We start from the raw sequence: 57,671 nt of genomic DNA, 5'->3' as shown, positions 1-57,671 counted from the left end.
TAACGTCCGTCGTGGAGAGGGAAACAACCCAGACCGCCAGCTAAGGTCCCAAAGTATAGCTAAGTGGGAAACGATGTGGGAAGGCTCAGACAGCCAGGATGTTGGCTTAGAAGCAGCCATCATTTAAAGAAAGCGTAATAGCTCACTGGTCGAGTCGGCCTGCGCGGAAGATGTAACGGGGCTAAGCTATACACCGAAGCTGCGGCTGCACACTTTAGTGTGCGGGGTAGGGGAGCGTTCTGTAAGCCGTTGAAGGTGGTCTGTAAGGGCTGCTGGAGGTATCAGAAGTGCGAATGCTGACATGAGTAACGATAAAGGGAGTGAAAAACTCCCTCGCCGGAAGACCAAGGGTTCCTGTCCAACGTTAATCGGGGCAGGGTAAGTCGACCCCTAAGGCGAGGCCGAAAGGCGTAGTCGATGGGAAACGGGTTAATATTCCCGTACTTCTTACAATTGCGATGGGGGGACGGAGAAGGCTAGGTGGGCCTGGCGACGGTTGTCCAGGTTCAAGTACGTAGGCGGAAAGTTTAGGTAAATCCGGACTTTCTTAACGCTGAGATACGATGTCGAGCCACTACGGTGGTGAAGTCATTGATGCCATGCTTCCAGGAAAAGCCTCTAAGCTTCAGATTGTAAGGAATCGTACCCCAAACCGACACAGGTGGTCGGGTAGAGAATACCAAGGCGCTTGAGAGAACTCGGGTGAAGGAACTAGGCAAAATGGTACCGTAACTTCGGGAGAAGGTACGCTCTTATCGGTGAAGTCCCTTGCGGATGGAGCTGACGAGAGTCGCAGATACCAGGTGGCTGCAACTGTTTATTAAAAACACAGCACTGTGCAAAATCGTAAGATGACGTATACGGTGTGACGCCTGCCCGGTGCCGGAAGGTTAATTGATGGGGTTAGACTTCGGTCGAAGCTCTTGATCGAAGCCCCGGTAAACGGCGGCCGTAACTATAACGGTCCTAAGGTAGCGAAATTCCTTGTCGGGTAAGTTCCGACCTGCACGAATGGCGTAATGATGGCCACGCTGTCTCCACCCGAGACTCAGTGAAATTGAAATCGCTGTGAAGATGCAGTGTACCCGCGGCTAGACGGAAAGACCCCGTGAACCTTTACTACAGCTTGGCACTGAACATTGACCCTACATGTGTAGGATAGGTGGGAGACTTTGAAACCGCGTCGCTAGATGTGGTGGAGTCGTCCTTGAAATACCACCCTTGTAGTGTTGATGTTCTAACGTTGGTCCCTGAATCGGGATTACGGACAGTGCCTGGTGGGTAGTTTGACTGGGGCGGTCTCCTCCCAAAGAGTAACGGAGGAGCACGAAGGTGGGCTAATCACGGTTGGACATCGTGAGGTTAGTGCAATGGCATAAGCCCGCTTGACTGCGAGAATGACAATTCGAGCAGGTGCGAAAGCAGGTCATAGTGATCCGGTGGTTCTGAATGGAAGGGCCATCGCTCAACGGATAAAAGGTACTCCGGGGATAACAGGCTGATACCGCCCAAGAGTTCATATCGACGGCGGTGTTTGGCACCTCGATGTCGGCTCATCACATCCTGGGGCTGAAGTCGGTCCCAAGGGTATGGCTGTTCGCCATTTAAAGTGGTACGCGAGCTGGGTTTAGAACGTCGTGAGACAGTTCGGTCCCTATCTGCCGTGGGCGTTGGAAGATTGAAGGGGGCTGCTCCTAGTACGAGAGGACCGGAGTGGACGAACCTCTGGTGTTCGGGTTGTCATGCCAATGGCATTGCCCGGTAGCTAAGTTCGGAATCGATAACCGCTGAAAGCATCTAAGCGGGAAGCGAGCCCTGAGATGAGTCTTCCCTGGCGCTTTAAGCGTCCTAAAGGGTTGTTCAAGACTAGAACGTTGATAGGCAGGGTGTGTAAGCGCTGTGAGGCGTTGAGCTAACCTGTACTAATTGCCCGTGAGGCTTAACCATACAACACCCAAGGGGTTTTGATGGACTCAAGACATACAAACGCTTGAATGAGTTTGAGAGAACAGAAACAGCTTTCCAGATTACTTTTCTGAAAGAAAATCAGAGAAGAAAGAATTTGCTTGGCGACCATAGCGTTGTGGACCCACCTGATTCCATGCCGAACTCAGAAGTGAAACGCAATAGCGCCGATGGTAGTGTGGGGCTTCCCCATGTGAGAGTAGGACATCGCCAGGCTTTAAATTATGAACGACTTGTCAACGACGACAAGTAGTCCACTGCGGAGTGGTAGTTCAGTTGGTTAGAATACCGGCCTGTCACGCCGGGGGTCGCGGGTTCGAGTCCCGTCCACTCCGCCACTTATCAGAAAGCCTAGTCTTACGACTAGGCTTTCGTCGTTTCTGGGGATGGGTATTTTGGTCTTCGACCAACGAGTCCCGGTCGCTTGCGACCCCAGCCTTCCGCCACTTATACTAAGCCCAAGCATAACTGCTTGGGCTTTTTTACGTTTGAATGATTGTATTCACCCTTCGGTCGAAAGAGTCCCGCAAAAGGTTTACCCGTTGTCCGCAACCAAGGCCACTCCATCATTTGTTAGAAAGCCTAGTCTTGCGACTAGGTTTTTGTCGTTTCTAGGGAGAGGTATTTGGGGATTCGACTAACAAATCCCAGTCACTTAAGAACCACATTATGTATTAAGGAGTATCTTTAGATTTAGATATAGCTGTGATTATTGGCGTCTATACAGTCTATACATATGGTAGCTCGCCATTTCTAAGTCACATGTTCCACCTAGCTCTCAGCTAGACTCTCTTTCTACTTAGCGCTTTAACTAATAGTAAAGCCTTCGTCATTCCCTAGACTGACGAAGGAAGGAGTAGGGAATCTAAACCCTGCAGGTATATAAAGTAAATTTCAAAGACAGATTAGTCGCGTAAGAAGTAAAACACCCAGCAATGGTTAGGTAGTACACCAAGGGTTACTTGCTATTTATCTTTTCGATATAGGCAAAGATATCTTTTACATCTTTCTCATTTAAGACGGAATTCCAAGCGGGCATACTTTCATTACCATTTAACACGGTGTCGATGAGTTCTGCTTCACTTTCAAACCAAGAGTTCAATCCATCATAAATGTTCGAGGGCTGCTCTGGGAGCGCTTTTCCCGAAATACCATCACCATGGCCAAGATCGCCATGGCAGGACACGCAGAGAGTCTTATAGGAGTTCTCACCAGCTTCTATATCTAAGTTAGCTGCGTATGTATTGAAGCCAATAAAGCTAGTAAGTAATAGGGTGGCGAACTTTGACATGATGACTCTCACTCATGGTGTAATTTGGGAATGAAGTAAGAGTACGATAGGTGGTATGAATATTATCTGAATGAAATGTACAAAAAAGCCGATGCATCTCTGCATCGGCTTTGTGGTGTTGTCATTACGTTTGTTATGCTGACTTCACTAAGCCCAAAGCCTTACGTGAAACCTCATGGGCAGCTTTGGTTAGGTTCTGTTTCTCAAGAGCATCAGACAGGTAACCATAATCTGAAACGTTAGAACGAAGCTCTAGCGCTTTTTCAAAGTGCGCTTGCGCTTCTGTCCACTTTTGCTCTCTTAGGTAGAACTGCGCCAGAGCACTGTGGGCTTCTGCGTTGCTATCATCTTTCTTCACTGCTTTTTCTAGCATAACAACCACTGGGTGGTGGTCGGCTAGGTTAAGTTCTGGAAGTAATGTGTACAGCTCGTTTGATTCGCTCTTAGCAATGTTCTCTTTGATGACGGTGAATGCTTCTGAGTCTGCCTTACGAGCAATTAACTGTTTAACAAAACAAGAGACAAGGTGTGTACTTTGTTTTTGCTTGCGAGATAGCTTATTCCAGTGACTGATAAGTCCCTCGCTGCCCTGTTGCTTAGCGACATCGTGCAGTAGACCACATTGTGCTTTTTGCTCTAACGCGACTTGTTCTTCAGCTGTGATTAGCTTGCTTTTAACCAATTTAGGCGTCAGTTCAATCAGAGGCTGCCATAACTTCAGCTCAACGTAAGTTGTCTTTAATAGACCAAGAACAGCAGTGTTGCTTGGGTAAGTGCCTTTTAGGGTCGACAGAGTATCAAACGCAGCTTCAAAGTTTCTCTCACTGATCTGCTGCTTAGCTTTAGTTAGTTCAACAGCAAGCTGAGAGTTCTCTTGTTGGCTAGCAAGTTCGATGTACTTATCACGCTCATCTTTATTGCCTTGCTCGTGTGCTGCTTGTGACGCCACTAGATAACAGAGTAGCGGCATGTCGTGGTGATTAGCCCAGCGCGTTACTTTTTTCTCTGCGCCTTTCCAATCACCTTCAAGCAGTTTAACGATACCTTCATTGGTGTAACGACGTGAACGTTTTTGCTTACGCACACTGAACCAGTTCCACGTAGTAGAACTTGCGTATACCACCTTCTTAAACAGGTACTCAAGGCCAAAGAGTGCGGCCAATAGCGCGATCACAAAGATAACCAAGGTAGTCACACTCATCTCAATTGTTTTATTGGCAATAGAGATCAGAACGTAGCCTTGTTGTCCCGAGAACTGTGTACCGACAAATAGACCGGCGCCAAGGACTAAGAAAAGAAAAATCCAACGAATCATTATTTCTCCTCCTTACTCGTCATTGTCGTAACTTCACGACGTAGACGGTCACGAATGACATCTGAAAGAGAGCTTTGAGACTCAAGCTTCACTGGGTATTTTACGGTGATGTTTTGTTCGCTCAGTTGCTTGATGGCTTTCTCAAACTCGATGACCGAGTTGTTGTCTTGGTTCAGGTATGCTGTTGACCACTCGTTTGCCGTTTCTAGTGCAGCGGTATAGATGTCACCTTGCTCTTTGTAAACCGCTCGGATTGCTGTCTCAAGTTTACCTTTGATGTTTTCTCTTAAGTAAAAGTGTTGCTCTGGAGAAAGTAGGGGTACTACATCACCATCACGGCTACGGAAAGTGATGAAGTTGCCTGAGAAATCTTTTAGTGAAGTCATCAGGTTGGTTTGCCAGTCGTTGATGTCACCAGAAACCACTTCTTTTGTCTGTTCTGGTGCTTCAGGCAAGATTGCATTTGCCAGCGGTAGAGTGTCGACTTGTTGTTGCAGGCTGGTTAGGCGTAGCACTAAGCCGTCACGATCGATCAGTGGGATAGTGCGAAGCTTAGTAATATCGTTCGCCATAGATTGGCGCAGTGACACTAGACTTGGATCGTTCAGTGCCGCAATGCGTTGGTCAGCACTTTCCATTAATTTAGTTGCACTGACAGCGTCGTGCTCTAAGAACAACTTGCGCCCTGCTAGTTTTACTAGGTAGTCTGCTTCTGCAAGTAACCAATCATTTGGTCTGCGACCTTTCACGTCAGCGACAGCAAGCTGCAGGCTTTGAATGCTTTGCTCTTGTTGAGCTTGTACAACCTGTGTTTTTTGCACAGCTTGAGACGCCTCTTGAATGGTCTCTTGCTTCACAGCTTGTAGGTCTTTGTTAACGGCCGATTGGGTATTTTCCAACTGAGATTGAAGGGATGCAATTTGCGCCGAGTATTCAGCATTTTTTTGCTGCATTTGGAAAGCGATACCGCCACTGAAGATAATCGAGATTGCGATGGCAATCGCACCAAACTTAACGCCGCGTTTACCTTGTTTTTCAGCTTTGGCGATTAGCTCATTTTCTTCCGATGTAACTTCAGACTTGGTTTGTGGCTCTTCTGGTTTTGGGGTCTCTGTTTTTGCCTCTTCTGAATTCTCAGAGACAACATCATCTTGAACTACTGGCTGAGTTTCTGGACTTTTTTCAGGTTCAATATGCTCATTATTTTTTTTGCTTGTCATGCTTATTTCCTGTTTCTAGCTAAGGCTGGAGAGCAGCCAGTAATATTGGGTTTGTCGCACTTGTCGTATTCGTAACTGTTGAATACCCAAGCTGTTGGGCTCGTTCTGTAATGCGTTGGCTTGGGACAAACAGATGTCTTGTGAAAAGCCAATTCGAATACTCATCAGGTGTATTGGCGGTAAGGTATTCCAATTGCTCCTGACTGGTGATGACAATTTTTGAAATCTTTTGTTCAACCCATAGAGGGTAAGTATTGTGGTGCTTTATCGGAATATATTCTCTACGGTAGGTCTCACAATAAGAGACTCGTGCTCCCTGATTGACTAGAGATTCGCGTATAAGCTCGCGACCACCGTTTCCACGCAGTATTAAGATCGCCTTTTTTTGCACGTTTCTCAGCTCTGGTAGCCTAAGAAGGTGCTCACTATCACTCACTTGTGGGTAGTTTACTTTTTGTTTACAAGCTTTGCTTAAAATGTGCGCGGTTTTTTGACCAACGCCAAGATATAGAGCGGAACTGGGCCAACTTTGGTTACTTTGTGCGAGAATTCGTTGAGCCGAGGTCACGGCGTGTTGACTGACAGCAATGATAATATCGCTGCTTTGTAACAGATCAGAAAGCGGTTCGGGGGGAGAGTTGTCAACGATGCGAATCAGTGGATGATGGATCGCAGTGATTCCATCATCCACTAGCTGTTGGCAAAGCGCTTGCCCTTCAAGACCAGGGCGAGTTACCAACACCGTCATGATTAGTCTTGGTCAGCGTAAAGCTTGGTTAGGATTTCACGGGCACCATCATCAAGAAGCTGATTGGCAAGCTTAACACCAAGTGCTTCTGCGTCTTTACGTGGGCCTTTGATTTCACCGCGTACCATTTTTGAACCGTCTGGTTCGCCAACAAGTGCACGTAACCAGATGTCATCACCGTCGAGTAGTGAGTAACTACCGATTGGCACCTGACAACCGCCTTCTAGGGTTAGGTTCATTGCGCGCTCGCATAGTACGCGATCAGCCGTATCTTGGTGGTTCAACGGCTCTAGCAGTTTGATAAGTCGCTCATCATCCAAACGACACTCAATGCCAACAGCGCCTTGACCAACAGCCGGAAGAGACTGCTCTGGTTCAATGAAGCTGCGGATACGCTCTTCTAGTTCTAGACGTTTTAGGCCAGCGGCTGCAAGGATGATAGCGTCGTATTGACCATCATCGAGTTTGCCTAAGCGCGTGCCAACGTTGCCGCGCAACTCTTTGATTACAAGATCTGGGCGAGACTCCATAAGTTGGCACTGACGGCGCAGACTACATGTACCAACAACAGCACCTTGAGGTAGCTCATCAATGTTGTTGTAGGTGTTAGATACGAAAGCGTCGCGTGGGTCTTCACGCTCACAGATCGTCACCAGACCCAAGCCTTCAGGGAAGTCGACCGGTACATCTTTCATTGAGTGAACCGCAAGGTCTGCACGGCCTTCTAGCATCGCGACTTCAAGCTCTTTTACGAACAGGCCTTTACCGCCAACTTTCGCCAACGGTGTATCGAGAATGATGTCGCCTTTAGTAACCATGGTCACTAACTCAACTTCTAAACCAGGGTGCGCAGCTTGAAGGGCATCCCTTACAAAGTAGGCTTGCCAAAGAGCAAGTGGGCTTTTTCGAGTGGCGATACGGATTGGAGTTGATTGTGTCATGGTGATTCCGATATGAGTCTGTAATAGACTAATCCTAACACTCTGTGATGAAAATTCTTACTGTTAGATCATTGCGAGCTTTGATAGATAAAGGAATTTCATTACTTCACCAAAATAGTGTGATTAGTATCTCATTTGAAACATGGGCTATTATTAGAAATAGTCAATAAAGAGGACACTACCATGCCGTGGATTTAGCGTTTTACCTAGATGAACAAAGGTGGCAGCATCGTCAGCTTTGCTTTACCATTAAAGGTAAAAGTGTTAAATTGATCACGTTTTGTTGTTACTTTCGTTCAGTAACTAAACAGAAGTGCATTTAATCTCAACCAAGGACTTACCTTGCAGGCATACACTCAGACTTTGATTCAGCGATTGGATAATCTAAATCAACAGCGCATTGATCGTGCGTTGGCGTTGATGGATTTGCAAAGTCAGCGCGTATTCCATCTTATCCCAGCACTGCTTCACTACAATCACCCAATGATGCCTGGTTTTTATGACCAACAAGTTCCTTTTGGAATTCGTAGCTTCACGCCTAATGAATTCCAAAAGCAATTTGTCGAAGATACTGAGCTGACGTTAGGCGGTAAGCTCACCGAAACGAATAACCCTGAGATCCTTGGTCTCTACACCATGGGTAGTACATCTTCTATTGGTCAAAGTACTTCGAGTGACCTTGATATCTGGGTGTGTGTATCACCGGATATGGATGGCGGTGCTCGCGATAGTTTGACCAATAAGTGTCTATTGATCACCGATTGGGCTCAGACGCTTGGCGTTGAAGCTAACTTCTTCCTAATGGACGAGCAGCGTTTTCGTTCGAACTATTCCGAAGAGATGACCGGTGATAACTGTGGCTCTTCTCAGCATCTACTGCTGCTGGATGAGTTCTACCGTTCTGCGGTGCGTCTGGCTGGCCAACGCCTACTTTGGCAGATCATCCCTCCAGAAATGGAAGAGTGTTACGACGAGTATGTGCATGACCTTTGTAACAAGGGTTACATTGATTGCTCTCAGTGGATTGATTTCGGCAAGCTGAACCGAATTCCAGCGGAAGAGTACTTCGGCTCTAACTTGTGGCAGCTGTATAAGAGTATCGACTCTCCGTACAAATCGGTGTTAAAAGCGATCCTGTTAGAGGCATACTCGTGGGAATACCCACACACACAACTTTTGAGTATCGATACTAAGCGTCGTTTCTTTGCTGATGAACCAGACCTATATGGGATGGACAGCTACTATCTGATGCTTGAGAAGGTCACTCGTTACCTTGAACGCATTAACGATGACACGCGTCTCGATCTTGTTCGCCGCTGTTTCTATCTCAAAACTCATGAGAAGTTGTCGCGTGAAGCGGGAGTCGGCTCGGTAGCTTGGCGTCGTGAAGCGTTAACTGAGATGACTCAAGCTTGGAATTGGGATCATGAGACCATCGTTGAGCTGGATAACCGTCGTAACTGGAAGGTTGAACAAGTTAAAGTTGTACACCACGCCCTGTTAGATGCGTTGATGCTTAGCTACCGTAATCTGATTCAGTTTGCGCGTCGTAACGACATCACTTCAGCAATCAGCCCTCAAGACATCAGTATTCTTGCTCGCAAGCTGTATGCGGCGTTTGAGGTACTGCCGGGTAAAGTCACACTTCTAAACCCTCAGATTTCTCCTGATCTACATGAGCCCGATCTGAGCTTTATTGAGGTAAGACAGGGCCAAACCAACAAAGCGGGTTGGTATCTGTATAAGCAGCCGCTGATTGCACATCGAATTCTTGGTCAACCATCGCTTGAGCACCATGAGTATTTGAGTAAGTTGGTTGCGTGGTCGTTCTTTAATGGATTGATCACCGAATCAACACGTCTGCATTCTGTGGTTCGTGATGCCCACATTGATATCGATAAGTTCTATCAGATGGTGAGCGACCTGCGTAATACCTTCTCACTGCGTAAGCGCCGTCCGAGTATGCAAGCACTGGCGAGCCCGTGTGAGATCAGCCAGTTGGCGATGTTCATTAACTTTGAGAACGACCCAACCTCAGAATTGAGTGCTCGCGCTTTAAAAGTTGATTTGAAGAGTGCAGATATCTTCAGTTTTGGTGAAGAAGGCCAGAGCCTAGTGGGTAGTGTCGATTTGGTTTACCGTAACTCCTGGCATGAAGTGAGAACGCTTCATTTCCAAGGTGAGACGGCAATGCTTGACGCACTAAAAACAGTATTGGGTAAGATGCACCAAGATGCGTTGCCACCAGAGTCGGTGGACGTGTTCTGTTACAGCAAAAACCTACGCGGTGTGATTCGTAATATGGTTTACCAACTGTTGGCAGAGTGTATTGACCTGCGCTTGAAACCGATAGAGCAAGAGAAGCGTCGTCGATTCAAAGCGATTCGTTTGGCGAACAAGATGTTTGGTCTGTTCTTCGAGCGTCGTGGCGTATCTGTGCAGATGTTAGAGAACTCGGTCGATTTCTATCGCAGTATTTCAACCAATAAGCTCAAAGGCTCGCCGTTGCTAATGCTGGATAAAGAGCAAGAGTACCAACTACCAGAAGTGGTGGATGGCTTTGCTAGTGAGGGTTTGATTCAGTTCTTCTTTGAAGATACCGATAAAGGCTTCAATATCTACGTGTTAGATGAGTCGAATCAGGTTGAGGTTTACCACCAATACAGTGGGCAGAAAGATGAGATGATTGCGAGTGTGAACTCTTTCTACACCTCTGTGAAAGATGACTCTAAGGTGGCGTCGAAGCTGATTAATTTTAATCTTCCTCAGTATTATCAGATTGTTCACCCCGATGATGGGCAGTCTTACGTGGTGCCTTATCGCAACGATGCCACGCTCTCTTCGCGTAATTCTAAGATCGCTAACGTTTAGCAACAAAAAAGGAGTGACTGAGTCGCTCCTTTTTACATTGGTCGCTTTGGGGTATCCATTGCTAGATTAAACCCAGTCGATCTCTTCACCAGCGTGCTTCTCACACTCAGTTTTCACCATTTCAAATAGCTCCATGCCTGTCTTTGAGCATGTCCATTTGTCTTCAATCAACTTGAAGTGAAAGCCACCTGACTTAGAAGCTAACCAGATCTCTTTCATTGGTTCTTGGCGGTTGATGATGATTTGGCTACGGTCCTCAAACTCTAGCGTCATCACGTTGCCAGTTACTTCATAATCGATGTCTGCCTCTGATTCATCGATCGCTTCTTCGATGTTTTGCATCTGTATATCGACTAGCTGATGAAATTCAGTATCGTTCATCCTTTCTATCCTATTGCTTTTCTTGAGTGTGGTGCGATTATAGGGGGCATTGAGTTAATAATCACGATATGCAAAATGAAAAAGTTAATTACCGCTCTGTTTATGTTGTCTGTTATGGGTCTTTCGGGCTGTGGTCAAACTGGTCCGCTCTACTTACCTGATGATGCGCAGCAAAATGAACAATCGCAATAAGTGAATCAACAATGTAGTAGCAATCGTAACGGATAAGGGATAAGAATTTTGGATTACTTCAACTATCAGGATGATGGCCAGCTTTGGGCTGAAAACGTCGCACTTTCACAACTGGCAGAGCAATACGGCACGCCACTGTACGTATACTCTCGCGCCACTCTAGAACGTCACTGGAATGCGTTCGACTCTTCTGTGGGTGAGCACCCTCACTTGGTTTGCTATGCCGTAAAAGCAAACTCTAACCTAGGTGTACTAAATACATTGGCAAGATTGGGCTCTGGCTTCGATATCGTATCTGGTGGTGAACTGGAACGTGTTATTGCAGCGGGTGGTGATCCAGCTAAGGTTGTGTTCTCGGGAGTGGGTAAAACAGCTGCAGAGATGAAGCGTGCGCTTGAGTTGAAGATTAAGTGTTTTAACGTTGAGTCAGAGCCTGAGCTAGAGCGCCTAAATAAAGTTGCTGGCGAGCTTGGTGTGAAGGCGCCTATTTCTCTGCGCATTAACCCAGATGTTGATGCAAATACTCACCCTTATATTTCGACTGGTCTACGTGACAACAAATTTGGTATCGCCTTTGATCGTGCGCCAGCCGTGTATGCGTTTGCTCAGCAGTTAGAGAACCTCGAGATTCACGGTATCGACTGTCATATCGGTTCACAGCTGACAGATATTGAACCTTTTATCGATGCGACGGACCGTTTGTTGGCTCTGATCGACCAACTGCGTGCTGATGGTATTAATATTAAGCATCTTGATGTTGGTGGTGGTCTAGGTGTTGTGTACCGTGACGAATTACCACCTCAACCATCAGATTATGCGAAGGCACTGCTGGCTCGACTGGATAATCATGCTGATCTAGAGCTGATTTTCGAACCTGGACGAGCGATTGCGGCTAACGCTGGTGTATTATTAACAAAAGTCGAATTCCTAAAACCGACTGAACATAAGAACTTTGCCATCATCGATGCTGCGATGAATGACTTGATGCGTCCTGCGCTATATCAAGCATGGCAAGACATTGTCCCTGTTGTTCCTCGAGAAGGTGAGGCAGTGACTTATGATTTAGTGGGCCCTATCTGTGAAACTGGTGATTTCCTAGGTAAAGATCGTGCGCTTGTTCTTGAAGAGGGCGATCTCCTAGCGGTGCGTTCTGCAGGTGCTTATGGCTTCGTGATGTCATCGAACTACAACACTCGCTCACGTGCAGCAGAAGTGATGGTTGATGGCGATAAAACTCACCTTGTTCGTCAGCGTGAAGAGCTAACGAGCTTGTGGGAACTTGAAAACATTCTTCCGGAGTAAGTTTAAGCGTTATGCACTTCCACTTTTCAAAAATGCATGGTTTGGGCAATGATTTCATGGTCGTGGACTGCATTACTCAAAACATCTTCTTCTCTCCAGACTTGATCCGCCGTTTGGCGGATCGTCATACCGGTGTTGGCTTCGACCAACTGCTGGTGGTTGAGGCTCCGTACGACCCAGAGACGGACTTCCACTATCGTATTTTTAATGCCGATGGCAGTGAAGTCGAACAGTGTGGTAACGGTGCTCGTTGTTTTGCTCGCTTCGTGCGAATGAAAGGGCTGACCAACAAGTACAGCATTAACGTGAGTACCAAGAAAGGTAAGATGGTTCTCAAGATTGAAGAGAACGATCAGATCACGGTTAACATGGGCGTGCCTGAGTTCGAACCAAGTAAGATCCCTTTCAAAGCCAAACAGCCAGAGAAAACCTACATCCTGCGTACCGACGAACACACACTATTCTGTGGTGCAGTTAGCATGGGCAACCCACATGTGGTCACAGTCGTCGATGACGTAGATACCGCGGATGTCGATACTCTTGGACCACTGCTGGAGTCTCATGAGCGTTTCCCTGAACGTGTCAATGCAGGCTTTATGCAGGTAGTAACACGTGACGAAGTTCGCTTACGTGTTTACGAGCGTGGTGCGGGTGAAACCCAAGCGTGCGGTAGCGGTGCATGTGGTGCGGTCGCTGTCGGTATCACTCAGGGCTTGCTGTCTAGCAACGTTAAAGTGCGTCTGCCAGGTGGCGATCTTCAGATCAGTTGGCAAGGGCCAGGTAAACCACTGTTTATGACTGGGCCTGCAACACACGTCTTTGATGGTCAGCTCTCTTGCTGATCACCATGAATAATAAATAAGGATAGGTTTTGTCTTACGTAGAAGCCGATGCGCTAACGGCAGAAGTGGTTGCTGAATATTTGCGTGATAACCCAGATTTCTTCCAAGATAGGAAAGAGCTGGTGGATCGCTTGGCGATTAACAATGTAGAGCAGGGTGCTGTCTCTTTGGTCGAAGTGCAGTTGAAGCGTCAGCGACAGCGCATTGAAGAGCTTGAAGAAGAGATCACCAGTTTAATGTCACTGGCAGCCAATAACGATAAAACCTTTTATGAGTTTATGGCACTGCAAGATCAAGTACTGAAGTGTCGTGACTTCATGCAGGTGATCAAAGCGGTAGAGCAGAAGGCGACTGAACTTGGCTTGAAAGCGTATGTGCGTATTCTTTCTCAGAGCGGTTTCTATCAGCTTAGTGATGAGGGTCACGCGAAATTCTCGTTGAACCACCTTAATGGGAAAGATGCGTATCTTGGGCGTTTGAGAAAGACCGATCGCCAAGACCTATTTGGCGAACAACCGGCTCCTGAGCTAGGATCGTATGTAGTGCTACCATTGGCAAAACAGTCTCCGATTGGGTTGCTGGCCTTCTCTAGTGAAGATGGTGGTCACTTTCAGCCCTACATGGACACCCTTTTCTTGCGTCATTTAGCACTCGTTGTTGCTCATATGGCAGAGACCTTACCTTGGCAGATTGATAATGAGCCTAGAGCCCAACACACCTCTTCCCAATAGTCTTCAAAAACCACTTTCTCGCTTCTATGAATACCTAAGAAGCGAGAAAGGTCTGAGCCTGCACACGCAACGCAATTATAAACAGCAGCTAGAAACCATGGCAGCCCAATTAGTGACTCTAGGTCTTAAAGACTGGCAGCAAGTTGACGCTGCATGGGTGCGCCAGCTAGCCAGTAAAGGCATGCGTGAAGGGATTAAGGCGAGCAGCTTAGCGACACGCCTCTCCTCATTACGCAGTTTCTTTGATTTCTTGGTACTGCGAGGTGAGATCTCGGCAAACCCAGCCAAGGGCGTATCAGCACCGCGTAAGCAGCGTCCGTTACCCAAGAACCTTGATGTCGATGAAGTAGGGCAGCTGCTTGAGGTCGATGAAAGCGATCCTTTGGCGATTCGTGATCGCGCCATGATGGAGGTGATGTACGGTGCAGGTCTACGTCTTGCCGAACTGGTGGGCATCAATCTGAAAGATATTCAGGCGCGTCAGGGTGAGATTCGAGTTATCGGTAAGGGTGATAAAGAGCGTAAAGCCCCTTTTTCAGGCCAAGCCAAAGAGTGTGTTGAGAAATGGCTTAAAGTGCGTGGTGAATTTGCCGCACCTGGAGAGCCTGCACTGTTTGTCTCTAAGCTCGGTACGCGTATTTCGCATCGCAGTGTTCAGAAGCGTATGGAAGAGTGGGGTAAGAAGCAGGCGGTGGCTAGTCACATTAGCCCACACAAGCTTCGTCACTCGTTTGCGACTCATGTACTGGAATCCAGTCAGAACTTAAGGGCGGTTCAAGAGCTCTTAGGGCATGAAAACATCTCAACAACCCAAATCTATACTCACTTGGATTTTCAACACTTGGCACAAGCGTACGATCAGGCGCACCCAAGAGCTCGTAAAAGAAGCAAAGAATAAGAGGCACTGATGCAACTCTACCGTGGATTGAACTCAATTAAGGCGATGACGTTTGACCTAGACGATACGCTTTACGATAACTGGCCTGTGATCATGAAAGTGGAAAAGGAGATGGCGAATTGGCTGTTCACTGAGCATCCAGTGTCGTCCTCTTTGTCGCTGAATGAGTGGCATCAAGTGAAGGTCCAAGTTGCACAGACCAATCCTGAGCTAAAGCATGATGTCACTTTGTGGCGTGAAACGCAGATCAAACAAGGATTGATGCAGCTTGGTTACGCAGAAGCGCAGGCGACAGCAGCGGCTAAGTCGGGTATTGAGCATGCGTTGTGGCTGAGAAACCAAGTCGATGTCCCTCAAGAGACGCATCGCGTGATGCAAGCCTTGAGTGAAAAACTGCCTTTAGTCGCAATCACTAACGGTAACGTTGACCCACATAAAATTGGGCTAGGAGATTACTTCCAGTTGATATTGAAAGCTGGGCCTGATGGTAGAGCCAAGCCATACCCAGATATGTTTAATCAAGCACAAGAGCATCTAGGCATTAAAGCTGAACATATTTTGCATGTTGGTGATCACTTAGTGAGTGATGTTTACGGCGCTAAAGTCAGTGGCTATCAGGCGTGCTGGTTTAATGATAAAAATGTGAATATTCAGCAAGCATCGAAAGCTCGTGTGTTGCCTGATATCGAAATTTCACAATTACGAGATCTTATGCGACTAATTTAATCGCTACAATAAGCTTATGTCGCATTTATTGTAGGGTCTTGCTACATTAACTGCCGTTTAAGAAGTTATTGAAGCTTTTTTAATCGGCAGCTGCTTTCATCGTATTAATATCCACTAAAGCCGTTGTCCTCTCTTAATACGATTACAACAAGGCTTGGCATGCATACCTATACTTTTCTCGTAACCTCTGAGGAGTCCTTAGAATCCTATCTACAACAAAAAGAGTGGCATGCCAAGAAGCAGTACCTAATCCAGTTACACTCCACACTTTCCAGCCAATCAGCGAGCCGTCTAGCCGATATCACACTGACTTACCTCAAAGATGCGACTCTAATAGGTCAGAGCGTTCAGCATATTATTCACAATAACCGTCAGGTAAGCTGCGGCAGCTTGTTGATGATTAGTGAGTTTGAAGAGACGACGCTAAGTTCTACTATTGTACCATTTAGCGGCAAAACTGGGCTGGATGGATTAGCGCTGGTTAACGCACTGAACCTGACTGAGAACAGTCAAACCGTTATCAGCATTTGTGACCAAGTCGAGGGCTGTGACTACCCAATCTATTCCGGCTTTGACACACTGCCTTATTCAGTGCCAGTTGCTGGTGGTTTGTGCCATGAGAACACTTATGGGCGATGGGTGATGTATAACGGCCAGACCTATCAGCACGCCTGTGTTGCAGTGGCGCTGCATAATCCCAATTTGAAGGTGTGGTCGGGCGCTTATTCTGAGTGGAATCCGATCGGCATGAAGCTTAAGGTAACTCGTGCGGAGGGACGTCGGTTGTACAGCCTCAATGATAAGCCCGCGATTGACGTGTTCAAGCACTATCTCGCCGATGGTAAAGACATCCCCTTTAGTCAGTTAATGAGCTTCCCACTGTATCGTGAATCAGGCAAAAAGAAGGGGATCTCGACTCCGCTGCGAATCAATGATGATGGCAGTATTGAATTTGATAGTGCTTGGCAAGTCGGTGAAGAGGCTCAATTCTGCTATAACCATCCGTCACTAACGGCAGAAAAGGTACGTCATGGTGCGGAAGTACTGGCGATGCACCAGCCGGAATCGGTGATGATCTATAACTGTGTTTCACGATTAGAGTTCATTGATAGTCGAACTGAACTCAAGCCGTTTGAAGGGATTGTTGATGCATGCGGTGCCTACTGCATGGGTGAGTTGTATCGAACGGATACTCAACAAGAGATCTTACACCATAGCCTGACCTACGTCGCGATGCGTGAATCCCATGAGTTGATTGAATATAGTCGAACGGGTGCTCACACTGATTCTATGGTGTCGCCACTGCTTAATTTGGTGAGAAATGCCGTAGCTGATCTTGACCATATGAACAGCCAGATGGAGAAGAAGCTTCATCAACAGGCGCGCCGTCTTACAGAAAGTTATCGCGTAGATTCGCGTACTGGTTTACCAAATCGTATTGTGCTTAAAGAGCAGCTCAATAGCATCAAGAGTTCGGAGCATCTGCTCACCTTAAAGCTGACTAACTTCCACCAAGTGAATGAAAAGTATGGTTACCAAGTGGGTGACCAACTGCTAAGAGACCTCTCTAATCATTTTATTGAGCGACTGCATAACAATGTGAAGCAAGACTCTCTTGAACGAGTCGAACTGTTTAGTATTGGTATCGGTGAGTGGGCGATCATTTTTGATGCAAAGGTCGAGAGTGAACGGATTAAATATCGTTTTGCCCAGTTTGCCGATGACATCGAGCACATCAACTTTGAACCCTATGGTTTAGCTGATGTAGATTATCTCTCTGTGTCACTGTGTGGTGGCTTTGCTAGCCGCTGTGACTTTACTGAAGATACTGGCGAAGAGATCCTGCTAAAAGCCATTGAAGCACGGCGCTATGGGGTGCGTAACAATACCCATATTACTAACGCCAAAGACATTCAGGTCAGTGAAGAAGACCGTAAAGACCAGTTGGGTTGGCTCTCTTGTGTGAGTCGTGCCATTTTAAGTCAGAATATCATCACTTACACACAACCTATCGTCGCTGCGGGCAGTCATCAAGAGGTGAGCCAAGAGTGTTTGGTACGCATTATGGACGACGGGGCTATAGTACCTCCAGGTAAGTTTCTGCCTATCATTGCTGACACGCATCTCTACACGCGCTTGAGTCGTCATATGATTAAGAACACGATTGGTTATATGGCAGACAAGCAGGGTGCATTCTCGATTAATTTGTCACCACAAGATCTATTGAGTGATAAAACCTTGATGATTCTAGAGGCGGCGATTCAAGGTATGAACGACCCAACAAGGCTAGGTTTAGAAGTGCTGGAGTCTGAGCAGATCAAAGATTACGGACGAATGATTGAAGTGTGTGATCACTTCAGAACTTTGGGTGCTCGAATTATCGTTGATGACTTTGGCTCTGGTTACTCTAACATTGATGAAATCATCAAATTAGAACCGCAGATCATTAAGCTCGATGGTAGCCTGATCCGTAACATTGATAAAGACCCAAAACAGCGCAGTATTGCCGCTCAGTTGGTCAAGTTATGTAAGGTGTTTAATGCTAAGACGGTTGCGGAGTTTGTTCACAATCAACAGGTGTGTGAATTAGCGGAAGACATGGGAATTGACTACCTGCAGGGCTATTACTTTGGTGAACCTAAACGTTTGTTCTAACAAAAAGGTTTCCGATTAAATGCCCCCAATACACAGTGTGATGTGCATACAGTTATCGAGAAATTCGCTGCATACTCTATGATTTATTAGGGAACCACTTTTTACAGAGTTCACAGATCTCACAGGGTGATAGTAACTAATACGTGCAAGACTTATCGATAATCAGCACAATAACAAGTCATCAATGCAGTGATTAATGTGGTTATGCAGTCATTTTCTCTCTTTATAGATGATATAAAGCAGCTTGCAGTTGAGTTAGAGGCTGTGAGTTTCCAAACGAGCGATACGCTTTTGGTCCAGGTTTTCTCTTCTTTTGAGCAAGAGAGAGTGGAGGCTGCGTGTCAGATTATTCATTCGCGTTTCCCTGACTGTACTTCCATCGGCTGCAGTGCAGAACATTTTATTGATAGGGGCGAGCTAAGGCACCAAGGATTGCTGGTGGTCTTTAGTTGGTTCTCTTCGACAACCATAAGCTCCGCCACGGTTTCATACAGTGATGATTTGATTCGTGATAGCGATGATATGTTACGTCATCTGGAGTGCCACGATGGTACGCAAATCGCAATCTGTTTTGCTGACTGTCTGACATTTGATAAAAACAACCTCTTTTATGCCTTTGAGCGTTCTGCTCTGAATATTCCAATCTGTGGAGGTGCATCGACCATAACCCCATCTGGACGTTGGGTGATGAGCAACGGGCGCTGTTATCAAGGCGCCTATGTGATGGCTGCGCTACACAGTGAGAAGCTTGTTGTAAATCGAGGTTATTTCACCGAGTGGAACCCAATTGGCAAAACCTTTCGTGTTACCGCAGCACAAGGTCATCGTTTGATTCAACTGGATGGCGTACCCATTAGGGAGCTTTATAATCGCTATCTAGCCGATGGTCTCGAAGTCCCTTTCGAACAACTGAATAACTTCCCTTTGATGGTCGGTGACCCAAAACAACAGAATATCTACCTACCGATCAAGATTGCTGAAAACGGAGAGATGGAATTCAGTGGTGAATTTCAAGTCGGTGAAGAGGTGCGCTTTTGCTACGATCACCCCTCATTGACTTTAGAGCAGGTGAGGTTGGAGGTTGAGCAAACGGCTTTGCACTCACCTGAATGCTTTTTTGTCTATAACTGCACCTCTCGTTTGGATTTCATTGAAGGAAATCAAGAGGTCGAGATCTTCCAGAAATTGACAGACACTTACGGTGTCTACTGCATGGGTGAGCTGTTCCATGAGCAAGGCCAGCAACGCCTGTTGCATCATAGCCTAACTTATATGGCACTGAGTGAGGGCGACAACGCTAGTTGCCGTCAGTTAAGTAGTCAGCCTGCTAGCAATATATCACCGTTGTTTTCATTGATTCGCAATGCCTTAATGGATGTCGATGACATGAACAACAGTATGGTTAACAAAATTCAGCAGCAGGCCAACGCTCTAACGGCTAGTTATCGTGTTGATCGTCGTACTGGCTTACCCAACCGAAGTGTGTTGCGTGAAAGGTTGGCTCGAATGAGTGGTGCTAGCCATTTGCTTACCCTGAAGATCACGACATTTAGTCAGATTAATGAGAAATACGGTTATCGCGTGGGAGATAAGCTGCTCAATGACTTGAGTGATCACTTTCAAAGCTCATTGACTCGCTATTTCGAACAAGAGTGTCAGTTATATAGTGTGGGGATTGGCGAGTGGGCGGTAGTTTTCGATAGCTTAGCCAGTGATGAATACATACAGCAACGCTTCTCTAAATTTGCGGATGAGACTGAGCATGTAAACTTTGAGCCGATGGGGCTACCTGATATTGATTACTTGTCAGTATCAATTGGTGCCGGGATTGCCAGTCGTCGTGATTTTCCAACCACATCAATTGATGACTTATTGCTGAAGTCCATCGATGCGCGGCGCAGTGCTGTGAGTCAAAATAAACATTTGGTTAACGCTAAGACCTTAGTGCAGTTAGAAAAGCAGCGTCAAGAACAGCTACGTTGGTTATCTTGCGTTAGCCGGGCAGTGATGAATCAGAATGTTGTTGCCTGTGCCCAGCCGATCGTTTCAGCTCACTCTCACCAAGTAGAGAGCTATGAATGCTTGGTTCGAATTGAAGAAGAGGGTGAGTTGATTACCCCGGGACGCTTCTTACCGATTATCGAAGGGACTCACCTTTACACTCGTTTAAGCCGTCAAATGATTTCTCGTACCTTTGACTTTATGAGAAATCGTACCGATTCATTCAGCATTAACCTTGCACCGCAAGATTTTACCAATGAGAAAACAGTGCTCCACCTTGAGCAAGCGATCAAAAGCATTAGTCACCCTCAGCGTATTGGTTTAGAGGTGTTAGAGACCGAGCAGATCAAAGATTATGGCCGCTTGATTGAAATCTGTAATCATTTTAGAGAGCTTGGTGTGAACATCATTGTGGATGACTTTGGCTCTGGTTATTCCAATATTGATGAGATCCTCAAACTGGAACCTCAGGTGATTAAGCTTGATGGTAGTTTAATTCGCAATATTGACCAGGACAGAAAGCAGCGAAAAATAGCGGAGCAGTTGGTCAGTTTATGCCAGATACTCAATGCCAAAACTGTGGCGGAGTTTGTTCATAATCAAGAGGTGTGTCGTATTGCTGAGGATATGGGTGTCGACTACTTACAAGGTTATTTCGTCGGCGAACCAAGGCGTTTGTTCTGATATTCAAACAAGTTGTTTCACGTGAAACGTAAAGAGCGAGCCAAGTCTCGCTCTTTGATTCTACTTAAGGGCGTGGCCGCTTTTATCTGCTTGGAAGACCTTTAGGTAGTGATGAAAGTAATGGTTTAGCTGTTGAGCTTGATCGATTTCACCTAATTGATTCAGTAACAAGCTACCGACCTCACAGGTACATAAATGCCCAGTATCTTGGTTGCGCCTTAAGGTATAGGCTGAATCTAAGTTAGGGGTGAGGTGTACCTGTGGAATACTCTGCAACCATGGGCTTTTGTTCATCATCTTCTTAGCTTCTTGCCATGTTCCATCAAGCACAATAAACAGTCGCTTTTTATTCGCGACAGGGTACACCTTAGTAATCTCACTGACATCAACACTTTGTTCACTGGGAAACAGCAGCAAAGCCTGAACCGTATCATCATTAATCATAGCCATTAAGTCTGCTGGCGCACTCTTGCGTTGCCAAACATAGCTTTGGCTGTTGGGGAGTGTTTGCAGCAGCAGCTTTCCAGTGTTGGTGTCGCGTTTGAGCTCATTCTCATGAGTAAGCAGTGCAATGTTCACCTTGCTTTCAAGAGCAGGTATCTGCGCACAAATACATTGATGAGTGAAGCCGCATCGCGGGCAAGCAACTCGCTTTTCCATACTAGAGTTTGACTCCTTGTTGCATCGGAGAGATCTCGTCGGCAAAGAGAGTGACTTGACTCACTTTGTTACTCGTCGTTGTTGGGGCGACACTTGGGTTAAGTGGGTAACTAACACCTGAGTACTGCAGCGCATGTTGCGCAGGCGTCGCGCCACCACCACCGACGTTAAATACAAGATCTTGCCAACCATTATGTTGCTCTTTTCCTAAGTGGATCTTTCCTTGTACCAGAGTCACTCGGCTGTTGAAGCGCCATTGTTGTTGATGGTTTTCAAAAATCAGAAGGGTACATCCTCCAGAACCACACCAATTCAGTTGTACAAGTAACTCCTCTTGCTCGTCGCCATTGAGGTCATAGGTCAACCAACGATACTGGGTGTCATCTGTTGAGGTATTGTGGATCTTAAAATAGTCGCGGATCGCGCGGTCGACCTTGGGATCAAATTGATCGCTACCGTTGATATTCCGTGGGGTAAGATCGACGGCGGATTTAGGTGTTGAGGTTAGATCTTGTTGTTCTCTCACTTTAAAGAGCGTTAGGCCACCGTCGGCGATCGGATACACAACATTCCCGACCCGCTCTTTTGTCGCCGTCAGCTTGCCACTCTCACGGGTAAAAATGCGTTCTGAGATGAGATATTGCTGCTGGTGGCGCGTCATTACCACTTGAACTTGGTCAGCATTGAGCTGCTGCCAGAACCCTTGTTCAATAATAGGAGCATCACCATTGCTGTATGAGTAGGTAGTGACTGCACTGTGATCGGAATTTAACTCAAGAGTGACCGAGAAACCGGTATTCTGTGTCGAGCTGGCAAAGTAGCGATCAGCCCACTGTAGCGTCGTATCTTGATTCGAGAGCGTAGCACAGCCTTTGTAAGAATCATCATTAATAGTGAGCTTGGCATTCCAGCCGTATAAGCTATCACTCATGGTGTCGTTGCAGCGGCTGTTAGTAAGGTGCAGTTCGCCACCACCTTGGCTACTGGTTAATTGATAGTGACGTTGCTCGTTGCTCATGCGGCTTGATTGAATCTCAAAAGCTTGCGGCGTCTCCCCTATTTTTGAGTAGGTCACTTGGCTCTTATCGAATTGTGCAGACCAGAAAGGTTCATTACCAAAAGCACGCGTTGATTTGAGTGGTTGACTACAGCGGTTGGGGTTCTCGGCGGTGAGAATATTGACTTGGTCAACAACAAAGCGAGCTGTGAAATCGGCGTTGTATCCGGTTTGACTCGGCACTGTCAGGTGGCCAATCAGTTCACCATACATAGGTTGATAGGGCGTATTGGAGAGTCCTTGAGCTTCTAGTGCCAGTTCTGGTGACAAATCTAACCAGTATTGCTCTTGGCTACCACAAGGCGTAAAGGTGCGGCTTTCATGTCCAACAACCACCTGACCACGCATAATAAAGGTTTGCGGCTGAATGGTACTTGGGGCATCTAGGTTAGCGGCGGGTGATTTTTCTGGTTCTGAAATGGACTGTTGGGTTTGGCTACAGCCCGTCAGAGCGATGGCTGTGAGCCATACCGCTGGGTTTTTGAGTACCTTCATGTTATATCTTCCTCGGAGCAACCGTTAATTGGATTTATTATGGCATATTGGTTATTTAAAACAGAACCCGACACCTTTTCTATTCATACTCTGCGAGCGCAAAACACCTCTTGCTGGGAGGGGGTTCGCAACTACCAAGCTCGTAATATGATGCGTGATCAGGTCAAACTGGGTGATCTCGTGATGATTTACCACTCGTCATGCAAGAAAGTTGGCGTTGCTGGCATCGCAAAAGTGACGCGAGAGGCGTATCCGGATCACTTTCAGTTTGATCCAGAGAGTGACTATTACGATGCAAAATCGTCACCAGACAACCCTCGCTGGGTAATGGTCGATGTCGAGTATGTTCGAACCACAGAACGCTTGATTCCCCTAGCGACGCTAAAAGCGATGCCTGAACTTGATAATATGCCTTTGGTAAAGCGCGGTAATCGCTTATCCATCATGCCTGTAACGGAGCAAGAGTGGCAGGCTATTCTGAGCAAAGAGGTGTTGGGTTCTCGTTAACGTTAGAGCTTATGGGAACATGAAGGTTCAAAAAAAGGCAGCGATTGGCTGCCTTTTAGGTTTTAGGGAAAGAGAGAGTTACAGTAGATGCTCTTCAAGGTAGTGAGCGACGGCATCATCGGCGTGGCTACCGATCACTTCATTGTTTGGCAGTGCTTGCATCACTTTTTCATGCGATGTTCCCATTACCAAGCCCTTACCTGCCATTGCTAACATTTCAGCATCGTTCATACCATCACCAAAAGCAATGCAGTTCTCTAGAGTCAGGTTGAGCGATTTTGCCACGGCTTCTAACGCATGGCCTTTCGAGACTTCGGCAGCCATCACTTCTAAACACCAAGGGGTAGAGAAGGCGATATTCAGTTTATCGCCAAAGGCTTTTCGCAATCTTTGCTCGAACGTCACTAGGTGCTCATGATCGTGCTCTGGGTGAGTAAAGAAGACCTTCGCAATACCTTCAGTGGGTGCTCGCTCCGCTTCAAAGCGTTGGTAACTAAAGCCTGACTCACTATGGAACTTAGCGAGCACTTCGTCTTCACGATCCAACAACCAATCTTCGTTTTGGTACATGTGGATGAAAATGTTCGGATCCTGACGAACAATGTCGATCACAGGTTGAACAAGCTCTTGAGGCACGTTCTGGCTGTACATCAGTTGGTCGTCTTGATCATGTACACGCGCGCCATTAGAGGTGATCATATACGCTGGAATATCGGCCTGTTGACGAATGCCTGCAACGTCAACATGATGTCGACCAGTGGCAAAGATAAAGGTGAAGCCTTGCTGGTGTAACTTCTTCAACGTCTGCTTGGTAAAGTCACTCAACTTATGGTTGGGAGCGAGCAGCGTGCCATCAAGATCAGAGGCTACAATATTGATGGAATCTTTTAGTGCAGGAATCGTCATTTAACCCTCGATACAGCGTACTTGACTGGTAGAGGCACCAAGCAATAGATGGTGCCTAATGTTGTAAGACAAATTGTACGTGAAATTAGCGTAACAAAAGAGGGCAAAGCTCTATAACTTGTCTTCCTCTTTACCGAATTGTTTTAGCGAAAAAACGCAACAATCGCATCCAAGGCTTGATTGCGATACTGATCGCTTTCAAACAACACTTCATGCCTTGCGCCTGTGATGGTAATCATCTTGCTGTCGATGTTCGTTTTGCGCAGTTTATTGATGAAGCGTTGTTGAGCTTGATTACATACGATCTGCTCGTTGCCTGCCTGAATCAACAAAAGAGGAATTTTAATTTGGCGCGTCTGCTGAATGGCTTGTTTGGCGGCCATCAACCCTTGCCATACCCAACGCGTGCTCGGACCGCCAACTTGCATTGCTGGATTGTCGTCATACAGTTTTCTAAACCATTGGTAACGAACTTTACTCTGACTGAGCAGGTTGTTTTCAAAAGGTTTCGTGTAATACGCCTTGTGTCCCGGCGCGTAGGTTGGCTTGGCACAAAACCCTGTTAGCAGTTGCGCGACTGACATAGCGATAGGTTTGAGATACCAATTCGTATTCACACCAAACATAGGTGCGCACAAGACGACTTTTTCAAAACGGTGGTCTGGCGTGGTTTGTAGGTAGCGAGTGGCGATGGTACTGCCCATCGAATGAGCGAGTAAGTAACGTTGCTCATACTTATCGAGTGGGAAGTGTTGGAGAACCTCGCGCATATCACGGATGTAATCATCAAATTCATGAATATGACCAATGTCAGAGTCTTGCACACTGCGTTGTGAACGACCTTGACCTTGATGATCAAAAGAGTAAATGTCATAACCTTGATGGTAGAGATCGTAGAAAAGCTCTTGGTATTTTTCGCAGCACTCAATACGCCCATTCGAGATAACAATCGCTTTGCTATGCTGTGGTGAAGTCAAGCTTGCCCAGTAGAGTTTTTTCTTGCTCGATGAGGTGACATAACCTTCATTTCTTTGTTGCCAAAAGGCTGAGATCGGGTGTTTAATCGCTTCCTCAAATTGAGGCTCTTGAGTGAAATATGAAGGTGCGGCAGCGTTGTTTGCCATGAGAAGTTACCTGAAAACTGATGAGAGCTTTTATCGCTAATGATGTTATTAGATTAAAGTACTGCTAAGGAAATGCAATGGATACTCATGTTTGGCTCGCTTATGTCGTGACCGCAATTCTGTTTAGTTTAGCGCCGGGTTCAGGCACCGTGAATTCGATCAGCAATGGACTCAGCTATGGCACTCGCAAGTCACTGGCTTCGATTGCAGGCCTACAAATTGGGTTGGCGTTTCATATTTTATTAGTGGGCGCGGGGATTGGTGCGCTGGTGGCTAAATCCGCTTTCGCATTCACATTAATTAAATGGGTAGGTGTGGTTTATCTCATCTGGCTCGGTATTCAGAAGTGGCGTGATACCTCTAGTATGGTTGCGACGGAAGAGGGTGCATCGCAGTCAAGTTGGACACTGTTGCGCAATGCGGTATTAATTAATCTTACAAACCCGAAATCTATCGTATTTTTGGTTGCATTGTTCCCGCAATTTATAGACCCTTCACAACCCCAAGCGCCACAACTTTTGGTACTCGGTGTGACAACAGTATTCATTGATAGCGTTGTTATGTTGGGCTACACCTCATTGGCATCACAAATGGGACGTTTTATTCGTTCAGATCGCGTAATGGGTAAGATAAATAAGATTTTTGGTGGTATGTTCATGGGTTGCGGCGCACTGCTTGCCGCGGCTAAGGCTTAACCAATCATAGAGTTAGAAAATAGATGACCGCTACATACGTCGCTCGACAACCTATCTTTAACCGAAAAAAACATACTCTTGGTTATGAGTTGTTGTTTCGTGATGGGGACAATAATGCCTATCCAGCGCATATTGAGTCGAATCGAGCTACGTATCGTCTGATCGTCGAAAATTTTTTATCGGTGGGTCTTAACCCATCGATTCCTTCATCGCGCTGCTTCATCAATTTCCCGTATCAAAGTCTATTGCGCCGTCTTCCTCAAAGCTTGCCAAAAGATAAAGTGGTTATTGAAATCCTGGAGACCTGTCCACCGACAGCTGAGTTGCTAGAGGCGGTGAAAGATCTCTATCAACAGGGTTATATGATTGCTCTGGATGACTTTACCTCGACACCTGAGTGGGAAGCCTTTCTTAAATACACTCACATTGTAAAGCTCGACATTATGCAGATGGGCTTAGACGCCGCGTGTGAGTTGGTGCAAAAACACCAAGGCAAGAAATACAGCTTTCTCGCAGAGCGTGTTGAAACTGAAGAGGAGTTTCAGCGAACCAAGCAGGCGGGTTTTAAGTTTTTTCAAGGTTACTTTTTTAGTAAGCCAGAAATGGTTAAGACCAAATACATCAGCCCTGAACACGTGATTGCGATGGAGCTGTTCCAAGAGGTTTGCAAACCTAATGTCGACTTTCAGCGTGTAGAAAGCATTGTGGCAAAGGATGTCGCGCTCTCATACAAGTTACTGCGTTTTGTCAATACCATGTCGCCACGCTTGGAGGTCAGCATCTCTTCATTTCGTCAGGCGCTCGTATATTTAGGGCAAGACAATCTTAAGATGTTTGTATCTTTGGCGGTTGCCTCTTATGTCTCTGATAAGAAGCCAAAAGAGTTATACAGCTTATCTCTGCAACGTGCTCAATTCTGTCAGCGTATGTCACGCTATCAACCTTTTGAGGGGCACACAGAGCAAGCCTTTATGATTGGGTTGTTCTCCTTATTGGACGCGTTACTCGATCTGTCGTTAGAGCGCCTAGTTGAACAGTTGCCGTTGTGTAAGATCATTAAGCTAGCGTTGCTGCGACGAGAAGGGCCTTATGGTCAGTTGCTAGCTCTAGAGGAGAGCTTTGAGCATGCCGATTGGCGTCAGATGGAAGAGTATTGCAAGACGTTAGGGCTCAGTGTTGAGCAGGTTAAAAATGAACTTGCTGAGGCGCAGCGTTGGAGTCATAGCGTTACGAGTCAAACCTAGTTGTGTGAAGATTAAACTTTTATGACAGTAGAAGCGCACGCCTTGACGTGCGTTTTTTTATAACTAACATATACGCATATCCATATATGAGAATACAAACATGCTTCCTCACCAGTTTTTTAAATTGTTGTCCGATGAAACGCGAGTACGTTGCCTAATGATGATTGTACGCCAAGAGTGTTTATCTGTTGGTGAGCTCACTGAAGCACTGCAAGAGAGTCAGCCAAAGGTATCTCGCCACCTAGCGCAGTTGCGCTCAAACGGGATCCTAACGGATGTTCGTCAAGGGCAGTGGGTGTTTTACCGTCTGTCCAAGGATTTACCAGGTTGGATGCTAAAGTTGATTGATGACCTTATCGCATCCAACTGTTTGAAAACCCAATATCAACAAGATATTGAGCGCCTAGAAGCGATGACTTCACGCCCTCAATGTTGCGTTTAATCGAATATTTTTAGATTCACCACTAACTGAGAGACATTAAAATGACAGTTAAAGTAGGTATTAATGGTTTTGGCCGTATCGGTCGTCTAGCACTTCGCGCAGCTTTCGATTGGGAAGAGCTAGAGTTTGTGCAGATTAACGATGTAGCTGGTGATACAGCAACGCTTGCACACCTTCTAGAGTTCGATTCAGTTCAAGGTCGCTGGCACCATGAAGTCACTGCTGAAGGCGATGAGATGATCATCAATGGTCAGCGCATTAAAACAACGCAACAGCGTGATATCGACGCGATCGATTGGTCTGGTTGTGATGTTGTGATTGAAGCGACAGGTGTTCACCGTAAAACTTCTTTCCTAAACAAGTACCTAGAGCAAGGCGTGAAGCGCGTTGTGGTTTCTGCACCTGTTAAAGAAGAAGGCATCGCAAACATCGTGGTTGGTGTGAACGACAACATCTTTGACCCAGCAATACACAAGATCGTAACGGCAGCATCTTGTACCACTAACTGCATCGCTCCAGTAGTGAAAGTAATCAACGAGAAGCTTGGTATCGAGAACGCGTCATTTACGACCATTCACGATCTAACCAACACGCAAACTATCCTAGACGCACCGCACAAAGATCTACGTCGTGCACGTGCTTGTGGTATGAGCCTAATCCCAACCACAACCGGCTCTGCTAAGGCGATTGTTGAGATCTTCCCTGAGCTTGAAAACCGTATTAACGGTCATGCGGTACGCGTACCGCTAGCGAATGCGTCTTTAACAGACATCATCTTCGAAGTGAAGCAAGACACGACAGCAGAAGAAGTAAACGCGATGCTGAAAGAAGCATCAGAGAACGAGCTAAAAGGCATCCTTGGCTTTGAAGAGCGCCCACTGGTGTCTATCGACTACAAAGGTGACCAACGCTCTACAATCGTAGATGCACTCTCTACCATGCTGGTTGGTAAGCGTATGGTGAAGATCTACGCTTGGTACGATAACGAGATGGGTTACGCGACACGTACCGCAGAGCTGGTACGTACAGTCGGTTTAGCTTAATACTCTTCTTTGAGTATTGGTTCTATAAGAATTTAAGAGATTACACAATGACACATCCAACATGGCAACTAGACCTTGAGCAAGGCGCGCTGATTCTAACTCCATGCCCAGGTACTAAAGATGCTGATCTAGATGCATCTCTGGCGCAGCTAAAAGAACAGGGCGTTGAAGCGATCGTGACTGCGCTTGATGACGCAGAGCTTGCAAGCAAAGACGTAGCATCACTTGGCGAGAAAACGCGTGCGCTAGGCATGCAGTGGTTTCAAATCGAAATCGAAGACGATTGTGCACCAGGTGCTGAGTTTGCAGCAAAATGGTCTTCAGCAAGCCCAGAGTTACACAAAATCGTCGATAGCGGCGCTAAGGTCGCAATGCATTGCATGGGCGGTTCAGGTCGTACTGGTCTATTCGCGGCTCATCTTCTATTAGAGAAAGGTTGGGACCTTGATAAGATCGTTCAAGAAGTTCAAGCATTGCGTCCAGGTGCTTTTACTAAACCGATCCAAGTTGAGTACATTCATGGCGTTGCTTCTGCGTAGCTCTTCATACTTGAATCTGCAGCGTTGTTAACTGCGCAAGTTCACCGGAGCGCCGGCCGCCCTAATCACATAGAACACCTATGCTCATAGGGCTGAACTTGCTTGTTGCCTAGCTGCAAATCCAATTATTTTGAGTATAAGTTAAGTGGAAAGTAAGGAATTAGAGCTTTTGGACATCTATGATCTAAAAGCTCTTTTTGTTTTGATTGCAGAGATAGCATTATGTTTTCAAATCTAAGTAAGAGCGTTCGCCAATACATGTTGGTGACTTTCAACTACTGGAATTTCACCATTACTGATGGTGCACTGCGCATGCTGGTGGTGCTGTATTTCTACGACCTTGGCTACAGCTCGTTAGAGATCGCTTCACTGTTCCTTTTCTATGAATTCTTTGGCGTGGTGACGAACCTAATCGGTGGTTGGTTGGGCGCGCGTCTTGGTCTCAATAAGACCATGAACCTTGGCCTTGGAATGCAAATTGTTGCCTTGGCAATGCTCGCAGTACCAAGTGCAATGTTGACGATTCCTTGGGTGATGGCGGCGCAGGCACTGTCGGGGATTGCGAAAGACCTGAATAAGATGAGTGCCAAGAGTTCAATCAAAACCTTAGTGCCAGACGAGCAGCAAGGTGCGTTGTATAAGTGGGTTGCGATTCTGACCGGTTCTAAAAATGCTCTCAAAGGCGCAGGCTTTTTTGTCGGTGGTTTATTACTATCGTTAATCGGCTTCAAATACGCGGTGCTAGCAATGGCAGCTGTGCTAACTCTGGTGTTCATTGGCAGTGTATTAAGCCTAGAAGCGGATATGGGCAAAGCGAAAACCAAGCCTAAGTTTAGTCAGATGTTCTCTAAGTCAGAATCGATCAACATCTTGTCTGCGGCACGTATGTTCCTGTTTGGTGCACGTGATGTATGGTTTGTCATTGCTCTGCCTATCTATTTGGGGAGTGTCTTTGGGTGGGATCACTCAATGGTCGGTGGCTTCCTTGCGGTTTGGACTATCGCTTACGGCTTTGTACAAGGTATTGCACCTAAGATTACCGGTAAGGCGCAAGGCAAAGTACCTGATGGTCATGCAGCATTGCTGTGGGCAGGTGGTTTGGCATTAGTGACTGCAGGTATCGCTTATGCAGTACAGATAGAATGGCAACCAGAGCTTGTGATCATCGGTGGTCTAATGCTGTTTGGTGCTATCTTTGCGGTTAACTCATCACTGCACTCTTACCTCATCGTAAGTTATGCAAAAGGCGATGGCGTGTCGCTTGATGTCGGTTTCTATTACATGGCGAATGCGATGGGGCGTTTGATTGGTACGATTCTGTCTGGTTGGGTATTTCAGCTGGCAGGGCTCGCGGCGTGTCTATGGGTGTCGTTTGCTTTCTTGGCGTTCACCACACTCATTTCTCTTAAGCTGCCGAAAGTGCCACAAACTGAGGTTGCATAGCCGATAAATGGCGCAATTCTTTTTGTGAACGCTGCTTGCTTTAACAATAAGCTGACTTGGTCACCATACCAGTCAGCTTTTTTGTTGCTATAGTAGAATGATTGAATATTAATCAGGCGCTTACATGAAACAGCGAATACTCTTTTTTGATTTGGCACGATGTGTTGCAGCGGTAGCTGTGATCGCAATTCATGTGCTAGCACCGTATCGTAATGAGCTCAATATGATTCCATTCAACGAGTGGCTGACAGCGATTACGGTGAATGGCTTCAGTCGATGGGCGGTTCCGGTGTTTATTTTGATTACCGGCGCATTGATGCTCAGTGATCAGCGCCCGTTTGATGCCAAATATTACTTAAAACGCCGCTTAGGTAAGGTATTGATACCATTTCTTGTGTGGTCGCTGTTTTATACCTATTTCTCTGGTTGGTCAGCGTCAGGCTATGATGCATCGGTCAGTTGGGAGGTGTTGAGTAACAGCTATCATCACTACACTTACTATCATTTGGGCTTTTTCTACTACTTCATACCGCTCTACTTTGTGATTCCGTTTATGCAGATTGGGCTGCGCAAATATGGTGATCCGTTCATTTACAGCTTTACTGCGCTCTGGTTGTTCACCACATTGCTATTCTTGTGCAAAGTTGATGGCCCCTGGAGTCATGAACTGTGGCTTTATACTGGTTATTTACCACTTGGCTATATTTTGTATAAGAAACTGCCTCTTACCGCATCTGTGGTCACAGGGACTACGATATTGGGGGCCTTGGCACTGTTTACCACGGTTTATATGGTAGTTGATGCGAGTCTCGCGGCAGAGAAGTATACAGTAGGTCGCTGGCTGTCTTACAAAACACTCAATACAGTATTAGCTGCAAGTATGGTGTTTATGTTGTGTCGCTACTTTGGAGAAGGTTTATCTGACAAGTCGAATAAAGTGGTGGGTTTTATTAGCAAACATAGCTTAGGCATTTATTTGTTGCACCCAATTTTCCTATGGCCAATGAAGGAGTTTGGTTGGTATCAGGGCCATCCAGCTTGGGTGATTCCACTATGGGTAGTGATCAGTGGTGCTGGTGCGTTATGGATGAGTTGGTTGATGGCAAAGTCAGAGAAAACACGCTGGTTATTGCCATAACACTAGGAATCTGAGAGTACAAAGAAGTTAGCGCTTGAGAGCAAAGTGCAAAAACTTATCACCTTGGTAAGTCAATGTGCCTTTGTCCCCAGGATTGAGAGCGTGGTAGTAATGAATACCAACTTGGAACTCACGTTTGGGGCCAACCAGTCCGCGCTGAACGTAGATCCAATACTCTTGGTCTTCTTGGCCTGGTTGCGCATCTGGAAGATCAATGGATTGTTTATCGAGTACCGTTACATCCACCTTTTTCTCTGGCGCGTTCTCTCCTTGCATATGTTTTCGGTAAAAGCCAACAAAAACCCAGCCTGCAAGGGTGACAAGTACAATAATCGCAAGAAAAAGTGAATTAGGCATACAACCTCCATATAGTCCTGAAGGCTATTCTAGTCGGTCGACTGCACGGGATATGTGTTTAAAGCCGCTATTCGTGAATTGATGTAAGTTGAGCGAGTTGTTTTTCGGCTGATATCACATTTCAACGCCATTTGTGGATAACACGTTGTTATTTATTGTCTCTTTCTCACGTAAATCGTGATCAATTTGTATAAGAATAAGGTAGTGCTCGACTAAAATTACAATGTGGAGTGGGAGGGTCAATATGACGGACATTGAAAAAGTAGTCACAAGGACTCGTAATATAGAGAAGTTATTGCGACTTCAGTATCACGCTGAGGGAGAAGGGCTGCATGAGCTGGTCACGAGTTGTGAAGAGAGACTGCCACACGATATGGTGGTAAAACTACGCTACATTGCCACTTGTCGAAACAAGGTAGTGAATGATCATGATACGCAATTAGAGGATCATGATCAGTTCATCATGATGTGTAATGATTGTGAGAAAGCATTAACCCCAAGAAGTGGGCGTTTTGTTTGGCGTGTAGCCATTCTCTTAATGATGGTAATGACTTTGGCTGCGGCTGGGTTTTATTATGCCAATTGGGATGTACTGACGTTGCATCTATTCTCAAAGTAATAGATTTAGATAAAAGAAAAGGGACGCCACGGCGTCCCTTTTCTCTTTTTTGATACTTGTTTAGTACATCATCGGTAGTGTCATAAGGCCAACAACTACTGCGATCATTACAAGTCCTTGTTTTTGCGAAGATGAAATCATAACACTACTCCTATATTTGGTTAACTATCGCTATGTTGTTAAGAATAGCACCGATTCTGGCTTTAGATCAAGAATTAGTTTCGAAGTCTCTAAAAAAGCAAGAAAACTTATGTTTATATGCGGTTATTTGGTTAGGTTTGTTGTGTTTTTTGTGGTGGTTTAAATTTAATCATTGTGGTTTCTGTTTGCCCTTGTTTGTATTAAGTTGTTGTTTTTGTGGATTTAATTATTGTAAAGATAGTTGTTAAATATTGTTAAAGTGTATTAATGCTTGTTGATGGTCGCTGTTGTTTTTCGGTTGTTGTTATGGCGTCTATTTGTGTTTTATATCTCTTAATATTAGTCATGGTAGCTATCGATAAAGGTGATACCTCATTACAAAGGGGGTGATTTTTATTGTTTTGTATAGAAATGAATTGCTGAGGTGTATTAATGCTATAAAGTTTATGTTTTGTTTTTAAATTTTTGATTTTAAATGTTTTTACGCCTGTAAGGTTGCTTTTGTTAATTGAGGTTAAGTGGAATATTGCCGAGAATATGAGGCTGTTGCTTAGTAAAAATTGACTTAGGTTATACAGGTTGGGGATAGGAGGTGTTTTTGGAGGTGTTGATGAGAATAAGTCGAAAATTATGGGGCAGAAAACACGTGGTAGGACATTTGGGTGAAATTCAAAACGTGATCACATTTTTAGTGGAAGCGTAAGCAAGATCCAATTTTGAGGGGCTAGCGCTTTACATCACTATTGAGGTGCCTAGACTGGCGACGATTTGAGGTTATAGGATAGATGTTATGTGGAGTTGGTTAGCAGTTTCGTTATCTGGTATCGGAGCGATAGCAGGAGCCAAGCATAGGCATGTTACTCAAACCTTAATCTATAAAGTATTCACTTTCGTACTCTTAGCGACGATTGCATTAAGCCAGCCTGAGATTACCAACTACAGTTATTGGATTGTTGGCGGCCTGGTTGTGTCTGCACTGGCGGATATTCTGCATACTCTATCTAAGAGAAAGCCACTGCACTTTATTTTTTTCTTAGTGGCACAACTCTGTTATAGCAAGGCATTTTGGCTACAACTTTCTGGGCAACTGGTATGGTGGCTATTCGCCTTGTTACTTGCGGCATGCGTCGTTGCCTTTTTCTTATTGTTACCTCGTCTGGATAAGTTGGTATTTCCCGTTGTGATTATGGGGATTGTACTGATTCAGTTGGCATGGGCGTCGGGAGAGGTGTGGTTACTTGATCCACATCTGTCACATGGCGTTGGCTTCATTGGTTGTTGTGTCTTATTACTTTCAGCTTTGGCTTACGCATTAAATGGTTATCGAAGCCCGATCAAAGGGGCTTACGTGTGGGTGACAGGTAGTTACTTCCTCGCTCACTCTTTAATCGTGGCGTCATTAACCCTTTAGTCGATAACAGCTCTGAGGCTGCGTTATATCAAAGTGTGCTAACAGCAATCCGCTATGCTTGGTGAGATATGACAAAAGGGGAACCTCTAATGACGACAGAAATCCATGCTCACAATGTACTGAACTTATTAAACGAACAAGCTCTAACGCGTGAAGAGTTAGCGGAAAAGCTAGCACAAGAATATGGTTCAGAAGCCCGTTTCCATACTTGTAAGTTAAGTGGTTTGGACTTAGATGCATTGCTAACATTCTTTGTGAAAATGGAGAAGGTGGTGCTAGAGGACGACAAACTGAGAACCAACATGGCACGAGTATGTAGCCATTAATTCGATTATTTTGGGGAAGTGGATTGCTGCTTCCCTTTAAATCAAATATTTAACACACAACCTCCCTACTGGGTTCGAAAAGCCGGATTGAGGCTGCTATACTCCGCGCACCTTCGCTTTTCAGGACTTACTCATGGAAATCCTATCTGCAGCCACCATGCTGTTTCTTATTATGGACCCGTTAGGCAACTTGCCGATCGTGCTCTCCATACTTAAACATATCGATCCAAAGCGACGCCGAATTGTTTTGATTCGTGAGCTTATGTTCGCGTTGATTATCCTATTATTGTTCTTGTTTGCTGGTCAGAGCATTCTCAACTTTTTACACGTTCAGCCAGAAACCTTGAGTATTTCGGGCGGTATTATTCTGTTTATCATCGCGATTAAGATGATTTTCCCAAGCGCGGGGAGCATTACTGGATTAGCGGCGGGTGAAGAGCCATTTATTGTGCCTATGGCGATTCCAATGATTGCAGGGCCATCGGTGATTGCCGCTTTGATTCTACTATCGACTCAGCACCCGGGTAATATGTTGGAGCTATCTGCAGCAGTCTTGCTGGCTTGGGGCGCAACTTTCTTTATCTTAATGTTTAATGGTTTCTTCCTGCGTATCCTCGGAGAGCGAGGCCTGAAAGCGGTAGAGCGGTTGATGGGTCTATTGCTTATTATGATATCAACGCAGATGTTCCTTGATGGTATCAAAGCTTACATGCTCTCTTAACATCTGTTTGCCCCAGTAAAATTAAAATAAAGCCGCTCAAATGAGCGGCTCAGACTGCTGACAAAGGTCTAGCTTTCAAGCTAGACCTTTGATCTAATAGGGGTATCGAAATATGGATATCTCACTATGCTTCAAGAGCCTTCACCTCAACAATATGAACTCGAAATGGTCACCATGGAACAGCTCGTTCCTCAGAACCATTTAGTTCGTAAGATAGATAAAGCCATCGACTTCGAGTTTATCCGTAATGAAGTCGCTCACCTCTACTGTAAAGACAACGGTCGCCCACCTGTTGACCCTGTACGCCTGTTTAAAATCATCCTGCTTGGTTACCTCTTCGGAATAAAAAAGCGAGCGACAACTCGTGAAAGAGATTGAAGTCAATGTCGCTTATCGATGGTTCCTGCGTATGTCACTGACAGAGAAAGTTATCCATGCATCGACACTCAGCCAAAACCGTATTCGCCGCTTTAATGGTACCGATGTGTTTGAGCGTATCTTTATCAATATCGTAGAGCAGGCAATGGCGAAAGGTTTGGTCGCAGGCCAAGAACTATTTACTGACAGCACGCACCTAAAAGCCAATGCCAACAAAAATAAGCACACGAACAAAGTGACTAAGGTTCGCGCCAGTGCTTATCTTGATATGCTCGATGAAGATGTCGCGCTAGACCGAGAGAAAGAGGGTAAGAAACCTCTAAAGTCACGTACCGCTGAGCCTAAAACTAAGAACACCAAAACGAGTACTACCGACCCGGAAAGTGGCTTCATGACTCGAGATAATAAGCCCCAAGGCTTCTTCTATCTCGACCACCGTACAGTGGATGGACAGCATGGCATTATCTTAGATACCCATGTCACAGCAGGTAATATCAATGACTCTCAACCTTATGTGAAGCGTCTGGACTATACCCTAGAGCAATTTAACCTTAATCCAATCGCCGTTGGACTCGACGCGGGCTACTTCACTGCGCCAGTCGCTGAGTCATTAGAGCGTCGAAATATCTTGGGCGTGTTCGGTTATCGCAGACCATCGAGAACAAAGAATGCGTTCAAGAAAAAGCACTTCATCTACAATGAAGAGCGAGACAGTTACCGCTGCCCTAACGGTCAAGAGCTCATCTATAAAACAACGTCTAGAGATGCGTATCGTGAGTATCACTCCGACCCGAAAGAGTGTGCGTTCTGTCCAATGAGAGATGACTGTACGCAAAGTAAAAATATGAAGAAAGTCATTACAAGACACATCTATACGGACGCGATGGATAGAGCCAACCAAATGCGGCTCTCACCTTATGGAAAAAAGACGTATAGGCGAAGAAGTGAGACGGTAGAGCGGAGCTTCGCCGACGCTAAGCAGCACCATGGTCACCGTTATGCCCGCTTCCGCGGGCTCTCGAAAGTGCAAATGCAATGTTGGTTGGCAGCTGCCGCTCAAAACATCAAGAAGATAGCCTTGGTGGTGAGCTATTTACAAAAAATAGGGCTAAATATGTCCCAAATACGTCAAATTATGGCGTCTAGATGCCAATTTAAGTGTTGGGCTCTTCCAAACTTCGCATAATAAAAAAATATCGCGATCGCGGCCTACGGCCGCTCGAAAAAGAGAACCCCACTTCAAAAAGTGGGGTTCGTCAGCAATCTGAGCCGCTCAAATGAGCGGCTTTATTTTTACATCATGTATTTGCGTCGGATATCGAGCAGAGCAAAGATGCCGAAGATCAGAATTGACCACTTCTCCCAGCGCGTCATTGAGATCTTATCGCCAAATGCACCAATGAAGATCAGCATTTGTAGACCGTGCATGAAGAACAAGAAAGCCGTCATGATATACAGAGCAATAGCTGCGTTTCCTGGGAATGGATGGAAAATATTGACGATGAGAACAAACCAAACGAAAGCAATAGCCGCTTTGGCTACGGGAATCAGTACATTCATTATTTAAATCCTATTCTGCATTGGTTCTATGGAAAAGGCGGTAACTGGACTGCCCAGTCGTTTTATCACGATAGAGCTCCCAGTTCTCAGGCATGCCTTCCAGCTTAAGTTCTTTTTCAGTTTCGACATACACAACGGCATCTTCAGCCAACCAACCGTTAGATTCGAGTAGGTTGACTGTCTCAGCAAGAAGGCCTTTGCGGAAAGGTGGATCCAAGAAAATCACATCATACGGTGTTCCCGGCTTACTGAGGTAAGAGATAGCGTCGATATTCTCCACCTTTATGTTGTCGGCTTTCAGTTCTTTAGCGTTGTCTGAAAGCTGCTTAGCCGCCTTTTGGTTCATCTCTAAAAGTGTCACCATCTTCGCTTGGCGAGACGCTGCTTCAAAACCGAGCCCGCCAGAGCCTGCAAATACATCCAGACACGTCGCATTTGGGATATCTTGAGCCACCCAGTTAAAGAGTGTCTCTTTTACTCGATCAATGGTTGGGCGTAATCCCTCTAAGTCGTGAACTGGGAGTTTTCGACCTCTCCATGAGCCACTGATGATTCTAACAAAGCCTCCAGAGGGCTTTTTTTGTGATGTGTTTTGCTGGCGACGTCTTACCATAGATTTTTTGACCGCTAATAAAGTGATACTATATCGAGCCCAATTTAGTTTGGTTCGAGTATTAAATAAATTTTGCAATGACAAAGTGTATCAAGCAAACAGCAAGCATATCACTGCTTTGTCATTTTTCTTTACTATTCGTGTCTACAAGTTTGTATTGTAGAACAATAGCAAAGAGTCGACGTGCATTAAGTCAATACAGTTAATTAGTAGATCTAGGAAACTCCTCTGATGGCGGAAAAAAAGAAGCGCGGATTATTATCGTGGCTTGGCTTTGGTGAAGAAGAACAGAGCCCACAAACGCAGACTGACTCTAAAGTAGAGCAGCAAACGGAAGAGCAGCCTCAAGCTGAGGTTGAGCAACCGGTAGAAAAGGAAGAATCTGCACAAGAGGCGGAGTTACAAGAAGAGCTTGAACAGCCAAGTGCTGAGGTTCAACCTGAACAAGCAGAAGCAGAAGCAGAAGCAGAAGCAGAAGCAGAAGCAGAGCCTGAAGTGGTTGCAGAAGAGCCACAAGTTGAAGAAGTTCAAGAGAAACCAACCGAAAGCTTCTTTGCGCGCTTGAAGCGCAGCCTAAGCCGCACTAAAGCTAACATTGGTGCAGGCTTCTTTGGTTTGTTCAAAGGCAAACAAATTGATGAAGATCTATTCGAAGAGCTTGAAGAACAACTGTTGATTGCTGACGTGGGCATGAACACCACAGTCAAAATCATTGATAACCTAACAGAAAAAGCATCTCGCAATGACCTGAAAGATGGTGAAGCGCTGTATGGTCTATTGAAAGAAGAGATGGCTGATATCCTAAGCCAAGTGGAACAACCTCTAGAGGTGGATACCACTAAAACGCCTTACGTCATCCTAATGGTTGGTGTTAATGGTGTAGGTAAAACAACGACCATAGGTAAGCTTGCGAAACAGTTCCAGAATGAAGGCAAGAAAGTGATGCTGGCGGCGGGTGATACCTTCCGTGCTGCAGCGGTTGAGCAGCTTCAAGTATGGGGTAAGCGCAACGACGTACCTGTTATTGCTCAGCACACTGGCGCTGACAGTGCTTCGGTTATCTATGACGCGATTGAAGCTGCAAAGGCTCGTGGTGTGGATGTGGTTATCGCGGATACAGCGGGTCGTCTACAGAACAAGAGCAACTTGATGGAAGAGCTGCGTAAGATTGTTCGTGTAATGAAGAAGATTGACGACTCAGCACCGCATGAAATCATGCTAACGTTAGATGCAGGTACTGGTCAGAACGCAATCAGCCAAGCGAAATTGTTCAGTGAAGTCGCGCCAGTTACCGGTATCACACTAACTAAGCTAGATGGTACGGCAAAAGGCGGTGTGATTTTCTCTATCGCTGACCAATTCCAGATTCCAATTCGCTTTATTGGTGTTGGTGAAGGTATTGACGATCTGCGTCCATTTGAGTCAAAAGACTTTATTGAAGCGTTGTTTAGCCGCGAAGAGTAATTGGGGTAGCAATTTGGTTTATGTTTAACCTGCTACCTTTTTAAATTTGATAAGAGTGATCGTAAGAGGAATTTTCGGTGATCAAATTTCAGCAAGTGAGCAAGGCCTACCGAGGTGGACGCCAAGCATTACAAAAAGTGGATTTTCATCTTAAGCGAGGTGAAATGGCTTTTTTGGGTGGGCATTCCGGTGCGGGCAAAAGTACACTGCTGAAATTGATCTGTGCGATAGAGCGCCCAACCGACGGGCGCGTTTGGTTTAACGATCACGACATTACTCGAATACCGAGTAAAGATATTCCTTTCTTGCGCCGTAACATCGGTATTGTTTTTCAAGACCACCGTTTGTTAATGGACCGCTCTATTTACGACAATGTGGCACTGCCAATGCGTATCGAGTCGATTTCTGAAAATGAAATCAAGCGACGCGTAGGTGCTGCATTGGATAAAACAGGCCTTTTAGATAAAGCGCGCTGTTTACCGAGCCAACTGTCCGGTGGTGAGCAGCAACGTGTGGGCATTGCTCGCGCTGTGGTGAATCGACCAACCTTACTCTTGGCTGATGAGCCGACCGGCAATCTAGACCCAGAATTATCGAACCGAGTTTTAAGGTTGTTCGAAGAGTTTAATCGAGCAGGCGTGACCATCCTTTTAGCTACACATGATGTAGGGTTAGTAAACACTCGCCCACAATATCGTCATTTCGAGTTAAACCAAGGCTTCTTAAGTGAGGTAGAAGACTATGGCCGTTAATAAACGTCTTAAAAAGGCGAAGCCAAAGCGCGCCAACAATCGTGCGGCAAGTGATGGCTTTTTAGTGGTTCACTGGAAGCAGGCGAAGTCTTCTTTATCAGAATTATGGCAGCGCCCACTGGGAAATTTACTGACTTTAGCAGTAATCTCTATGGCATTAGCGATGCCAGCGTGTTTATACCTACTGGGTAAAAACGTGGGTGAGGCTGCACAAGATGTGGCAAGCCCTTCTCAGGTGAGTGCTTACATAGAAGAGGGTATCCCTGAGCCGCGAGTGATGGTGATGAAGGATGAGATTGAGAGTTGGCCACAAGTAGAGCTGGTGGAATATATCTCGCCACAACAGGGCCTTGCCGACCTCAGTCAATATTCAGGTTTTGATGACGCATTGACCATCCTTGATGATTACTCACTGCCAGGTGTATTGATCATTACACCGAGCGTTGGAACTGACACGGAAATTAAAGCACTGGCTGAGCAAGTCAAAGAGCAACCTTCGGTGACTGATGTTCGCCTTGATGAAGATTGGTTGGCAAGACTTGATGCGATTAAAGCACTGGCCACTGTCATCGTAGTGACATTAACCTTCCTTATGCTAGGGGCGGTATTTCTAATTATTGGTAATACCCTGCGCTTTAATGTGCTTGCTCACAAAGAAGAGATCCAAACTATGAAGCTCATCGGGGCAACCGATAGTTTCATTCTACGCCCTTATCTGTATACAGGTATGTGGTTTGGTGTATTGGGCTCTATCAGTGCATGGATCATGACAGCATTGATTACCGTCTTACTCAATAGTGCAGTGGACGACTTAGCTCAGTTATACGACAGTCATTTCCGTTTAATTGGCTTAAGCTGGGATGAATCATTGCTGCTTTTGATTGTTGGAACCTTACTTGGTAGTGTGGCAGCAAAACTTTCTGCCCAAAGACACCTAAAAGAAATTGAACCTGTTTAGGTGAATTGAGTCATATTTAGACGAGAAATAGACACATGCTAGTCAGTTTTCGCCTTGTATAGACGAATTGATTATGCATAATTACTTCCCCCTTCTTGAAACCTGTTCATTTTAGGTTCAAGATTAGCGGGTTCTAATAGAAAGACTACTCCAGATCAGAGATTGATGAGGAACCGAATGGCAAACCAAGCGTATCAAATGGCTTTAGTCACACAAGATAGCCTAGACAGCTATATCCGCTCAGCAAACAGCTACCCAATGCTAACTGCTGAAGAGGAGCGTGAACTTGCAGAGCGATTGCATTACAAAGGTGAGATCGAAGCTGCGAAAGGCTTGATCCTTTCACACCTACGATTCGTGGTTCATGTAGCGAGAGGTTACTCTGGTTACGGCCTGCCTATGGCTGACCTTGTTCAAGAGGGTAATATTGGTCTAATGAAGGCGGTTAAGCGCTTCAACCCTGAAGTTGGGGTAAGACTGGTATCTTTCGCTGTTCACTGGATTAAAGCTGAAATCCATGAGTACGTACTTCGTAACTGGCGTATCGTTAAGATTGCAACAACCAAAGCGCAGCGTAAGCTGTTCTTCAATCTGCGCAAGTCGAAGAAACGTCTAGGTTGGTTCAATAACGGTGAAGTAGAAACCGTTGCTCGCGAGTTAGGTGTAGAGCCTTCAGAGGTTCGTGAAATGGAATCTCGTCTTGCAGCACAAGATGCGACCTTTGAAGCACCTATGGACGATGATGACGGTGGTTCGGCTTACACAGCACCAGTGTACTATCTAGAAGACAAAGCGTCAGACGTAGCAGAAACGGTTGAAGCGGCAAACTGGGAAACGCATACCAACAATCGTCTTGGTCATGCACTAGCAAGCCTAGATGACCGTAGCCAACACATTGTTCGTTCTCGCTGGTTAGATGACGACAAGGCTACGCTACAAGATCTTGCTGAAACTTATAACATCTCAGCAGAACGCGTTCGTCAGCTAGAGAAGAATGCAATGAAGAAGCTAAAACAAGCAGTCGGCGACTTCTAAGCTCACACACAATTTTTTTGAAAAGGCCGAGATCGAGAGATCTCGGCCTTTTTATTGTGCGCCGAGCATGGCGTTGATCTAGGAGGTGAAAGTCCTCTACGGGCTCAGTCGAGCGAGAACCGTTAGCCTATGCAAGGGTGTTCGCCGTGAGGTGAAATCTGAAGGAAGCAAATGGCAAAACTTGGTTGTGACGAACAGAAATCTGATAGTAGGCCTGTACAACTTGGGTAACCTAGCAATAGATAGAATAGCCCAATGCCTCGACGGGAAGTGTGTATAGGTAAATCAGGCACGACCAAGGGAAAGAGCAACGTCTTACCTCGGGAGATCTTATTGCTTGTCTCAGTTGAGACTAATACAGCAGTGATGTTGTGTGATGGGCAATGAGAAGTCAGCAGAAGGCATAGTACTTTGAGGAAGTACAACTCAAAGGAAGGCCTGAACTGAATATATCAAGAAGCAGTCACTATTTACTCAATGATGTGGAGTCATAGCAAGATGGAAAACATCTCTACGTCCCAATGGGCAATGCCGCAAGTAGAGCTCATGGTCACGAAGAATGACAAGCATGATCGGCGTAGAAAGGAGGACGAGTCTTGGTGACCCCAACTCCGCTGATGGAGCAAATCTGCTCTCCAGTGAATTTGAACCATGCTCTTCGACGCGTGAAGAAGAATAAGGGTTGTGCAGGTGTCGATAGACTCGATATCGAAGCGACTATCTGTAAACTTCGACAAGCTTCAAATGGGCAAGAGCTCCGGCAGAGTCTTCTGGACGGAAGCTATCAACCTCAACCAGTCCTTGGTGCAGAAATCCCTAAACCTAATGGTGGTGTAAGGCAACTAGGCATCCCCACGGTGCTTGATAGGGTTGTTCAACAGGCAATTACATCGGTGCTGACTGATATCTATGAGCCTAAGTTCTCCGCCAGCAGTTATGGGTTCAGGCCAAACCGCAGTGCGCATTATGCATTAGTGACCGCAAGCCGTTACATCAGAGAGGGTCGAGGTTATGTAGTGGATATCGATCTAGCGAAATACTTCGACACAGTGAACCATGATAGGCTGATGCACAGGTTATCTAAGGACATTAGTGATAAACGAGTATTAAAGCTAATCAGGGCATATCTACAGGCAGGCTTAATGCGAGATGGGTTAGTTGAACGAAGACAACGAGGAACACCACAGGGTGGTCCATTATCTCCGTTACTCTCCAATATCGTATTAGATGAACTGGATAAAGAGTTAGAGCGTAGAGGGCATAAGTTCTGTCGATATGCAGATGACTGCCAAATCTACGTTCATAGTGAGGAAGCCGCCCATCGAGTCAAAGAGTCGATAACGGGGTTCTTGGAGCAGAAGCTAAAGCTCACGGTAAATCGTGAGAAAAGTGCAGCAACAAGAGTGACGGAGCGAGCTTATTTAAGCCATAGCTTCAAGAGAGACGGAACCATCCTGATATCAAAATCGGCACAAGCTCAAATGAAGAAGCGAGTGCGGAGAATAACGAAGCGAAATCGAGGTCGAGAGTTATCGGTAATAATCACCGAGTTAACCCAATACCTACGAGGTTGGCAGCACTACTTCAAGCTCGCCCTGCGTAAGAGCGCGATGCAGCGTTTAGACGAATGGATACGGCGTCGATTAAGATGCTACCGACTGAAGCAGCGCAAACGCAGATACAGCATAGCGACATGGTTACAGCGACAAGGTGTAACAGAGCGCAATGCGTGGAAGCTAGCGATGTCAGATAAAGGTTGGTGGCATCTGACGTTAACGCCTCAGGTGAATCACGCCATGCCAGTTAAATGGTTCAATGAGATGGAATTATACTCGTTACGAGACGGGTATGAGTCACTGAAAATATATTCGGAACCGCCGTATGCGACCTACGCTTGTACGGTGGTGTGAGAGGACGGAGGCCGTGAGGCCTCCTCCTACTCGATTGGATCGCATTTTGGCGTATTTGCGATCGAAACTTTCAACCTTATATTGTGGATAACTCTGTGAGGAGTTTCTTCGTCAGTTGTCAAAAAGCAGGGTGTAGTAAGGCTTGCAGACGGTTTTACTGATGGGGATATTTTCAAACTAACCCACAGATAGATCAGGATCATCACTACATATTGTGGATCTATTTTTCATAAAACACTTTATTCACGCAATTCACAGATTTATCCACATATGGTGTAAAAGTGATCGCTAGTGGATAACCTTATTAAGTTGGTGTAAATGTTGGCCTTGGGATAGGTTACAATGGCACCAAAGTAAATCAGTACAAGAGAAAGTCATGGACCAGTTTAAACATATTGATGTGCAAGGTGCTCAAGCCCTCATTGAGCAGAGCGATGCACGCCTAGTAGATATTCGCGATCCACAATCATTTGCCGTTGCACACCCAGAAAGCGCGTATCATTTGACGAATGACACCATGGTCGCGTTTATGGATGAAGTAGAATTCGAACAGCCTATCCTTGTGATGTGTTATCACGGCATTAGCAGTCAAGGTGCGGCGCAGTACCTAGTCAACCAGGGCTTTGAAGACGTATACAGTGTTGATGGAGGCTTTGAAGCTTGGCATCGTGCCCAGCTCCCTGTGGTGACAGGCTAGTTTGCTTCCATAAACAAATTTAAGCAGGAAACTCTAATGGTAAGATTGATGGTATTGAACAATGCGCGTGTTGCGCAGGCCTTCATTGATTATATGGCGTCGCGTCATATCACGATTCAGATGTCTCCAGAAGGGGAAGGGCGTGTCGCTTTGTGGCTGATTGATGCTCAACATCAAGTAGAGACAGAAGCTGAGCTCAACCGCTTTTTATCTGAGCCGACCCATAAACGCTATCAAGCTGCTTCCTGGGATGTAGCTGAAACGCGTAAAAGTCAATTTCACTACCATACTCCGAGTTTTCTAAGCATGATTCAGTCTAAAGCTGGCCCGATCACACTTAGCATTATGCTGTTGTGTGTGGTGATTTTTGCTCTGCAGCAGCTTGGCTTCAATCAGCAGATCTTTCAGAAGCTGCATTTCCCTGCTTTGGATGGCCAACAGTGGCAATTGTGGCGCTGGCTGAGCCATGCTGTTCTTCACTTCTCCGTTATGCATATCGCCTTCAATATTCTATGGTGGTGGCAGTTCGGCGGTGATATCGAGAAGAAATTAGGTGGCTTTAAGTTACTGCAGATTTTCGCTATCTCATCAGCATTATCCGGAGCGGGGCAGTATTGGGTCGAAGGTGCGAACTTTGGCGGGTTATCTGGAGTAGTGTACGCACTAGTGGGTTATTTGTGGGTCGTGAGTACTAAAGCCCCTCAATTAGGTCTAACCATACCAAGGCAGATCGTTGGCTTCATGCTGATTTGGTTAGTGCTTGGATACATGCAGCCTTTTATGGCGATTGCTAACACCGCACACCTTGCGGGTTTGATTGCAGGTGTCGGTATCGGTTGGATTGATTCGATAAAATCAAAGCATGCCATATAGCAATATGTGTGGTGAGCTTCTTTGTAAATACGAAAAAGCGGCTCGATGGAGCCGCTTTTCTTTATTGTGCGCCGAGCATGGCGTTGATCTAGGAGGTGAAAGTCCTCTACGGGCTCAGTCGAGCGAGAACCGTTAGCCTATGCAAGGGTGTTCGCCGTGAGGTGAAATCTGAAGGAAGCAAATGGCAAAACTTGGTTGTGACGAACAGAAATCTGATAGTAGGCCTGTACAACTTGGGTAACCTAGCAATAGATAGAATAGCCCAATGCCTCGACGGGAAGTGTGTATAGGTAAATCAGGCACGACCAAGGGAAAGAGCAACGTCTTACCTCGGGAGATCTTATTGCTTGTCTCAGTTGAGACTAATACAGCAGTGATGTTGTGTGATGGGCAATGAGAAGTCAGCAGAAGGCATAGTACTTTGAGGAAGTACAACTCAAAGGAAGGCCTGAACTGAATATATCAAGAAGCAGTCACTATTTACTCAATGATGTGGAGTCATAGCAAGATGGAAAACATCTCTACGTCCCAATGGGCAATGCCGCAAGTAGAGCTCATGGTCACGAAGAATGACAAGCATGATCGGCGTAGAAAGGAGGACGAGTCTTGGTGACCCCAACTCCGCTGATGGAGCAAATCTGCTCTCCAGTGAATTTGAACCATGCTCTTCGACGCGTGAAGAAGAATAAGGGTTGTGCAGGTGTCGATAGACTCGATATCGAAGCGACTATCTGTAAACTTCGACAAGCTTCAAATGGGCAAGAGCTCCGGCAGAGTCTTCTGGACGGAAGCTATCAACCTCAACCAGTCCTTGGTGCAGAAATCCCTAAACCTAATGGTGGTGTAAGGCAACTAGGCATCCCCACGGTGCTTGATAGGGTTGTTCAACAGGCAATTACATCGGTGCTGACTGATATCTATGAGCCTAAGTTCTCCGCCAGCAGTTATGGGTTCAGGCCAAACCGCAGTGCGCATTATGCATTAGTGACCGCAAGCCGTTACATCAGAGAGGGTCGAGGTTATGTAGTGGATATCGATCTAGCGAAATACTTCGACACAGTGAACCATGATAGGCTGATGCACAGGTTATCTAAGGACATTAGTGATAAACGAGTATTAAAGCTAATCAGGGCATATCTACAGGCAGGCTTAATGCGAGATGGGTTAGTTGAACGAAGACAACGAGGAACACCACAGGGTGGTCCATTATCTCCGTTACTCTCCAATATCGTATTAGATGAACTGGATAAAGAGTTAGAGCGTAGAGGGCATAAGTTCTGTCGATATGCAGATGACTGCCAAATCTACGTTCGTAGTGAGGAAGCCGCCCATCGAGTCAAAGAGTCGATAACGGGGTTCTTGGAGCAGAAGCTAAAGCTCACGGTAAATCGTGAGAAAAGTGCAGCAACAAGAGTGACGGAGCGAGCTTATTTAAGCCATAGCTTCAAGAGAGACGGAACCATCCTGATATCAAAATCGGCACAAGCTCAAATGAAGAAGCGAGTGCGGAGAATAACGAAGCGAAATCGAGGTCGAGAGTTATCGGTAATAATCACCGAGTTAACCCAATACCTACGAGGTTGGCAGCACTACTTCAAGCTCGCCCTGCGTAAGAGCGCGATGCAGCGTTTAGACGAATGGATACGGCGTCGATTAAGATGCTACCGACTGAAGCAGCGCAAACGCAGATACAGCATAGCGACATGGTTACAGCGACAAGGTGTAACAGAGCGCAATGCGTGGAAGCTAGCGATGTCAGATAAAGGTTGGTGGCATCTGACGTTAACGCCTCAGGTGAATCACGCCATGCCAGTTAAATGGTTCAATGAGATGGAATTATACTCGTTACGAGACGGGTATGAGTCACTGAAAATATATTCGGAACCGCCGTATGCGACCTACGCTTGTACGGTGGTGTGAGAGGACGGAGGCCGTGAGGCCTCCTCCTACTCGATTTGTTATTTCTTTATTGGTATAGGTATTTAGTAAATAAGAGGTCGGCAATGATGGTTTTGCCTGTTTCAGGTAATAGGATCTCATTAAGTCGGTCAACTAGGGTTTTACGTAAGTCTTCACGACCAGAAAGAGACTTAATGGTCTCTTCATTCTGTTTACCAAGCAGCTCAATCACAGCATCGCGAATAAGAGGTTGGTGTAGCTCAATCGTTGGGAGGTCAGTTGAGTTAGCAACCATAATGTCGATGCGCACTTGAATGTATCCCAGTTTTTTGCCCTTGGTATAGAAGTTGGTGGTGAGATCAGGTTCTAGCGTAAAGTATGCCAATTTGGGCGCTGACTCCTCTTCCGCCAATGAAGGCAAAGAAAAAAGTAGAGAGATCGCTAGAAATATTTGGGCTACATAACGTTTGTGCATATTTGTGACTTTTCTTTAGTTTAATCGCGATATTCGAAACGCGTTTGTCTTGTTACAATGAGCGGTCTAAATCTAAATACGTTTATAACACAGCTTGCGGTTAAAACAGCTCGTAAGTTGATGCTTTATTGTACGTGTAAAGTCACCTATTGAATACCAGTATGAATCAGCCAATATCGCTGTATCTTAATTCGTTAATGAATGTAGATTGGCAAAATACAGAAAAATTTGATTTTCCGAATCAAACCATCAAAGGGTGGTTAATGGAGCAAGGTTCGTTATCTCGTCGTTTGGGTAAGTGTTGTGAGCACTTATCGGTCGAGTTACTTCATAATCAAGTCGTGGAGCGCTCAACACTACAGCACGACGAAGAGACTTTGCTTTCATCATCAGATTGTTTACTTCGTAAGGTTATCTTGGAGGGGGATGGTGAGCCTTGGGTACTTGGCCGTACCTTAATCCCGCGTCTTACACTAGATGACCAACACTCAGATCTGTCTCAGCAAGGTAATGTCCCACTCGGACTGACGGTGTTTAGCGCAGAGAATGTTAAGCGTGATGCGCTGCAAGTCGGTTGGGTTGTGGTCGGTGAAGAGCGTTTGCTTGCTCGCCGATCGCGTTTATGGATGAATCATAAGCCCATGTTAGTGGCGGAACTTTTTTTACCAACTTCACCCATTTACTCTAAGGAGAGTGTGTAAATGCTGGCCACGAAAGCGAAAGCCTATTGGCAGTTAACGCGAATGGACCGCCCGATTGGAACCTTATTATTGTTGTGGCCAACCTTATGGGCGCTAGTGATTGCCGCCAATGGTCTACCGGATCTGTCGGTCTTCGTGGTGTTCGTGTTGGGTGTCGTGTTAATGCGCTCGGCGGGGTGTGTGATCAACGATTTTGCCGATCGCAAAGTTGATGGTCATGTAAAGCGCACTAAGCAGCGACCTTTACCCTCCGGTGCCGTATCGAGTAAAGAAGCGGTAGTGTTGTTTTTGGTGCTAGCCATTGTCTCTTTTCTACTAGTGTTAACCATGAACACGCTGACAATTCAGCTGTCGTTTGTTGGCGTTGGCTTGGCGTTTATCTATCCTTTCATGAAACGCTTTACTCATCTACCTCAACTCTTTTTGGGTCTGGCCTTCAGTTGGGCGATCCCTATGGCGTGGGCTGCACAAACCAATGAACTACCGAGCGTTGTGTGGTTTGTGTTTGCCATCAACGCACTATGGACCATCGCTTATGACACTCAATATGCGATGGTTGATCGAGATGATGACCTTAAGATTGGTATTAAATCGACGGCGATTCTGTTTGGCCGCCAAGACAAGTTAGTGATTGGTGTGTTGCAGTTGATGACTTTAGCAATGTTGATTGTGCTTGGTATGCACTATCAACTAGGTGGGAGTTTTTATTGGAGTTTGTTGGTTGCCGGTGGACTGTTTGTGTACCAGCAGCATCTGATTCGTCACCGTGATCGAGACTTATGCTTCCAAGCCTTCTTAAATAATAACTATGTTGGAATGGCAGTGACCGCAGGTTTACTTATCGCATTCTGGTAAAAAACACCACTTGTAAAAAAGGCACTCAATGAGTGCCTCAGATTGCTGACGAACCCCACTTTTTGAAGTGGGGTTCTCTTTTTCGAGCGGCCGTAGGCCGCGATCGCGATATTTTTTTATTATGCGAAGTTTGGAAGAGCCCAACACTTAAATTGGCATCTAGACGCCATAATTTGACGTATTTGGGACATATTTAGCCCTATTTTTTGTAAATAGCTCACCACCAAGGCTATCTTCTTGATGTTTTGAGCGGCAGCTGCCAACCAACATTGCATTTGCACTTTCGAGAGCCCGCGGAAGCGGGCATAACGGTGACCATGGTGCTGCTTAGCGTCGGCGAAGCTCCGCTCTACCGTCTCACTTCTTCGCCTATACGTCTTTTTCCATAAGGTGAGAGCCGCATTTGGTTGGCTCTATCCATCGCGTCCGTATAGATATGTCTTGTAATGACTTTCTTTATATTTTTACTTTGCGTACAGTCATCTCTCATTGGACAGAACGCACACTCTTTCGGGTCGGAGTGATACTCACGATACGCATCTCTAGACGTTGTTTTATAGATGAGCTCTTGACCGTTAGGGCAGCGGTAACTGTCTCGCTCTCCATTGTAGATGAAGTGCTTTTTCTTGAACGCATTCTTTGTTCTCGATGGTCTGCGATAACCGAACACGCCTAAGATATTTCGACGCTCTAATGACTCAGCGACTGGCGCAGTGAAGTAGCCCGCGTCGAGTCCAACGGCGATTGGATTAAGGTTAAATTGCTCTAGGGTATAGTCCAGACGCTTCACATAAGGTTGAGAGTCATTGATATTACCTGCTGTGACATGGGTATCTAAGATAATGCCATGCTGTCCATCCACTGTACGGTGGTCGAGATAGAAGAAGCCTTGGGGCTTATTATCTCGAGTCATGAAGCCACTTTCCGGGTCGGTAGTACTCGTTTTGGTGCTCTTAGTTTTAGGCTCAGCGGTACGTGACTTTAGAGGTTTCTTACCCTCTTTCTCTCGGTCTAGCGCGACATCTTCATCGAGCATATCAAGATAAGCACTGGCGCGAACCTTAGTCACTTTGTTCGTGTGCTTATTTTTGTTGGCATTGGCTTTTAGGTGCGTGCTGTCAGTAAATAGTTCTTGGCCTGCGACCAAACCTTTCGCCATTGCCTGCTCTACGATATTGATAAAGATACGCTCAAACACATCGGTACCATTAAAGCGGCGAATACGGTTTTGGCTGAGTGTCGATGCATGGATAACTTTCTCTGTCAGTGACATACGCAGGAACCATCGATAAGCGACATTGACTTCAATCTCTTTCACGAGTTGTCGCTCGCTTTTTATTCCGAAGAGGTAACCAAGCAGGATGATTTTAAACAGGCGTACAGGGTCAACAGGTGGGCGACCGTTGTCTTTACAGTAGAGGTGAGCGACTTCATTACGGATAAACTCGAAGTCGATGGCTTTATCTATCTTACGAACTAAATGGTTCTGAGGACCGAGCTGTTCCATGGTGACCATTTCGAGTTCATATTGTTGAGGTGAAGGCTCTTGAAGCATAGTGAGATATCCATATTTCGATACCCCTATTAGATCAAAGGTCTAGCTTGAAAGCTAGACCTTTGTCAGCAGTCTGAGGCACTCAATGAGTGCCTTTTCTGTTTTTAAGCCTTTGATCGAATTATTCTGCTTGATGAATACTCTCTTCGATCGTCAAGCGGACCTCAGGGTAAAGCATCGAGTAAAGCAACTTAGCGAAAACCGTGGTCTTTTCTAGATCGCAGTTCCCATCTCTATCTAAGTACGCTTGCTGTTTCAGCGTTGCGAACATTGACGCGAATACACCCTTGTCGAAAAACTCTGGAGCATTGATGCCGTGCAGACGACCTAGGCGCTGTGCGATATCTTGACTCTTCTGCTCAAGTTCTGCCTTATCGAGGTCTGGATTCTCCGCCAGCAGGTTCAATGCAATAGAGTAGCGTTGCAGTGTTTCAGAGATAGTTCGTCCTAGTAGCATCAACGGTTGGCTGTTCGATTGGTTGATCGTGACTTCGTTGTCTTTGGTCCTGATCATACCTTGGCGTTCCAATTCAGAGATAATGTTGGCGACAACTTCATTTAGCTTATCTTCTGGATAGCTAAGGAATAGCTCTTTCTTCAGGAACGGATAGATGATCGCCACATTGTTTTGAATATCTGTAATCGATAACTCTCGTTGACGAATTAGCATCTGAGCGACCAATGATGGCAGCGCAAATAGATGGATGATGTTGTTGCGGTAGTAAGTCATCAAGATCGACTGGTGACGGTCGAGCGAAATGATGTCGCCCATAGTGTCTGATTCGATCAAGAACTTATTCAGAGATTCAGCGTGTTTGACCAAGTCTTCTGCGCTGTCTTTTGGTACTGTGAATGTGTCAGAGTAAGGCACATTCTTCAGTAGCGACAGGTAGCAATCAATCTGTGAAACCAGTGAATCACGAGACAGTGCACGTTGACGTGACGCCAGCAGAGCGGTTGCACACAAAGTCAGAGCATTGGTTGCTGCTGCATCATTAATGTGTGTCATCATCTTAGTGGCCAGATCGTTCACAACTGGTGTCATCCATTGTGGCTTGCTCGTGCCAATAGGATCGATGTCTTTGGTCCACTCTGGAGAATGTTCATTCAGGTATTGGTTCAACTGAATGGGTTCACCGAAGTTAACGTAGCCTTTACCAAAGTTGCGTAGTTTACGAATGGTACGAATTACTAAACCTGCATTCTCTTTCTCTTTACGCTTACCACGCAGCTCTTTCGCGTAAGTCGCCACTTCCATTACATGTTCGTAACCAATGTAAACAGGCACTAGAGTAACAGGGCGATTCATGCCACGCAGCATTGCCTGAATCGTCATCGCCAACATGCCGGTTTTTGCTTGCAGTAGACGACCCGTTCGAGAGCGGCCCCCCTCACTGAAGTACTCAACTGAGTAACCTTTCGCAAATAGCTCAGCTAGGTACTCACGGAAAATCGTTGAATACAGCTTGTTGCCTTTAAAGCTACGGCGAATAAAGAACGCCCCACCGTGACGGAAAATAGGACCAGCTGGGAAGAAGTTGAGGTTGATGCCCGCTGCGATGTGTGGAGGAACCATACCCTCGTGGTAAAGCACATAAGAGAGTAGTAGGTAGTCCATGTGGCTACGATGACAGGGTACATAAACAATTTCGTGGCCGTCTTGAGCCAGCTTACGAACCGTAGACGCATTGTGAATGTGCAGGCCTTGGTAAAGTTTATTCCATAGCCAGCCTAGGATTTTCTCACCGCGTTTGATCAGAGAGTAAGAGAAATCAGCCGCAATCTCATCCATGATGTTTTGTGCTTCTTTGCTCGCTTTCTCGATCGAGATGTTCTTTGACTTTGCTTCATCCTCAATCGCTTTTTTGATCGCTTCTGATTTTAGTAGGCGGTTGAATAGCGCTTGGCGACTTGGAAGGTTAGGACCAGACGCCGCGAGTTTTTGGCGAGAGAAATGGATACGAGCTACGCGCGCTAGTTTGTGCGCAATGGTGCTGTCAGTACCGTGAGAGTTTGCCATGTAGCGCAGTGATACCACTGGGCTGAAACGAACTAAACAGTCGCGGCCAGCTAAGAGAACCGCTTTTGACTTTTCTAATCCATTCATCGCTTGCAGATAAGGCTTTTGGGTATTCTCTTTCCCCGGTTTACGGCCCCACAATACGGTCGCTGGGATAACCTGAACGTCTAGCTCTGAGTCAGACTCATGAAGCTGAAGCAGCTCAGTGAATACTGCGATCGAGGAACTAGGTATGTGGTCATCATCTTGTACTAGGGTTTTGCGCGACGCGATAAATACGTAGCGTTGCAGTGATTTACCGTTAATCTCAAGTGGGCTCAGTGGATCAGGAAGTCCAAGCTCTAATGCATGTTTTTGTAGAGTTAGGAGATCGACACTCGAGCGGAAAGGCAACGCATATACAATTGGTTTGCCTAAATCAATGTTCAAATCTTCAATAGGGTTTGAAGGAATGGATGTGCCTTTTACCAATACCGATAAAGGAAACTTCATCATTGAACGTGAAAAAGATTGTCCAGAAGACATATAGGTTCACTGCCTCAGTAGTTTTTTGTCATGCTCAAGCGTATCTCTATGTTTCATGGGTGGTTTTAAATAGAGGTAGGCTTAGGCGTAAATTTAATCGATGCAAGAATACCAGAAACTGGTCTAACCTTTTAATGGAATTAGTCATAATGACGTTAAGTTTGCGGAAAATCATTCATCGACTGATTGAGTATAGGTTTAATCGTCACTAATTTTTAAAGCCATTGCTTAAAACAATAACTTAGTTGACTGTTTATAAAGTCATAAAAATGAGCTCATTGTTTAAAAATGAACTAAAAACAACCAATTGCTTTGCTTTTGTTCAGTTACTGGATATACTCACAGTCAACTGTATAAAAAGACAGGTGACTCATGAAGCCGTTAACGCCCCGCCAACAACAAGTCTTCGACCTGATAAAGAACAAGATCGAAGAGTCCGGTATGCCACCGACACGTGCTGAAATTGCGCGTGAATTAGGCTTTCGCTCTGCTAATGCAGCAGAGGAACATTTAAAAGCTCTAGCTCGAAAAGAGGCTATTGAGATCATTCCGGGTGCGTCTCGTGGTATTCGCATCTTGCTTGATGACGCTGCCAACGACGAAGAAGGTCTGCCTTTGATCGGTCAAGTGGCGGCGGGTGAGCCTATCCTTGCTCAAGAGCATGTAGAAACACATTACCAAGTTGATCCTGGTATGTTTAAGCCACAAGCAGACTTCTTATTGCGCGTGAATGGCGAAAGTATGAAAGACATCGGTATCATGGATGGTGATCTACTGGCTGTGCATAAAACGCAAGACGTACGCGATGGTCAGGTTGTGGTTGCTCGTGTCGACGATGATGTAACGGTTAAGCGTTTGGAGCGTAAAGGCTCAACAGTACTGCTACATGCTGAAAACTCAGAGTTTTCTCCAATCCAAGTGGATTTAGAAACCCAGCACTTAGCCATTGAAGGTTTAGCGGTTGGTATTATTCGCAACACAGATTGGATGTAATATCACATAATGAGTTATTGATATTTATTCTCAATAGCTTGTTATTGTAATTGATATTCATTATCATCTTCCTTGTCAAGCTACAAGGAAGATGAACATGTCTAATCAAAATAAACCTCAGTCAGCACTGCTTTCTTCAAAGCATGGCGCTGCCCGTAAGCCGATGGCTCAGCAAGACATGGTTCATTCTGAATTTCATGTTCCCAGTAACCTTATCCAACCTCTTTGGTTTCGCAGCCGAGAAAGTCTCGCTGACGATGGCCTCGTTTACGATCCAATTGCTGCTCAAGCGTGTACTCGTTGTCGTCTTGCCCCTGAATGCTTAACGGGAGAGCTCGATCAACAACAGCTTCTTTACGCAACATTGACTCAGCTTTGTGACAATCAAATCCAACAGTATCTGTCTCATAACCCTGAAGCGTGGATTATTAACGTTGGAGCAGGGCTTGATACACGTTTCTACCGCTTGGACAATGGTCGTTGTCACTGGGTAGAACTAGATGTCACTGAAAACTTGGTATGGCGTCAGCGTTTATTTCATAAAAATGAACGCTATCGCTTAGAATGTGGCTCAGTAAATGATCTGACTTGTCTTGATGAACTGAATATTCCAGAGCAAGCCCCTGTTTTGATCGTCTGTGAACATGCACTGCTCGATTGCGATGAACAAACCACCGCGCATTTTACTCAAGCGTTGAGTCGTCAATTTACTCATGCGCATGCCTGCTTAGTTCTTGCGGGGGATAAGACCTCAAGCAAGCTTGGTCAAAAGCTGGGTTCTGGCGAATACGCGCACGGTTTGGCTTCTCCCGTTGATAGTGTGTTGAATTGGCTACCATGGACTCAATGGGTCAAAGCCTTCTCACCTTTGGATCAGCAATGTAACCGCTGGAAGCTATGGCAAAGAATGTTGAGTAAGTTGACTCAATACAAGAAGCGACTGACTCCACAACTTATTGTGATGAAGTGGTAGCGGGATTCTCCACCTCGAGCACGATTAAGCTTTAGTCATCACATAGTGAATCTCTACCCCCTAGGTTAAACTATCACCTCAAATCAAAGAGGTGATCGTGAAGCTATTTCTCCCCCAATCTATTGTTCAAACTCTAACGAATTTATCGGTGCACCAGCGAGTACTCATGCTCGCGATACCTATGGTTCTCTCCAATATAACCGTCCCACTGCTTGGTTTGGTTGATGCAGCTGTTATCGGTCACCTAGAGCACGCTTGGTATCTAGGTGGTGTAGCACTCGGTGGCACTATGATCAGTGTGACCTTTTGGTTACTCGGCTTTCTAAGAATGTCGACGACGGGCTTAGCGGCGCAATCTTATGGTGCCAATGATAATCAGCAATTGGGTCTGGTGTTCGTGCAGGGCATAACCATGAGTTTAGCTTTTGCTGCACTATTTTTACTGCTGCATGGCGTGATCGCTGAACTGGTGTTCTCTTTCAGTAGTGCTAGCGAGCAAGTGAAGTTTTATGGTGAGCAGTACTTTTCGATTCGAGCCTGGAGTGCTCCCGCAGCCCTGAGTAATTTTGTGATTCTTGGTTGGCTGCTTGGAACACAAAATGCCAAGGCGCCGATGTGGATGGTGATCATCACCAACGTCACTAATATTGTTTTTGATGTGGTGTTTGTGATTGGACTCGGTTGGCAAGTTGAAGGGGCAGCTTATGCGTCAGTGCTGGCCGATTACGTAGGGCTGTTGTTTGGCTTGATGTGCGTAGCACGTGTTTGGTCACAGAGGCAGCTGCCCGCAACTTTGTCTTTGATAAAACAGACCACTCAAGGGCTTTCTCGTTTCGTCAAACTCAATCGTGATATCTTTTTACGTTCTCTGTGCTTGCAAGCCACTTTTACTTTTATGACTTTCCAGGGCGCAAGTTTTGGCGATGATGTGGTTGCTGCCAACGCGGTACTGATGAGTTTCTTGATGATCATCTCTTATGGGATGGACGGTTTTGCCTATGCGATGGAGGCGATGGTAGGAAAAGCCATTGGTGCTAAAGATAAGCAAGAGTTGAATCAGTCCCTCGTAGGTACTTTTTTCTGGAGCTTGATCATTTGCCTTGGCCTGACTGCGGTGTTCATGATGCTAGGTAGCAACATGATAAATATGATCACAACTATACCTGAGGTAAAAGCGCAGGCAATGATTTACTTGCCTTGGCTCGTCGCAATGCCGTTGGTGTCGATGTGGTGCTTCTTGCTAGACGGTATTTTTATCGGCGCGACCAAGGGGAAAGAGATGCGCAATAGCATGTTTGTTGCGACTTGCACGTTCTTCCTTATCTTCTTTTTAGCCTCATCGTTAGAGAACCATGCACTATGGTTTGCGATGATTTTCTTCATGGGGATGCGCGGAGTTGGACTGGCGGTATTGTTTGTTAGACAGTGGAAAAGGAATGAGTTTTTAGCGTAGTGTACAGATAGATAAGCATTTAGAACACCATGATCTAATTACTCTCTGAGTGTTGTTAAGTGTTTGATTTAAAATAAAACAGCAAGCGTGTGTGCTTGCTGTTTTAGTATTTTGCCTATAGGTGGTCAAATGCTCCCAGAGCTGTACACTTATTTAAAACAAGCGGTTCAAACCATTAAGGGCAGCAACACGATATGCTTCTGCCATAGTCGGATAGTTGAAGGTTGTGTTGACGAAATACTCGATGGTATTCGCTTCGCCTTTCTGCTCCATAATCGCTTGGCCGATGTGAATGATCTCTGCGGCACGCTCACCAAATACATGGATGCCCAAAATTTCTTTGGTTTCACG

General features: G+C 45.8%; 52 protein-coding genes, 1 tRNA gene and 2 rRNA genes (2 of these 55 cut by a window edge). 38 read left to right on the top strand and 17 right to left on the bottom strand.

What is annotated here, in order from left to right:
• The 3 genes from AC6I7V_RS13490 to AC6I7V_RS13480 form a co-directional block, all read left to right on the top strand.
• Nucleotides 1–1,947, top strand: a 23S ribosomal RNA gene (locus AC6I7V_RS13490) (it extends 947 nt beyond the left edge of the window).
• 118 nt (nt 1,948–2,065) lie between these two features.
• Nucleotides 2,066–2,181: ribosomal RNA gene (rrf, locus tag AC6I7V_RS13485) — 5S ribosomal RNA — on the top strand.
• A gap of 45 nt (nt 2,182–2,226) precedes the next feature.
• A tRNA-Asp gene (locus AC6I7V_RS13480) sits at nt 2,227–2,303 on the top strand.
• A gap of 620 nt (nt 2,304–2,923) precedes the next feature.
• Here AC6I7V_RS13480 and AC6I7V_RS13475 read toward each other — a convergent pair.
• The 5 genes from AC6I7V_RS13475 to hemC form a co-directional block, all read right to left on the bottom strand.
• Nucleotides 2,924–3,256: a c-type cytochrome gene (locus tag AC6I7V_RS13475; RefSeq protein ID WP_255229609.1), complete on the bottom strand. Its 333-nt coding sequence runs from the start codon at nt 3,254–3,256 to the stop codon at nt 2,924–2,926.
• A gap of 133 nt (nt 3,257–3,389) precedes the next feature.
• On the bottom strand, nt 3,390–4,571 hold the full coding sequence (locus tag AC6I7V_RS13470; RefSeq protein WP_498011026.1) for a heme biosynthesis protein HemY: 1,182 nt from the start codon (nt 4,569–4,571) through the stop codon (nt 3,390–3,392).
• Nucleotides 4,571–5,791: a uroporphyrinogen-III C-methyltransferase gene (locus AC6I7V_RS13465; protein ID WP_498011025.1), complete on the bottom strand. Its 1,221-nt coding sequence runs from the start codon at nt 5,789–5,791 to the stop codon at nt 4,571–4,573. Before AC6I7V_RS13465 ends, AC6I7V_RS13470 begins: the two co-directional genes overlap by 1 nt.
• Nucleotides 5,792–5,810: 19 nt before the next feature.
• Nucleotides 5,811–6,539: a uroporphyrinogen-III synthase gene (locus tag AC6I7V_RS13460; protein ID WP_255229612.1), complete on the bottom strand. Its 729-nt coding sequence runs from the start codon at nt 6,537–6,539 to the stop codon at nt 5,811–5,813.
• Nucleotides 6,540–6,541: 2 nt separating this feature from the next.
• Nucleotides 6,542–7,480, bottom strand: a complete 939-nt coding sequence (gene hemC, locus AC6I7V_RS13455; RefSeq protein ID WP_255229613.1) for a hydroxymethylbilane synthase — start codon at nt 7,478–7,480, stop codon at nt 6,542–6,544.
• Between the two features lie 342 nt (nt 7,481–7,822).
• Here hemC and AC6I7V_RS13450 point away from each other — a divergent pair, with 342 nt between their 5' ends.
• Nucleotides 7,823–10,351, top strand: coding sequence for a class I adenylate cyclase (locus tag AC6I7V_RS13450; protein ID WP_498011024.1), 2,529 nt, complete (start codon nt 7,823–7,825; stop codon nt 10,349–10,351).
• A 66-nt stretch (nt 10,352–10,417) separates the two neighbouring features.
• Here the strand turns inward: AC6I7V_RS13450 and cyaY are convergent, their stop codons facing one another.
• Nucleotides 10,418–10,732: an iron donor protein CyaY gene (gene cyaY / locus AC6I7V_RS13445; protein ID WP_032553345.1), complete on the bottom strand. Its 315-nt coding sequence runs from the start codon at nt 10,730–10,732 to the stop codon at nt 10,418–10,420.
• A 75-nt stretch (nt 10,733–10,807) separates the two neighbouring features.
• Here cyaY and lptM point away from each other — a divergent pair, with 75 nt between their 5' ends.
• The 8 genes from lptM to AC6I7V_RS13405 all read left to right on the top strand — a co-directional run bounded on the left by lptM (nt 10,808) and on the right by AC6I7V_RS13405 (nt 20,763).
• A complete protein-coding gene (gene lptM / locus AC6I7V_RS13440; RefSeq protein WP_408063558.1) occupies nt 10,808–10,924 on the top strand; it encodes an LPS translocon maturation chaperone LptM in 117 nt (38 codons plus the stop codon).
• 48 nt (nt 10,925–10,972) lie between these two features.
• Nucleotides 10,973–12,226, top strand: coding sequence for a diaminopimelate decarboxylase (lysA, locus tag AC6I7V_RS13435; RefSeq protein ID WP_255229618.1), 1,254 nt, complete (start codon nt 10,973–10,975; stop codon nt 12,224–12,226).
• 11 nt (nt 12,227–12,237) lie between these two features.
• A complete protein-coding gene (dapF, locus tag AC6I7V_RS13430) occupies nt 12,238–13,068 on the top strand; it encodes a diaminopimelate epimerase (protein WP_255229620.1) in 831 nt (276 codons plus the stop codon).
• 29 nt (nt 13,069–13,097) lie between these two features.
• Entirely contained in the window at nt 13,098–13,799 is a 702-nt protein-coding gene (locus AC6I7V_RS13425) for a DUF484 family protein (protein ID WP_498011023.1), read from the top strand.
• Nucleotides 13,765–14,697, top strand: coding sequence for a tyrosine recombinase XerC (xerC, locus tag AC6I7V_RS13420; protein WP_150897451.1), 933 nt, complete (start codon nt 13,765–13,767; stop codon nt 14,695–14,697). The genes AC6I7V_RS13425 and xerC overlap by 35 nt, the downstream gene beginning before the upstream one ends.
• Nucleotides 14,698–14,706: 9 nt before the next feature.
• Nucleotides 14,707–15,423 carry a 5-amino-6-(5-phospho-D-ribitylamino)uracil phosphatase YigB gene (gene yigB, locus AC6I7V_RS13415; protein ID WP_255229622.1) on the top strand — a complete coding sequence of 239 codons (717 nt, stop codon included), beginning with the start codon at nt 14,707–14,709 and terminating at the stop codon, nt 15,421–15,423.
• A 159-nt stretch (nt 15,424–15,582) separates the two neighbouring features.
• On the top strand, nt 15,583–18,078 hold the full coding sequence (locus tag AC6I7V_RS13410) for a bifunctional diguanylate cyclase/phosphodiesterase (protein ID WP_255229623.1): 2,496 nt from the start codon (nt 15,583–15,585) through the stop codon (nt 18,076–18,078).
• A 204-nt stretch (nt 18,079–18,282) separates the two neighbouring features.
• A complete protein-coding gene (locus AC6I7V_RS13405) occupies nt 18,283–20,763 on the top strand; it encodes a bifunctional diguanylate cyclase/phosphodiesterase (protein WP_498011022.1) in 2,481 nt (826 codons plus the stop codon).
• Nucleotides 20,764–20,823: 60 nt separating this feature from the next.
• Here AC6I7V_RS13405 and AC6I7V_RS13400 read toward each other — a convergent pair whose 3' ends face one another.
• Together AC6I7V_RS13400 and AC6I7V_RS13395 are read right to left on the bottom strand one after the other, a co-directional pair.
• The gene (locus AC6I7V_RS13400) at nt 20,824–21,423 is read right to left on the bottom strand and encodes a tRNA-uridine aminocarboxypropyltransferase (protein ID WP_498011021.1); all 600 of its coding nucleotides are present in this window, start codon (nt 21,421–21,423) and stop codon (nt 20,824–20,826) included.
• A gap of 1 nt (nt 21,424) precedes the next feature.
• Nucleotides 21,425–22,975: a COG3650 family protein gene (locus AC6I7V_RS13395; RefSeq protein WP_255229626.1), complete on the bottom strand. Its 1,551-nt coding sequence runs from the start codon at nt 22,973–22,975 to the stop codon at nt 21,425–21,427.
• Nucleotides 22,976–23,014: 39 nt separating this feature from the next.
• Between AC6I7V_RS13395 and AC6I7V_RS13390 the strand changes: the two genes are divergently transcribed.
• Nucleotides 23,015–23,482 (top strand): EVE domain-containing protein, encoded by a 468-nt coding sequence (locus tag AC6I7V_RS13390; protein WP_498011020.1) that lies wholly within the window; start codon nt 23,015–23,017, stop codon nt 23,480–23,482.
• 78 nt (nt 23,483–23,560) lie between these two features.
• Here AC6I7V_RS13390 and AC6I7V_RS13385 read toward each other — a convergent pair whose 3' ends face one another.
• Nucleotides 23,561–24,388, bottom strand: coding sequence for a Cof-type HAD-IIB family hydrolase (locus AC6I7V_RS13385; protein WP_498011019.1), 828 nt, complete (start codon nt 24,386–24,388; stop codon nt 23,561–23,563).
• A gap of 143 nt (nt 24,389–24,531) precedes the next feature.
• Nucleotides 24,532–25,512, bottom strand: coding sequence for an alpha/beta fold hydrolase (locus tag AC6I7V_RS13380; RefSeq protein ID WP_255229629.1), 981 nt, complete (start codon nt 25,510–25,512; stop codon nt 24,532–24,534).
• Nucleotides 25,513–25,589: 77 nt separating this feature from the next.
• On the opposite strand from AC6I7V_RS13380, the gene rhtB reads away from it, so the two are divergent.
• From rhtB to AC6I7V_RS13345, 7 genes are all read left to right on the top strand, one after another.
• Nucleotides 25,590–26,207 (top strand): homoserine/homoserine lactone efflux protein, encoded by a 618-nt coding sequence (gene rhtB / locus AC6I7V_RS13375; RefSeq protein ID WP_255229630.1) that lies wholly within the window; start codon nt 25,590–25,592, stop codon nt 26,205–26,207.
• Nucleotides 26,208–26,230: 23 nt separating this feature from the next.
• Nucleotides 26,231–27,451 carry an EAL and HDOD domain-containing protein gene (locus tag AC6I7V_RS13370; RefSeq protein WP_498011018.1) on the top strand — a complete coding sequence of 407 codons (1,221 nt, stop codon included), beginning with the start codon at nt 26,231–26,233 and terminating at the stop codon, nt 27,449–27,451.
• Nucleotides 27,452–27,551: 100 nt separating this feature from the next.
• Nucleotides 27,552–27,893: an ArsR/SmtB family transcription factor gene (locus tag AC6I7V_RS13365; protein ID WP_255229632.1), complete on the top strand. Its 342-nt coding sequence runs from the start codon at nt 27,552–27,554 to the stop codon at nt 27,891–27,893.
• Between the two features lie 41 nt (nt 27,894–27,934).
• Nucleotides 27,935–28,936 carry an ArsJ-associated glyceraldehyde-3-phosphate dehydrogenase gene (locus AC6I7V_RS13360; RefSeq protein ID WP_498011017.1) on the top strand — a complete coding sequence of 334 codons (1,002 nt, stop codon included), beginning with the start codon at nt 27,935–27,937 and terminating at the stop codon, nt 28,934–28,936.
• 47 nt (nt 28,937–28,983) lie between these two features.
• Nucleotides 28,984–29,475: a cyclin-dependent kinase inhibitor 3 family protein gene (locus AC6I7V_RS13355; RefSeq protein ID WP_498011016.1), complete on the top strand. Its 492-nt coding sequence runs from the start codon at nt 28,984–28,986 to the stop codon at nt 29,473–29,475.
• Between the two features lie 222 nt (nt 29,476–29,697).
• The gene (gene arsJ / locus AC6I7V_RS13350; RefSeq protein ID WP_261882244.1) at nt 29,698–30,918 is read left to right on the top strand and encodes an organoarsenical effux MFS transporter ArsJ; all 1,221 of its coding nucleotides are present in this window, start codon (nt 29,698–29,700) and stop codon (nt 30,916–30,918) included.
• Between the two features lie 124 nt (nt 30,919–31,042).
• Entirely contained in the window at nt 31,043–32,056 is a 1,014-nt protein-coding gene (locus tag AC6I7V_RS13345; protein WP_498011015.1) for an acyltransferase, read from the top strand.
• 27 nt (nt 32,057–32,083) lie between these two features.
• Here the strand turns inward: AC6I7V_RS13345 and AC6I7V_RS13340 are convergent, their stop codons facing one another.
• Entirely contained in the window at nt 32,084–32,413 is a 330-nt protein-coding gene (locus tag AC6I7V_RS13340) for a DUF2500 domain-containing protein (protein WP_255229637.1), read from the bottom strand.
• Between the two features lie 244 nt (nt 32,414–32,657).
• On the opposite strand from AC6I7V_RS13340, the gene AC6I7V_RS13335 reads away from it, so the two are divergent.
• The 5 genes from AC6I7V_RS13335 to AC6I7V_RS13315 all read left to right on the top strand — a co-directional run bounded on the left by AC6I7V_RS13335 (nt 32,658) and on the right by AC6I7V_RS13315 (nt 37,195).
• Nucleotides 32,658–33,032, top strand: a complete 375-nt coding sequence (locus AC6I7V_RS13335; RefSeq protein WP_255229638.1) for a DUF4145 domain-containing protein — start codon at nt 32,658–32,660, stop codon at nt 33,030–33,032.
• A 931-nt stretch (nt 33,033–33,963) separates the two neighbouring features.
• Nucleotides 33,964–34,584 carry a lysoplasmalogenase gene (locus tag AC6I7V_RS13330; protein WP_255229639.1) on the top strand — a complete coding sequence of 207 codons (621 nt, stop codon included), beginning with the start codon at nt 33,964–33,966 and terminating at the stop codon, nt 34,582–34,584.
• An 89-nt stretch (nt 34,585–34,673) separates the two neighbouring features.
• On the top strand, nt 34,674–34,910 hold the full coding sequence (locus AC6I7V_RS13325) for a YecH family metal-binding protein (RefSeq protein ID WP_255229640.1): 237 nt from the start codon (nt 34,674–34,676) through the stop codon (nt 34,908–34,910).
• A 133-nt stretch (nt 34,911–35,043) separates the two neighbouring features.
• The gene (locus AC6I7V_RS13320; RefSeq protein WP_032553376.1) at nt 35,044–35,631 is read left to right on the top strand and encodes a YhgN family NAAT transporter; all 588 of its coding nucleotides are present in this window, start codon (nt 35,044–35,046) and stop codon (nt 35,629–35,631) included.
• Between the two features lie 126 nt (nt 35,632–35,757).
• Nucleotides 35,758–37,195, top strand: a protein-coding gene (locus tag AC6I7V_RS13315) for an IS1182 family transposase (RefSeq protein WP_498010706.1) whose coding sequence is annotated in 2 segments (ribosomal slippage) — nt 35,758–35,976 and nt 35,978–37,195 — 1,437 coding nt in all. Because the reading frame shifts where the segments join, the coding sequence is not laid out codon by codon here.
• A 107-nt stretch (nt 37,196–37,302) separates the two neighbouring features.
• Here AC6I7V_RS13315 and AC6I7V_RS13310 read toward each other — a convergent pair.
• Entirely contained in the window at nt 37,303–37,569 is a 267-nt protein-coding gene (locus AC6I7V_RS13310) for a DUF1145 domain-containing protein (protein WP_032553377.1), read from the bottom strand.
• Between the two features lie 10 nt (nt 37,570–37,579).
• Nucleotides 37,580–38,182 (bottom strand): 16S rRNA (guanine(966)-N(2))-methyltransferase RsmD, encoded by a 603-nt coding sequence (rsmD, locus tag AC6I7V_RS13305; protein ID WP_498011014.1) that lies wholly within the window; start codon nt 38,180–38,182, stop codon nt 37,580–37,582.
• Between the two features lie 231 nt (nt 38,183–38,413).
• On the opposite strand from rsmD, the gene ftsY reads away from it, so the two are divergent.
• The 8 genes from ftsY to ltrA (AC6I7V_RS13265) all read left to right on the top strand — a co-directional run bounded on the left by ftsY (nt 38,414) and on the right by ltrA (AC6I7V_RS13265) (nt 47,791).
• Entirely contained in the window at nt 38,414–39,646 is a 1,233-nt protein-coding gene (gene ftsY, locus AC6I7V_RS13300; protein WP_152469433.1) for a signal recognition particle-docking protein FtsY, read from the top strand.
• Between the two features lie 77 nt (nt 39,647–39,723).
• Entirely contained in the window at nt 39,724–40,398 is a 675-nt protein-coding gene (gene ftsE, locus AC6I7V_RS13295; RefSeq protein WP_032553381.1) for a cell division ATP-binding protein FtsE, read from the top strand.
• Nucleotides 40,388–41,356 (top strand): permease-like cell division protein FtsX, encoded by a 969-nt coding sequence (ftsX, locus tag AC6I7V_RS13290; protein WP_498011013.1) that lies wholly within the window; start codon nt 40,388–40,390, stop codon nt 41,354–41,356. Before ftsE ends, ftsX begins: the two co-directional genes overlap by 11 nt.
• Nucleotides 41,357–41,533: 177 nt before the next feature.
• Nucleotides 41,534–42,391 (top strand): RNA polymerase sigma factor RpoH, encoded by an 858-nt coding sequence (gene rpoH / locus AC6I7V_RS13285; protein ID WP_255229643.1) that lies wholly within the window; start codon nt 41,534–41,536, stop codon nt 42,389–42,391.
• 617 nt (nt 42,392–43,008) lie between these two features.
• The gene (gene ltrA, locus AC6I7V_RS13280; RefSeq protein ID WP_498011683.1) at nt 43,009–44,301 is read left to right on the top strand and encodes a group II intron reverse transcriptase/maturase; all 1,293 of its coding nucleotides are present in this window, start codon (nt 43,009–43,011) and stop codon (nt 44,299–44,301) included.
• Between the two features lie 376 nt (nt 44,302–44,677).
• Entirely contained in the window at nt 44,678–44,998 is a 321-nt protein-coding gene (glpE, locus tag AC6I7V_RS13275) for a thiosulfate sulfurtransferase GlpE (RefSeq protein WP_255229644.1), read from the top strand.
• A gap of 36 nt (nt 44,999–45,034) precedes the next feature.
• Nucleotides 45,035–45,871, top strand: a complete 837-nt coding sequence (glpG, locus tag AC6I7V_RS13270) for a rhomboid family intramembrane serine protease GlpG (protein ID WP_255229645.1) — start codon at nt 45,035–45,037, stop codon at nt 45,869–45,871.
• 627 nt (nt 45,872–46,498) lie between these two features.
• Complete coding sequence (gene ltrA / locus AC6I7V_RS13265) at nt 46,499–47,791, top strand: group II intron reverse transcriptase/maturase (RefSeq protein WP_498011627.1); 1,293 nt, start codon at nt 46,499–46,501, stop codon at nt 47,789–47,791.
• Nucleotides 47,792–47,837: 46 nt separating this feature from the next.
• Here ltrA (AC6I7V_RS13265) and AC6I7V_RS13260 read toward each other — a convergent pair whose 3' ends face one another.
• Complete coding sequence (locus AC6I7V_RS13260) at nt 47,838–48,245, bottom strand: flagellar basal body-associated protein FliL (RefSeq protein ID WP_498011012.1); 408 nt, start codon at nt 48,243–48,245, stop codon at nt 47,838–47,840.
• 161 nt (nt 48,246–48,406) lie between these two features.
• Between AC6I7V_RS13260 and AC6I7V_RS13255 the strand changes: the two genes are divergently transcribed.
• Together AC6I7V_RS13255 and ubiA are read left to right on the top strand one after the other, a co-directional pair.
• Nucleotides 48,407–48,946, top strand: coding sequence for a chorismate lyase (locus AC6I7V_RS13255; protein WP_255229647.1), 540 nt, complete (start codon nt 48,407–48,409; stop codon nt 48,944–48,946).
• Nucleotides 48,947–49,801, top strand: coding sequence for a 4-hydroxybenzoate octaprenyltransferase (gene ubiA, locus AC6I7V_RS13250; protein ID WP_255229648.1), 855 nt, complete (start codon nt 48,947–48,949; stop codon nt 49,799–49,801). It begins immediately after the preceding gene.
• Nucleotides 49,802–49,920: 119 nt separating this feature from the next.
• On the opposite strand, the gene AC6I7V_RS13245 is transcribed toward ubiA, so the two are convergent.
• Nucleotides 49,921–51,356 (bottom strand): IS1182 family transposase gene (locus AC6I7V_RS13245; protein ID WP_498011011.1). Its coding sequence is split into 2 segments (ribosomal slippage): nt 49,921–50,183 and nt 50,183–51,356, totalling 1,437 coding nucleotides; the frame shifts between segments, so codons are not numbered across the junction.
• Nucleotides 51,357–51,477: 121 nt separating this feature from the next.
• A complete protein-coding gene (gene plsB / locus AC6I7V_RS13240; RefSeq protein ID WP_498011010.1) occupies nt 51,478–53,901 on the bottom strand; it encodes a glycerol-3-phosphate 1-O-acyltransferase PlsB in 2,424 nt (807 codons plus the stop codon).
• Between the two features lie 372 nt (nt 53,902–54,273).
• Here plsB and lexA point away from each other — a divergent pair, with 372 nt between their 5' ends.
• The 3 genes from lexA (at nt 54,274) to dinF (ending at nt 57,320) form a co-directional block, all read left to right on the top strand.
• Nucleotides 54,274–54,894 carry a transcriptional repressor LexA gene (gene lexA, locus AC6I7V_RS13235; protein WP_255229652.1) on the top strand — a complete coding sequence of 207 codons (621 nt, stop codon included), beginning with the start codon at nt 54,274–54,276 and terminating at the stop codon, nt 54,892–54,894.
• A 97-nt stretch (nt 54,895–54,991) separates the two neighbouring features.
• Nucleotides 54,992–55,867, top strand: a complete 876-nt coding sequence (locus AC6I7V_RS13230; protein ID WP_420856583.1) for a class I SAM-dependent methyltransferase — start codon at nt 54,992–54,994, stop codon at nt 55,865–55,867.
• Between the two features lie 97 nt (nt 55,868–55,964).
• A complete protein-coding gene (gene dinF, locus AC6I7V_RS13225) occupies nt 55,965–57,320 on the top strand; it encodes an MATE family efflux transporter DinF (protein WP_498011009.1) in 1,356 nt (451 codons plus the stop codon).
• Nucleotides 57,321–57,473: 153 nt separating this feature from the next.
• On the opposite strand, the gene sthA is transcribed toward dinF, so the two are convergent.
• Nucleotides 57,474–57,671, bottom strand: the final stretch of a protein-coding gene (sthA, locus tag AC6I7V_RS13220; protein ID WP_255229654.1) for a Si-specific NAD(P)(+) transhydrogenase. It continues 1,203 nt past the right edge of the window; 198 of the gene's 1,401 nt are visible here — the last part of the coding sequence; the start codon falls outside the window, past its right edge; the stop codon is at nt 57,474–57,476.

This window comes from Vibrio sp. KUL70, from assembly GCF_059725515.1.
Note: the sequence above shows the minus strand (reverse complement) of the source record. Positions and strands in the feature narration are given on the sequence as shown.

Coding starts and splice junctions, on each gene's coding strand:
- AC6I7V_RS13475 (WP_255229609.1), bottom strand. CDS start 3,256: ATGTCAAAGTTCGCCACCCTATTACTTACTAGCTTTATTGGCTTCAAT.
- AC6I7V_RS13470 (WP_498011026.1), bottom strand. CDS start 4,571: ATGATTCGTTGGATTTTTCTTTTCTTAGTCCTTGGCGCCGGTCTATTT.
- AC6I7V_RS13465 (WP_498011025.1), bottom strand. CDS start 5,791: ATGACAAGCAAAAAAAATAATGAGCATATTGAACCTGAAAAAAGTCCA.
- AC6I7V_RS13460 (WP_255229612.1), bottom strand. CDS start 6,539: ATGACGGTGTTGGTAACTCGCCCTGGTCTTGAAGGGCAAGCGCTTTGC.
- hemC (WP_255229613.1), bottom strand. CDS start 7,480: ATGACACAATCAACTCCAATCCGTATCGCCACTCGAAAAAGCCCACTT.
- cyaY (WP_032553345.1), bottom strand. CDS start 10,732: ATGAACGATACTGAATTTCATCAGCTAGTCGATATACAGATGCAAAAC.
- lptM (WP_408063558.1), top strand. CDS start 10,808: ATGAAAAAGTTAATTACCGCTCTGTTTATGTTGTCTGTTATGGGTCTT.
- dapF (WP_255229620.1), top strand. CDS start 12,238: ATGCACTTCCACTTTTCAAAAATGCATGGTTTGGGCAATGATTTCATG.
- xerC (WP_150897451.1), top strand. CDS start 13,765: ATGAGCCTAGAGCCCAACACACCTCTTCCCAATAGTCTTCAAAAACCA.
- yigB (WP_255229622.1), top strand. CDS start 14,707: ATGCAACTCTACCGTGGATTGAACTCAATTAAGGCGATGACGTTTGAC.
- AC6I7V_RS13410 (WP_255229623.1), top strand. CDS start 15,583: ATGCATACCTATACTTTTCTCGTAACCTCTGAGGAGTCCTTAGAATCC.
- AC6I7V_RS13405 (WP_498011022.1), top strand. CDS start 18,283: ATGCAGTCATTTTCTCTCTTTATAGATGATATAAAGCAGCTTGCAGTT.
- AC6I7V_RS13400 (WP_498011021.1), bottom strand. CDS start 21,423: ATGGAAAAGCGAGTTGCTTGCCCGCGATGCGGCTTCACTCATCAATGT.
- AC6I7V_RS13395 (WP_255229626.1), bottom strand. CDS start 22,975: ATGAAGGTACTCAAAAACCCAGCGGTATGGCTCACAGCCATCGCTCTG.
- AC6I7V_RS13390 (WP_498011020.1), top strand. CDS start 23,015: ATGGCATATTGGTTATTTAAAACAGAACCCGACACCTTTTCTATTCAT.
- AC6I7V_RS13385 (WP_498011019.1), bottom strand. CDS start 24,388: ATGACGATTCCTGCACTAAAAGATTCCATCAATATTGTAGCCTCTGAT.
- AC6I7V_RS13380 (WP_255229629.1), bottom strand. CDS start 25,512: ATGGCAAACAACGCTGCCGCACCTTCATATTTCACTCAAGAGCCTCAA.
- rhtB (WP_255229630.1), top strand. CDS start 25,590: ATGGATACTCATGTTTGGCTCGCTTATGTCGTGACCGCAATTCTGTTT.
- AC6I7V_RS13370 (WP_498011018.1), top strand. CDS start 26,231: ATGACCGCTACATACGTCGCTCGACAACCTATCTTTAACCGAAAAAAA.
- AC6I7V_RS13365 (WP_255229632.1), top strand. CDS start 27,552: ATGCTTCCTCACCAGTTTTTTAAATTGTTGTCCGATGAAACGCGAGTA.
- AC6I7V_RS13360 (WP_498011017.1), top strand. CDS start 27,935: ATGACAGTTAAAGTAGGTATTAATGGTTTTGGCCGTATCGGTCGTCTA.
- AC6I7V_RS13355 (WP_498011016.1), top strand. CDS start 28,984: ATGACACATCCAACATGGCAACTAGACCTTGAGCAAGGCGCGCTGATT.
- arsJ (WP_261882244.1), top strand. CDS start 29,698: ATGTTTTCAAATCTAAGTAAGAGCGTTCGCCAATACATGTTGGTGACT.
- AC6I7V_RS13345 (WP_498011015.1), top strand. CDS start 31,043: ATGAAACAGCGAATACTCTTTTTTGATTTGGCACGATGTGTTGCAGCG.
- AC6I7V_RS13340 (WP_255229637.1), bottom strand. CDS start 32,413: ATGCCTAATTCACTTTTTCTTGCGATTATTGTACTTGTCACCCTTGCA.
- AC6I7V_RS13335 (WP_255229638.1), top strand. CDS start 32,658: ATGACGGACATTGAAAAAGTAGTCACAAGGACTCGTAATATAGAGAAG.
- AC6I7V_RS13330 (WP_255229639.1), top strand. CDS start 33,964: ATGTGGAGTTGGTTAGCAGTTTCGTTATCTGGTATCGGAGCGATAGCA.
- AC6I7V_RS13325 (WP_255229640.1), top strand. CDS start 34,674: ATGACGACAGAAATCCATGCTCACAATGTACTGAACTTATTAAACGAA.
- AC6I7V_RS13320 (WP_032553376.1), top strand. CDS start 35,044: ATGGAAATCCTATCTGCAGCCACCATGCTGTTTCTTATTATGGACCCG.
- AC6I7V_RS13310 (WP_032553377.1), bottom strand. CDS start 37,569: ATGAATGTACTGATTCCCGTAGCCAAAGCGGCTATTGCTTTCGTTTGG.
- rsmD (WP_498011014.1), bottom strand. CDS start 38,182: ATGGTAAGACGTCGCCAGCAAAACACATCACAAAAAAAGCCCTCTGGA.
- ftsY (WP_152469433.1), top strand. CDS start 38,414: ATGGCGGAAAAAAAGAAGCGCGGATTATTATCGTGGCTTGGCTTTGGT.
- ftsX (WP_498011013.1), top strand. CDS start 40,388: ATGGCCGTTAATAAACGTCTTAAAAAGGCGAAGCCAAAGCGCGCCAAC.
- rpoH (WP_255229643.1), top strand. CDS start 41,534: ATGGCAAACCAAGCGTATCAAATGGCTTTAGTCACACAAGATAGCCTA.
- ltrA (WP_498011683.1), top strand. CDS start 43,009: ATGGAGCAAATCTGCTCTCCAGTGAATTTGAACCATGCTCTTCGACGC.
- glpE (WP_255229644.1), top strand. CDS start 44,678: ATGGACCAGTTTAAACATATTGATGTGCAAGGTGCTCAAGCCCTCATT.
- glpG (WP_255229645.1), top strand. CDS start 45,035: ATGGTAAGATTGATGGTATTGAACAATGCGCGTGTTGCGCAGGCCTTC.
- ltrA (WP_498011627.1), top strand. CDS start 46,499: ATGGAGCAAATCTGCTCTCCAGTGAATTTGAACCATGCTCTTCGACGC.
- AC6I7V_RS13260 (WP_498011012.1), bottom strand. CDS start 48,245: ATGCACAAACGTTATGTAGCCCAAATATTTCTAGCGATCTCTCTACTT.
- AC6I7V_RS13255 (WP_255229647.1), top strand. CDS start 48,407: ATGAATCAGCCAATATCGCTGTATCTTAATTCGTTAATGAATGTAGAT.
- ubiA (WP_255229648.1), top strand. CDS start 48,947: ATGCTGGCCACGAAAGCGAAAGCCTATTGGCAGTTAACGCGAATGGAC.
- plsB (WP_498011010.1), bottom strand. CDS start 53,901: ATGTCTTCTGGACAATCTTTTTCACGTTCAATGATGAAGTTTCCTTTA.
- lexA (WP_255229652.1), top strand. CDS start 54,274: ATGAAGCCGTTAACGCCCCGCCAACAACAAGTCTTCGACCTGATAAAG.
- AC6I7V_RS13230 (WP_420856583.1), top strand. CDS start 54,992: ATGTCTAATCAAAATAAACCTCAGTCAGCACTGCTTTCTTCAAAGCAT.